This window comes from Cryobacterium serini, assembly GCF_004404025.1.
Classification (GTDB): Bacteria; Actinomycetota; Actinomycetes; order Actinomycetales; family Microbacteriaceae; genus Cryobacterium; species Cryobacterium serini.
The window spans coordinates 400479-458149 of sequence record NZ_SOHN01000009.1 but is presented as its reverse complement, the minus strand read 5'-3'; the positions used below and the strand labels follow the sequence as shown (position 1 = coordinate 458149).

Genomic DNA, 57671 nt, shown 5'->3' with positions numbered 1-57671 from the left:
GAACGATCAGCTATCACTGACCCACTTCGATGCGACGACCCGATCGCCCGGCGAGCGCGGCGAGACCCCCCGCCGATAGCGCCCTGACCCTCGACGTCTAAACGTCCGGAGGTGCTGTGTCGGAGGGAGGCACTCGGTCTCCCGTTCCGCGACGCGACCGGTCGAGTTGCGGTACCCGCTACGCGATGGGTTTCGTCCCCGCCAGCACCCGGAGCAGCGTGCGAGCTGACGCCGCCCAGGTGAACCGAGCGGCCTGTTCGATCGATAGGGCCGAGCGCGTTTGCCACTCCCCCTGCATCGCCAGGCGACGCACGGCTGCAGCGAGTGCGTCAGCACTGCGCGGATCGAAGTACAGCGCGGCAGCTCCGCCGATCTCACGAAAGATAGGAATATCACTGACCACGACGGGTATGCCGAGGCTCATCGCCTCGACCAGGGGAATTCCAAAGCCTTCATCGAGCGAGGCGGTCACGAGTGCCGTCGCCGAGCGCATCAGGCGGTGATACTCCTCATCGGTCACCCCGTCATGGAAGACCAGCCGGGCTTGCGGTACCAACCGGGTCAGCCGTGCCCGTTCGGTCGCCGATACCCGGCTGAGCAGGTGCAGCTCGTAATCTGGCAGGTCGGCCAGAGCCATGACCAGCGTGTCGAGGTTCTTGTAGGGCATGAAAGACCCCATGTAAATCAAGCGGGTCGTTTCCGGGACACTTCGGTGGGTGGGGACGCCGGGAACGGTGTTGGCGGCGTTCGGCACCACGGTGACCGGCCGCCGGGTGAGGTGATGCTCGGAAATCAGTGAACGGGTGGTCTCGGAAACGGTCACGATGCCGTCGGCGCCGTTCAGCAGCATCCGTTGTGGCCACCAGGAGAGATGGTAGGCGCGCCAAAGCAGTCGGATCCACGGTGAGAGGTCATGCGGGGGTGTGCGGTTGCGGTAGTAGATGAGGTCGTGCACGGTCAGGAACAGCCGGTATTTGCGGCCCCAGGACCCCATGGTCTGCATGGGGCTGAACACAACGTCAGGCTGCAGTCGGTTGACCGTCAGGGCGATGAGTGGTTCGAACAGACTGGTCGGGGCACGCACGAGCTGCCAGGGCAGGGCGGGCAGCATCCCGAGTTGGCGGTGGTCACTGATCAGCATGGTCAGCGGATGCAACCGACCCAGTTCGGCGACCAGGCCAGCAGTGTATCGGCTGATGCCGTCGTGGTGATCCAACCGCACATAGCGGCAATCGACGACAATTCTCATGCTGGTCGAACCTCAGCGAGAAATTCACGGATGAACTCGGCGGCAGGTTTCGGCTTCTCGTAGTGGATGAGGTGGCCGACCCCGTCGATGACCCGCAGCGTCGAGTTGGGAAACAGCGACTGCAGTCGGTGCTGCGCGGCAAGCGGTGTGATGTCATCTTTGTCGGCCGCGATCAACAGCGTGGGCTGCCGGATTCGCGCAGCGAACTCGCTCACGTCGTGACTGACCGAAGCGGCGAACGCCTCCATCACGACCCGCCGGTTGGCGAAGGCACTGAAGTACCGGTCGTGCTGGTTGTGGATCCAGCGCCGCAGGGCCGGATCACGCGTCTTGGCCATGCTCACGCTCATGATGCGTACGATGGCCCGGTTCTGCAGCAGCGCATAGCCCCAACGATCCGGCAGACTCGCGGCACTCCAGTAGTAGAACACGGCCAGTCGGGTCAGCACACCGCGCGGCCCGGACAGTGCCGGCGCGGCGATCGGATTGACCAGTATGACGTCGTGCGCGACCAGTCCGTCGGCCACGGCCGCAGCGACCACGATTGAGCCAAAGGAATGACCCAGCACGACCAGCCGCCCGGCCGGCGCCAACAGGTGGATAAACTGCTGGAGCCAGTTGGCGTATGCCTCCAACGAGTGCACGCCGCCGGGCAGCGGCACTGACTCGCCGAAACCGGGCAGGTCGGGTGCCACGATGCGCAGGTCAGCCGAATTTAGGCCGTCGCCCAACAGTTCAGCCACGACCAATTGCAGACCGTGGTGATCTCCCCGAAACCCGTGCACCAGTACGAGGGTTGTCGCCGCGGCGGGGTCACCGTAGTCCCAGTACCGCGTGTCCGCACTCTGGCGGTCACTGCCGGGAACGGATGCGGTGAGCTCACGCACCGGCAGGCGCCGCAAAAGCTTGTCGTAGGGAGAAGAAACGATCATCGGCCCTAGTTTAGGCGCGACACTTACGCAAGGCTGGACGTGCATCGGGGTGGCCGATCTAGACTCAAGCCACCACACGCGTCGAGAGAGCCCTTTCGCGCGGACGGAAGGAAAGCCGTGAGCTTCACCGCACCCATCCAGCTGCCCGGTTTGGCCCTCGATCCGCGGTGGTACCGCCGCGCCGTCTTCTATGAGGTGATGGTTCGGTCGTTCGTCGACAGTAATGCCGACGGTTCCGGAGACCTGTCCGGCCTCGTGTCGAAGCTCGATTACCTGCAGTGGCTCGGCATCGACGCACTGTGGATTCCACCGTTCTTCAGCTCACCGTTGAAAGACGGCGGCTACGACGTGGCCGATTACCGCACCATTTTGCCGGAATTCGGCACCCTCGAGGAATTCAAAGACCTCGTGACCAAGGCACACGAACGCAACATGCGCATCGTGATCGACTTTCCACTAAATCACACGTCCGACCAGCACGAATGGTTTCAGCAATCCCGTGAGGACCCTGATGGGCCCTACGGAGATTTCTACGTGTGGAGCGACACTGACGAGCGGTACCCCAACATTCGCATCATCTTCACGGATACCGAGGAATCGAACTGGGCTTTCGACCCGGTGCGTCGGCAATTCTTCTTCCACCGCTTCTTCTCGCACCAGCCCGACCTCAATTTTGAGAACCTGGCCGTGCAGGAAGCCATTTTTGATGTCATACGGTTCTGGCTCGATCTTGGTGTCGATGGCTTTCGACTGGATGCGATTCCGTACCTGTTCGAGTCCGACGAGGGCAACGGCGAGGGTGAACCACCCACCCACGAGTTCGTCAAGCGGCTACGCGCCATGGTCGATCGGGAATATCCCGGCCGAGTCATGATCGCCGAAGCCAATCAATGGCCGCGCGAGGTTGCCGCATTCTTTGGTACCGACGAAGAACCGGAATGCCACATGGCCTTCGATTTTCCGGTGATGCCGCGCATCTTCTACTCCCTGCGTTCCCAGCAAGCCAACGAACTCGTGCGCGTTCTCTCCGAAACGACCGACATTCCTGATGGTGCCGGCTGGGCCGTGTTTCTGCGCAACCACGACGAGCTCACCCTGGAAATGGTGAGCGAGGAGTACCGCCAGGCCATGTACGGCTGGTACGCCTACGATCCACGAATGCGCGCCAATATTGGCATTCGCAGACGACTGGCCCCCCTGCTCGATAACTCCCGAGCCGAACTCGAGCTGGCCCATGCCCTGCTCTTTGCCCTTCCCGGTAGCCCGTTTCTCTACTACGGCGACGAGATCGGAATGGGCGACAACATCTGGTTGTCTGACCGGGACAGTTCCCGTACGCCGATGCAATGGACCCCTGATCGCAATGCCGGCTTTTCCGATGCCGATCCCGGCAAACTGTTCCTGCCCATCGTGCAGTCCCTCGTCTACAACTTCACGCAGACCAACGTGGAGTCACAACTAGCCCAATCCGGTTCACTTTTGCACTGGATTCGCAACGTGATCCATGTACGCAAAGCACATCCGACCTTCGGGCTGGGCGGCATCCGTGTGCTCAACACCAACCACGAATCCGTACTCGTTTTCATCCGGAACTATGCCGGCTCCGGTTCCATGTTCGGCGATCAGCCAGAAACGGTGATGTGCGTGTTCAGTTTCTCCCACAACCCCGTCGCGTTCACGATCGATGACGTTGACATGGCCGGGACGCGGCTGTACGACCTGTTCGGCGGCGCAGTCTTTCCCAGTTTCGATAATGAAGGCTCTCTCACCCTCACGCTCGGGGCGCAGAGTTTTTACTGGCTGCACTGCGGCTGACCACGTCGGCCGTTTCGCTGGCCCGATCGGGCTGAACTCCACGGGAACATTCATTGTCGCGATCGTGCGCAGGACGTATCCTTGGAGTACGCAAGCCATCCAACGCCTGGAGGCAGGTCGTGGCTGAATGGACCAGTACCGAAGTCGGTGTCGAGGACACTGCTTTGTGCGCCCATTTTCTTGAGGCCTTGCCCGTGAACGGCGCTGCCGTCTCGGTTTTCGGCGGCGCCGTACCCGAAACCATTGTCTGTGCCACCGATCGCCTCGCCGCGCGGCTCGACGAACTGCAGTTCGATCTCGGCGAGGGACCGCGTTGGGAAGCCGCCCGAACGCGACTTCCCGTCTTGGAGCCTCGGGTTCGAGAGGTGGAGCATCCGTTGTGGCCGGTATTCCACATGGCACTGATGGACACTACGGTCCAAGCGCTCTACGTCTTCCCCCTCATTCTCGGCGCGCTCAATGTCGGTATCGTCGAGCTGTACAGCACCACCCCGGGAGCATTTGGTCGCACAGACCGTGCAAAAGCATTGGTACTGGCCAACGAGACCGCCTGGAACCTGCTCGACCATCTGCTCCGAGTGCAGGAGGCCGCCACCGGTGCAACGTCGTTGACGTCCACAGCCCCTGCGGAGTCTCCACTGTCGCGCCGGGAAATTCATCAGGCCACCGGCATGGTGCTCGTGCAGATGAACGTCACGCCGACGGATGCCCTATTGCTGCTGCGCGCCCACGCCTTCTCCCACGGTAAAACGGTGCGCGCCATTGCAGGTGACGTGGTCGCACGGCGTCTGCACTTCAGCCCGCAAAACACCGAGTTATAGTCTTCCTCGGTGCGAATTCACTCGGTGCGAATTCACTCGGGACAACTGACTAATTTTCAGTAAAGGTTCTAGACTTTCTTCATGGTCACCATGGCTCGCGCCTCACTGGTGAGCGCCGCCTTCATGAAGTTGACGGACACTCTCGTGGGCGAATATGACGTTTTTGATGTGCTTCATACCCTGGTCGAGGCGTGCGTCGAAGTGCTCGACGCCACCGCCGCTGGCATACTGCTGGCCGACCCGGGTGGGGAGCTCCAGGTCGTAGCCTCTACCAGCGAAGAAAGCTACCTGGTGGAGGTTCTGCAACAGCGGGCTGGCGCCGGTCCGTGTGTGGACTGCTATCTCACTGGCAAAGTCGTCACTCTGGGCGACATCAGAACGTATTTGGACACCTACCCAGACTTTGCGGCCGCCGCTTTGTCGCAGGGATTTCGCTCAGTGCATGCCATTCCGATGCGGGTCCGCCATCGGTCAATCGGTGCACTCAACCTGTTCCGCTCCGATACCGGCGACGTCACCCCCGAAGACGCCGCGATCGGGCAGGCCATGGCCGATATCGCGACCATCAGTATTCTGCAGGAACGCACGGTGCGAGAAGACGCCGTCGTCAATGAACAGTTGCAGCGCGCCCTGAACAGTCGCATTCTGATCGAACAGGCCAAGGGGGTCATCGCCCAGGTCAGCACGGTCGACATGGACGAAGCTTTCAAACGACTGCGAGCGGATGCTCGGGCGAACAATCGCACGATGCGCGAGAGTGCCGAAGACGTTATCAACCGTAGCGTGCAACTTTGATTTCACCCCACAACCCCCGCTCCCCGGGCCGCCGAAGCAGAGCCCCGGCTCGCGCAGCAGAACGTGTCGGCGGTCGCCCCTAGGGTGGGGGTATGAGCACTTGGAGCGATCACCTCGCCGTATTCGACCTTGAAACTACCGGCATCGACGTAGAAACATGCCGCATTGTGTCGGCCACTGTCGCCGTTATCGACGCGAGCGGTACGGCCGTTGAGCGCATCGACTGGCTGGTCGATCCGGGCATCGACATTCCCGCCGGCGCGACCAACGTGCACGGAATCACGACAGAGCATGCCGTAGAGCACGGCCGCACGGCAGCCGAGGCGGTGGCCGAGATCGTCGGCGCACTGCGTGGTCATCTGAGCGACGGCCTGCCGATCGTGGCCTACAACGCCCCCTACGATCTCACCCTGCTCGACCGTGAAGCCCTGCGCTATGGCATCGCCCCCCTGATCTCCCCCAGCCCGGTCGTTGATCCGCTCGTCATCGACAAAGCCGTCGATAAGTATCGAAAAGGCAAACGCACCCTGGAGGTCACGAGCGCGTTCTACGGAGTCAGCCTGGAGGAAGCACACGATGCCGGAGCCGATGCAATCGCCGCCGGTCGTGTCGCCCAAGCAATTCACCGGGCACACGAAGGTGCCCTGCCCACCACTCTCGACGAGATGCACGCGCTGCAGGTCACCTGGTATCGCCAGCAGGCCGAAAGCTTTCAGGAGTACATGCGGCGCGGCCGCGACCCCGAGTTTCTGGCTGACACTGCCTGGCCCCAGCGTTGATTCCGTATTTGTTGCTCAGGTCTTTGTTGACCAGAAAAATTAATGTAATGCAATAGCCGGACTGGCCTCAGTACTGGGCCTGCTGGCAGAAGAAAAGAGCGACCAGCCGAAGCTGGTCGCTCTTTTCTTCTAAAACTGGACGTCTGCAAATATCTGGTGCTATTTGCCGAACCCCTTGTAACGCGAGTTGAACTTCTCGACGCGGCCGGCGGAGTCCATGATGCGCTGTTTGCCCGTGTAGAACGGGTGCGATTCGGAGGAGATTTCCACGTCGATGACCGGGTACGTGGTTCCGTCTTCCCACTCGATGGTCTTCTTGCTGGAGACCGTCGAACGGGTCAGGAAGGTCGCGCCGGAGGCGAGGTCGCGGAAAACGACGGCAGCGTACTCGGGATGAATGTCAGACTTCATGAAAATTTCCTTTTGCACTTCTGGTGAACAGACTTGTAACTGGTCACAGTGCTGTTCGATTGTTGGGCACCGCTCGCCGTATGCCCAAAAGACAACGCCAAGCCGGTTGGCCTGATGGCCAGCCCCTTACTTTAGCAGAACTTACTTTGGCGGGAACTCCTCGGCGTTGAAGCCTTCTGTTGGAGCGTTCCGTTTAGACAGCGCGCGCCCCGAAGCGGCCGTCGTTCTCGGTGAGTTCAATGTTCAGGCCGAACGTCTCGCTCAGAGCCGTCGCGGTGAGCGCCGTGCCGATTGGTCCGGCCGAGACGACCTTGCCGCCGGACAGTAGCAGCACATGGGTGAATCCAAGTGGAATCTCTTCAACGTGGTGAGTGACCATGATGATGGCCGGCGAATTGGGTTCCTGGGCGAAGCCGCTAAGAAGCTGCAGCAGCGCTTCCCTGGCGCCGAGGTCGAGGCTCGCAGCTGGCTCGTCGAGTAAAAGAATTTCCGGGTCGGTCATGACTGAGCGGGCGATCTGGACCCGTTTCTGTTCTCCGTCGCTCAGGGTGCCGAATTTGCGGTCGGCAAGATGATCGAGATTCCATTCCTGCAATACGCGCTGGGCTCGTCGTTCATCAATGGTTTCGTATTCTTCGTTCCACCGGCCGGTTACCGAGTAGGCCGCCGTCATGACAACGTCGAGGACCTTCTCATTGGCGGGGACCTTGCGTGCCATTGCAGTCGAGGCGAACCCGATCCGGGGCCGCAGCTCGAAGACATCCGTACCGCCAAGGGTCTCATCGAGTACCTCGGCCTGACCGGTCGACGGATGCATGAAAGCTGCGGCAATCTGTAACAACGTGGTCTTGCCGGCCCCATTCGGGCCAAGGATGACCCACCGTTGGTCGTCGTCGACGCTCCAATTCACTGAGTCGAGGATGGGGGTGCCACCCCGGACGACCGAGACGTCGGTGAAATGCAAAACGTTGACCATACAGCCATGTTATCGGGCGGGGTCGACGCAGAAATACGCCGGGCCCACCCCCGGAGCGAGACCGCCACCCCTAACGGGGTGAGTCAAAGTAGAGACGCGTAGATCTCCCGAGTGCGGGTGGCGATTTGGCTCCAGCCGAACTCGCGCTCGGCGCGCAGGCGGCCAGCACGTCCCATTTCAGCCGCTCGGACCGGATCGCTCACCACCTCTGTCAGGATGCGGGCCAGGTCAGCGACGAATTGATCGGGATTCAGTGGCGTGCCCGTGCCGTCGGTGAGCTGCTCAATCGGCACCAGCCGCCCGGTATGACCGTCGGCGACGACCTCGGGGATACCACCGGTAGCGGTACCGACAACTGCCAGTCCACAGGCCATTGCCTCGAGGTTGACGATTCCCAGTGGTTCGTAAATGGACGGGCAAACGAAGACTGTGCCGTGCGTCAGCACCGCGGCGAGCTCTGGTTGGGCGAGGAGTCGGTTGATCCAGACGACCCCCGACCGTTCCCGCTGCAACGCCTCGACGCCAGCGGTCACTTCGGCCAGGATTCCTGGAGTGTCCGGCGCTCCGGCACACAGTATGAACTGCACCTCTGGAGGCAGCAACGCGGCGGCACGTAACAGGTACGGCAGACCCTTTTGCCTGGTGATGCGACCGACGAACACGACTGATGGTCGTTCAGGGTCGATGCCAAGCTCCCGGACGAAGTCTGCGTCGAGTCTGGGCTTCCAGCGGTCAAGGTCAATACCGTTGTACACCGTGTGCACCCGACTCTCATCAAGTACCGGGTAGCTGCGCAGAATATCGCGCCGCATGCCGTCGCTGACGGCGATCACGGCATCCGCTGCCTCGAAGGCCGTTTTCTCGATCCAGCTCGAGACGCGGTAGCCCCCGCCAAGCTGCTCGGCCTTCCACGGCCGCAGGGGTTCGAGACTGTGGGCCGTGACGACGTGCGGGATTCCGTGCAGCATCTTCGCGAGGTGCCCGGCCGCATTGGCATACCAGGTGTGCGAGTGCACCAGGTCGGCATCAGCGGCGTCCTGGGCCATCTGCAGGTCAACACCGAGGGTACTCAGGGTGGCGTTGGCGCCGGCCAGCTGCGCCGGAACTTCATAGGCAAAGGTGTCGGTATCGGTGCGGGGCCCACCGAAACACCGCACCGACACGTCAATATCTTCACGAAGAGCACGCACGAGTTCCATCACGTGAACGCCCGCTCCCCCGTAGATTTCCGGGGGGTATTCCTTGGTCATCAGATCCACTCGCATGGAGCAAAGGTAGCGCAGCCGAACCCGACGCACATCCGCCGTGCAACTCGAGCTGCCCGGTTGGCCCTACTCTGTACACATGAAAGCCAAGAAAATCTTTGGAATCGTACTCGCAGGTGGTGAGGGAAAACGGCTGATGCCGCTGACCGAGGACCGCGCCAAGCCAGCGGTACCCTTTGGAGGGCATTACCGCCTGGTGGATTTTGCCCTGTCCAACCTGATCAATTCGGGCCTCACCCAGGTCGTTGTGTTGACCCAGTACAAGTCACACAGTCTCGACCGCCACGTCTCCCAGACTTGGCATGTCTCCGGTGGTTTGTCTAACTCGTACATCGCATCCGTGCCCGCTCAGCAGCGGCTCGGCAAGCGCTGGTTCAGCGGATCGGCCGACGCGATTCTGCAGAGTCTGAATCTCATCCACGACGAGAAACCCGACATCGTTGTCGTTGTCGGTGCCGACCATGTTTACCGCATGGATTTCAGCCAGATGATCGAAGCGCACATCGCGTCTGGCCTGTCGGCCACGGTCGCCGCGATTCGCCAGCCCATCGGCCTAGCCGACCAGTTCGGCGTCATCGAAGTGGATGCCGCCACGCCTGGCCTGATCTCCGATTTTCGTGAGAAGCCCAAGGACGCCGTCGGGCTTGCCGACGCCCCCCACGAGGTGTTCGCTTCGATGGGAAACTATGTCTTCAACACCGATGCCCTGATCGAGGCGGTACTGCGCGATGGTGAGCGTACCGATTCGAGCCATGACATGGGCGGTGACATCATTCCCGATTTTGTCTCCCGCGGCGACGCCGGTGTGTACGACCTCCAGCGCAATGTGGTACCAGGGTCAACCGATCGCGATCGGTACTACTGGCGCGACGTGGGAACGATCGACTCGTTCTTCGAGGCCCACCAGGACCTTATTTCCGCGCTTCCCGTGTTCAACCTGTACAACCACGAGTGGCCGATTTTCAGCATGCAGTTGAACTCGCCGCCAGCAAAATTCGTGCGGGACGGCCGGGGTGCTCTTGGCACCATGATCGACTCGATTGTGTCGCTGGGGTGCGTTATTTCCGGCGCCCACATCGAGCGCAGCGTTCTCGGACCCTGGACTGCGATCGGGTCGGCCTGCGAAGTCGTTGACTCGATCGTGTTTGACCGCGTGCAGATTCGACCCGGTGCGATCGTGCGTCGCGCCATTCTCGACAAGGAAGTCATCGTCGAGGCCGGTGCCACGGTCGGTGTCGATCGTGATCGCGACCTCGCGCGCGGTTTTAGCGTGACTGAATCCGGCATCACCGTCGTCGGCAAGGGCGTGCTCGTTACTCCGTGATCTCCGCTACTGCACCACGATTTCTGGTCGTCCTCGATGCCGACTCGACCCTGATTCAGGATGAGGTGATCGAGTTGTTGGCGGATGCCGCCGGCTCGCGAAATCTCGTAGCCGACGTAACCGAACGTGCAATGCGTGGCGAACTTGATTTCGCCAAAAGCCTGCGCGAACGAGTTTTAACCCTGGCGGGACTGCCCGACGCCGTGTTTGCCGAGGTGGCCCAGCGCATCCGCCCGACTGAGGGGGTGCACGAGCTGATTGCCGGTATTCATGCCGGAGGGGGCATCGTCGCCGTGGTGTCCGGCGGCTTTCACGAGTTGCTCGACCCCCTCGCGGCCGACCTCGGTGTGGACCATTGGCGTGCCAACCGACTTGAAGTCGAAGCCGGCCGTTTGACCGGGCGGGTCTTCGGACCAATTATTGACGCCGAGGCGAAAGCGGTCGCCCTGCGCGAATGGGCGGCACAAAACGGCATCGCCCTGTCGCAGACCATCGCAGTCGGGGACGGCGCCAACGACCTGCGCATGATGGACGCCGCCGGACTCGCCGTCGCGTTCAACGCCAAGCCACGGGTCAAGCGTGAGGCCGACCTCGTGATCGACCGCTGCAATCTCAGTCAGGTACTGCCGTTGCTGGGTTTGCGCGGCTGATACGGCTGCACCGCTTCGCTGTTTGCTCAGTGGCCCATTCCCAAGCCGCCATCGACGGGAATCACGGCACCCGAAATGTACCCGGCATCGTCGCCGGACAGCCAGGTGACGACACGAGCAACTTCTAGCGCAGTGGCAAAGCGACCGGCCGGAATGTTGCGCTTGTAGTCCGCCTGCTGTGCTTCGGGAAGAGCAGCGGTCATATCGGTTTCGATAAAACCTGGAGCGACGACGTTGGCGGTAATGCCGCGAGCACCGAGCTCGCGTGTGATCGAACGGGCCAGGCCGATCAGCCCGCTCTTCGATGCCGAATAATTCACCTGGCCTGCGGAGCCATAGAGTCCGACGACACTGGATATGAGGACGATCCGTCCGTAGCGAGCTTTGAGCATGCCCTTGCTCGCCCTTTTGACCACGCGAAACGCCCCGCTGAGGTTCGTGTCGATCACCGAGGTGAAGTCATCATCGGACATGCGCATGAGCAGTGTGTCACGGGTAATTCCGGCGTTCGCAACGACGACCTCAACCGGACCGTATGTCGCCTCAATCTCGGTGAACGCTGCATCGATCGACGCAGCATCGGTCACGTCGGCGCGCACGGTGAGGCTGCCGGCCGGTCCGTGACCAGACCGTGAAGTCACAGCGACGCGGTGGCCCTGGGCGAGAAATTCTTCCGCGATGGCAAAACCGATACCGCGGTTACCGCCGGTGACGAGCACTGTTCGAGCCGTTGTCATAAAGTTCCTCTTCTGTTGTGAACCGAGCTGTGGGCTGCCGAAGGCGAGTTTTACAAAATACCCGGCAGATTCAAGTTTAAGGCGTGCAGGAATCAGGTCACACAGTCGTAGGCTGGTTGAGGCGGGTTATCCCCCCCGCTGACCAACCCGCTGACCCACTGACGAACCCGATGGACCCATGAAGCAGCAGTCGATCACCTCGCTCCCCGCCTCCCCGGAGGTTGAGCGACGCAACCGGATGATCAAGTACTCCATTGCGATGGGAGTGCGTATCATCTGCATTGTGCTCATGCTGTTCGTGCAGGGCTGGTGGCTGCTGATCTGCGCCATCGGTGCGATTGCGCTTCCCTACTTCGCTGTCGTGGTCGCGAACGTAAAGATAACCCCACGCGGTCCCGAAGTGTTACGGCCCGGCACCGTCGCGACGTACCGCAACACCGATGATGAGGCTAAGTGAACGCTCGCGAGGCCGCTGAGCGCGGTCCGATGATCGGACTGGGCGCTCCGCTGCAAACATCTACCTGCTCGCGCGCCGACTGCCGAAATCCAGGACGTTGGCGCCTCGATTGGCGCAACCCACGCATCCACTCGACCGACCGCCTCAAAACCTGGCTGGCCTGCGACGATCACGTCGACTACCTGCGTGAGTTTCTGGCCGCCCGTGATTTTCCCCTGAGTGTGAGCATGCTTGGGTCTACCGGACCAGAGCACGTTGGAGATACGCAATGACGGGCTGGCAGTTCGCTTTCAGCCGACGCTGGGCCGGGTATCTGGCACTCACCATTCTCTTCGCGGCGGTGTGTTCCGGACTCGGCGTTTGGCAACTCGCCCGGCGTGATCAAGCACTTACCGAGCTGTTCAAGATCGAATCCAATTTTGACGCGAACCCCGTTCCCATCGCCGAAGCGCTTCCCGATCTGACAGCTTTCGACGAATCCCAGAAGTGGATGCCGGTGGAACTTACCGGTACCTATCTCGTCGACGACGAGATGCTCGCGCGGAACCGCCCCCTCAACGTTAATCCGGGCTTTGAAGTTCTGACCCCGCTAATGCTTTCCAATGGCACGATTTTCATCGTCAATCGCGGCTGGTTGCCGACCGGCCAGGAGCAGGATGCTCCCGACACGGTCCCGGCACCGCCAAGCGGAACCGTAACCGTCGTAGCCCGGCTCAAAGCCACCGAACCCGACCTGCCCGGCCGCACGGCGAGCGGCAATCAAGTCGCGACGATTAACCTCACGTCCATTGCCGAGCGGCTCAACCAGCCCACCTACACCGGTGCGTACGGTCTGATGGACTCGGAAAGCCCCTTGCCCAGCGAGGAACGTCCGACCGCTGTCGTCAAACCGATACGCGACGAGGGTCCCCACCTGTCGTATGCCTTCCAGTGGTTTGTGTTCGGCCTGCTCGCCTTCATCGGCCTCGGCTGGGCACTCCGCGAGGAATACCGCAGCGTGAACGCCGAAGATCCAGAAGAACGCGCACGCGCCGACGAGCGTGCCCGCAAGCGGGCCGCAAAACCGCGTAACGATGCGGAAATTGAAGACGCTTTGCTCGACGCCAACTGACCTAATCGAAAGAAACGTCAGGGGACGTCGCTCGGTGCTGCGTGCGGCCGGGCGAACGCGTACTGAGTTTTCTCCCGGGGGCGTCACACGCGAGCAGCCCCCGGTAGACCTCGAGCAGCGACGCAGCCGACCGGGCCCATTTCAGACCAAGTGCGCGCTCCCGCGCCGCCACTGAGAGTTGCCGCGCCCGCTGCGGATCGGTCAGTACGTCAGCGATCGCGTCGGCCCACACGAGTGGCTCACGCGATTCCAGCACCAGACCGGTCACCCCGTCAGCAACGGCTTCACGCAGGCCGCCGGATGCTGCGGCAATGACGGGCACACCGCTCGCGGCAGCTTCGAGGGCAACGAGCCCGTAGGTTTCCGAGTGAGACGGCACCAGCACGAGCCGGGCACCCCGAAACAGGGCGCTCATATTGACCCTGGACTGCGGACCGATCAGCTCAAGCTCATCTGTGAGCCCGACCCGCTCGGCGATCGCCCTCAACTCGTCAACGTAGCCGTCGTAGTCGGCCGAAGCAGCACCGGCGATCACGAGCGTCGGACGAATGGCCGCCGGCACGGCTGCGACTGCAGCAATGGCCAGGTCGAGGCCTTTGAGGGGTTGCAGGCGGGCTGCGACGAGGACGTAACCGCGGCCGTCGCCCTGTACCGCCAGATCAACCGGCATGCTCGGCGAGAACATGCTGCTGTCGACACCGGGCGGCACAATGGCCGTGCGGTGTACGGCACCGCCCAGCCGCCCAGTGATCGTTGCCGCCTCGGACGCGCTGATCGCGACGAGTGAATCCGATTCACGTGCCAGCCATGCCTCACCGAGCATCCGTCCCGGTGACTCGGCACGCTCCCCCGCCGAGAGCGGCGTCGATTCGTCGGCAGCGATGCTGTGGAAGCTTTGTACGTGCGGAACGCCCCATTTCCTCGCTACCAGCAAAGCGGCCATGCCGGAAAACCAGTGATGCGAGTGGACAATGTCCCACGGCGGTCTTGCCGCCAGCTGGGCCGAAAACTTCTCGATCCAGTGTTCGTGGTCGCCCTTCGGCAGTGCAGTTGCCGGACCCGCGTCAAGAAACTCCAGGATCACGCCCGGAGCCAGCTCCATCGCTCTTGGCTGATTCGCCGTTGAACGGCGGCTCAGAATACTCACGGAGTGCCCCAGGGCTGCAAGAGCTTCCGCTTGATGGCGTACGACGACGTTCATACCGCCCGCGTCACCGGCACCGGGATCCGCACCCGGTGAGGTGTGCAGGCACACCAGCGCGATGCGCAGTGATTTCGCGAGCGGCAACACGCAGGGTTCCTTTGAGTCGAATCCGGCGAGGTACGCCGGATCAAAGAATCAGTTAGGACAGCTCGATGAGGTCGAGGTAATCCTTGTTCCAGTGGTCTTCTGTGCCTTCGGGCATGATCAACACGCGCTCCGGATTGAGGGCCTGCACTGCGCCCTCATCGTGGCTCACGAGTACAACAGCACCGGCGTAGTGCGCCAGAGCGTCCAAAATTTCCTCGCGGCTGGCCGGGTCAAGGTTGTTAGTGGGCTCATCGAGCAGCAGCACGTTGGCGCCGGAGACGACGATCATGGCCAGGGCAAGACGGGTCTTCTCGCCGCCGGAAAGCACACCGGCCGGCTTGTTGGAGTCGTCGCCGGTGAACAGGAACGAGCCGAGTACCCGCCGGGCTTCCATCTCGGTGATGCTGGGCGAGGAAGAAACCATGTTCTCGAGCACGCTGCGTTTGACGTCGATCGTTTCATGTTCCTGCGCGTAGTAACCGATCCGCAGGCCGTGCCCGGGTTCGATCGAACCGGTATCGGATTCGTCGACACCCGCGAGCATGCGCAGCAGCGTAGTTTTACCGGCACCGTTGAGGCCGAGAATGACAACCTTGGATCCGCGGTCGATGGCGAGGTCGACGGCCGTGAAGATTTCGAGCGAACCATAGCTCTTCGACAGGTCCTTGGCCATGAGCGGCGTTCGACCGCAGGGTGCTGGTTCAGGGAACCGCAGCTTCGCGACACGTTCAACGGCACGCACGGCGTCGAGCCCGGAGAGGAGCTTCTCAGCGCGGGCCACCATCTGGTGGGCGGCTGCGGCCTTGCTGGCCTTGGCCCCGAACTTCGCGGCCTGCAACTGCAGGGTTGAGGCTTTCTTCTCCGCGTTGGAGCGTTCCTTCTTGCGGCGGTCGGCATCCGCTGTGCGCTGGAGTAGGTAGTTCTTCCAGTTCATGTTGTAGATGTCGATCATCATGCGGTTCGCATCGAGGTAGAAGACGCGGTTGACTGTTTCTCCGACGAGCTCGATATCGTGGCTGATGATGATGACACCGCCCTTGTAATTCTTGACGAATTCGCGCAGCCACGCCACCGAGTCGGCGTCGAGGTGGTTGGTGGGTTCGTCGAGGATCATCATCTCGGCGGCCGAGAACAGGATGCGCGCCAGTTCGATGCGACGACGCTGACCACCGGACAGGGTGCTGAGGGCCTGGTCGAGGATATGGTCGGGCAGTTTCAGGTTGCTGGCGATCGACGCGGCCTCGGCCTCAGCGGAATAACCGCCTAAACCGTTGAACTCATCCGTCAGGCGACCATACTTTTTCATAGCGGCAGCGCTGATTTTGGGATCAGGGTCAGCCATGGCGAGGCTGGACTCGTGCATGCCGAGCGCAATGGTACCGAGGCCGCGCGCGTCCAGGATACGGGTGCGGGCGAGCATGGTCGGGTCTCCGGCGCGCGGATCCTGGGGCAGGTAACCGATTTCACCGGAATGGCTGATCGAACCCTTGGTCGGGTTCGTCTCCCCCGCGAGCGTCTTCGTCAGGGTCGTCTTGCCGGCTCCGTTACGACCGACGAGACCTATCTTGTCGCCGCTCGCGACGCGGAAGTTGACGCCCTCCATGAGCACGCGCGCTCCAACGCGGATTTCGAGATCTTGCACGTTGAGCACAGCAATAGTCCATTCGGGGTGTGTGTACGGGTGTGGTGGTGTTCATGTAATCTGCGGTGGGCCAAAGTGGTCCAACTCACTAGTATATTTGCCTTCAGGTTGTGCTCGGCACACGGATGGCTACAGCAAGGCAGCCAGGAGCGACTTTTCCAGCCAGTTCAGGTAGGCCTCGGTCGACCAGCCGAGCGACAAAACGAGTGAGCGATAGGTCTGTGGATGCGCCAGCGCCCACATTGTCGCCGCCGCCTCGTGGTCGCTCAGTCCCCCGCGTAGGCCGCGCTTCTCGCGCAGCGCTGCCGCCACCTCACCGAAACCGTGAAGCCTCGCCGCGTCGCGCTTCTGCTCGAACTCCCCCACATCGGGGTCGACCACGGCCGCTTCGCTGACGATGCGCAAGATTCCCGAGGTGCGCTCGTTCACCAGTGCGCTCGATCGGGCCAAAATGCGAATGACCTCGGTTGCCGTGCGTGCCTCAGCGATGCGTTCCCGGGTCGCGCCAGACAGCAGTGCCGGTGCCCCCGGTTCTGCAGCGACCCTATCGAGTACCGCTGCCAGCAGCTCGGCCTTCGACCCCACCGAGTTGTAGATGGTTTGCACGACGACACCGGCTTCTCCCGCGATCGCCGCCACCGAAGTGCCGACATACCCGCGCTCGAGCATCAGCCTTCCCGCCGCCATCACGATTTCGGCGCGTGTACTCGCCGCTTGGGCCACCCTCCGCCGCACTGCCCCGTTTTCCCCGATATCCATGTGTATTAGCATACCAGTCTACTCAGTAGAATGACCTACTAACCCCTATCGATTGGCGGGCAGGGACCTAAAAAGGCCCCGCCTGCTGGTACGGGCGGGGCCTTCAAATCGAGCGGGAGTTACATCGCGAAGCCGAGGGCTCGCATCATGTCGCGACCATCGTCTGTGATCTTTTCGGGACCCCACGGCGGCATCCAGACCCAGTTGATCCGGAACTGATCGACGACGCCATCCAAGGCCTCGGCCGTCTGCTCCTCGAGCACATCGGTCAGCGGGCAGCCGGCCGAGGTGAGGGTCATGTGGATGATGAGCGCATTGTTCTCATCGTCCCAGCCGAGGTCGTAGATGAGTCCGAGGTCGACCACATTGATGCCGAGCTCGGGGTCCATGACGTCTTTAAGGGCCTCTTCGATTTCATCGAAGCGCGCCGGACTCAGTGTTGAAACCATACGATTAGCCTACGTTCGACGGGACGAGAAAGCGATCATAGCCCTCGTCCTCGAGGCGGTCAGCAAGCTCAGGGCCGCCCTGTTCGGCGATACGGCCATTCACGAAGACATGCACAAAGTCCGGGTGGATGTATCGCAGGATGCGCGTGTAGTGCGTGATGAGGAGCAATCCGAGGCCGGTGTTGGCTTTGGCACGGTTGACGCCCTCCGACACGATCTTGAGTGCGTCAACGTCGAGTCCCGAGTCGGTCTCGTCGAGCACGGCGAACTTGGGCTTGAGGAGTTCGAGCTGGAGAATCTCGTTGCGCTTCTTTTCGCCGCCGGAAAAGCCTTCGTTGACGTTGCGTTCGGCGAAAGCCTTGTCCATGCGCAGGTCAGTCATGGCCTGGCGCACGTCCTTGATCCAGGTACGGATTGGAGGCGCCTCACCCTCAATGGCAGTCTTCGCGGTGCGGAGGAAGTTGGTGACGGTCACACCAGGAATCTCGACCGGGTACTGCATGGCAAGGAACAGGCCGGCGCGAGCACGGGCATCCACTGTCATTTTGAGCACTTCGGCACCGTCAAGCAGGATGGAGCCGCTCTCGACGTGGTACTTCGGGTGACCGGCGATTGTGTAGGCGAGGGTGGACTTGCCTGAGCCGTTCGGGCCCATGATGGCGTGGATTTCGCCTTCATTGATGGTGAGGTCGACGCCGCGCAGAATCTGCTTGGTGCCCTGGTCGGTCTCGACGCTGACGTGCAGGTCTTTGATCTCAAGAACAGACATGAATGTCTTATCCCTTTCTAAATTCTTTGAGTTGATGGGGCGGAACTGCTTGGAGCAGATTTATACCGCGACGGTGACGGACGGATCGACGAAGACGAAACCGTCGATGAGTTCAACGTTGTAAACCGGGACCGGGTCGTAGGCCGGCAGAGACAGCGGCTTGCCCGTGGTGAGGGAGAACATCGAACCGTGGGCCCAGCACTCGAGAGTCTGGCCTTCCACGAATCCCTCCGACAGGGAAATATCACCGTGCGTGCAGGTATCACCGATGGCGAACACGTCGCCGGCGGCGTCACGCACGAGAGCGATGGCGACCCCGTCGATTTCGACCTTAACGGCCTGGTTTACTTCGAGCTCATCGAGAGCGCAGATCTTCGTTGCGGTCATGCTTACTTGTCGTCCGTTCCAATAAGTTCGGCTTCGATTGCAAGTTGCAACCGAGCTTCAAGTTCGGGGGAACCAATCTGCTGCACGACCTCGGTGAGGAATCCGCGCACGACCAGTCGTCGCGCTTCTTCTTCGGTGACGCCGCGAGCCTGAAGGTAGAACAGTTGCTCGTCATCGAAGCGTCCAGTGGCGCTGGCGTGACCAGCCCCCACGATGTCGCCGGTCTCAATCTCCAGGTTGGGGATGGAATCGGCGCGCGTACCCTCCGTGAGAACGAGGTTGCGGTTCTGTTCGTAGCTGTCGGTGCCTGCGGCCTTGTTGCCGATCAGCACATCGCCAATCCAAACCGTGCGGGCATCCTGGCCCTGCAGCGCTCCCTTGTAGTTCACGCGGCTGCGGCTCTTCGGTGCGTCGTGGAAGACGTACACCTGCTGTTCCAGGTGTTGGCCGGCATCCGCGAAGTAGAGTCCGAGGAGAAGCGTGTCGGAGCCGGGTCCGGCCAGACGCACCGACGGGTTGACCCGCACGATACTGCCGCCGAGCGAGACAACGACGTGCTTGAGGCGGGCGTCACGGCCGACGGATGCGAAATGGTTGGCCAGGTGCACCGCGGAGTCGTCCCATTCCTGCAATGAGACAACGGTGAGGTTCGCGGACTCACCGAGAATGATCTCCAAGTTTTCGGTGAGCCGGGCGTCGCCCGTGTTCTGCAGAATGACCGTGGCTTGACTGAACGGCTTGGCTTCGATGATCGTGTGGGCACCGCGGGCGGAGCTGCCGAGGGTCGACCGGGTGACCGTGATTTCCTTGGCTTCTTCGCCACTCACCGTGATGGCGAGGGCGTCGTCGAACGCCGACCAGGCATTGGCTGCTGCGCGTTCTTCCGGCAGACCAGCGGTCCCGATACGGGCATCCGTTCTGGGCACCCACTCAACGGAAATATCCGCTGACGGGGTCGACCCGATTTCATAGCGAGAGCCGTCGAGGACACCGGCCGTGAGGTCGGTGAATTTCGCGACGGGCGAGTGCTTCCACACGGCTTCGCGGCCGGTGACGGCCTCGAAGTCGGCGACGTTGACGCTCTTGAAGCGATCCGAGCGGGTTTGCACCGGCACGTAGCCGAAACGCCCGTCGGAGTGTTCTTTGATTCCGTGCTGGCCGGCCGGCAGAACCGACTCGGCAGCGGGTGTGGATGGTGCGGGCACAGTTTTTGAAGCGCTCTTCGAAAGCGCTGAAGCGGCGGACATTTAGCCGACGGATCCTTCCATGCCCATTTCAATGAGCTTGTTGAGTTCGAGGGCGTACTCCATCGGGAGCTCCCGTGCGATCGGTTCGATGAATCCGCGGACAATCATGGCCATGGCCTCGTCTTCGGGCATACCACGGCTCATCAGGTAGAACAATTGCTCCTCGCTCACGCGGGAGACGGTGGCCTCGTGGCCGAGCTGAACGTCGTCCACCCGGATATCGATGGACGGGTAGGTGTCCGAACGTGACTGGGTATCAACCAGCAGTGCGTCACAGCGCACCGTATTGGCGGAGTGGTGTGCCGAGGCATCCACTCGAACCTCACCCCGATACCCGCTGCGCCCGCCACCGCGAGCGATGGACTTGGAGACGATCGACGACTGCGTGTACGGCGCCATGTGGATCATCTTGGCACCGGCGTCCTGGTGCTGACCGGGGCCGGCAAAGGCCACGGACAGGGTCTCGCCCTTGGCGTGCTCGCCCATCAGGTAGATGGACGGGTACTTCATGGTGACCTTGGAACCGATGTTGCCGTCGATCCACTCCATCGTGGCGCCTTCGCCGGCCGTGGCCCGCTTGGTGACGAGGTTGTAGACGTTGTTCGACCAGTTCTGGATGGTTGTATAGCGAACGCGAGCGTTCTTCTTCACAACGATCTCAACGACGGCGGAGTGCAACGAATCCGACTTGTAAATCGGGGCCGTGCAGCCCTCGATGTAGTGCACGTAGCTGCCCTCGTCGGCGATGATCAGCGTGCGCTCGAACTGGCCCATGTTTTCCGTGTTGATGCGGAAGTAGGCCTGAAGGGGAATCTCCACGTGCACGCCGGGCGGAACGTAGACGAACGATCCGCCTGACCAGACAGCCGTGTTGAGCGCGGCGAACTTGTTGTCGCCGGAGGGAATGATGGTGCCGAAGTACTCCTCGAAGAACTCCGGGTGCTCCTTGAGCGCCGTGTCGGTGTCCATGAAGATGACGCCCTGGGCTGCAAGTTCTTCATTGATCTGGTGATAGACCACTTCGGACTCGTATTGGGCTGCCACACCGGAGACGAGGCGCTGGCGCTCCGCTTCGGGGATGCCGAGCTTCTCGTAGGTGTTCTTGATGTCGTCGGGCAGGTCTTCCCAGGTTTGGGCCTGCTTCTCCGTAGACCGCACGAAGTACTTGATGTTGTCGAAATCGATCTCAGAAAGATCGGCGCCCCACGTGGGCATGGGCTTGCGTTCAAACAACTGCAGGGCTTTCAGCCGTCGCTGGAGCATCCAGTCCGGCTCGGATTTCAGGTTCGAGATGTCTGTGACAACCTCAGGAGAAATGCCACGGCGCGCGGAAGCGCCGGCCTTGTCTGAATCGGCCCACCCGAATTCGTAGGTGCCAATCCCCTCAAGGTCGGGACGGTCGAGCAGGACATCCGACATAATTACCTCTTCTCTACCCAGCACAACCCGGATATTAGTCCGGTGATTCCCGGGCGATCTCAGTGGAGACCACGGGGAACGGGTTGCGTGGACAGCTACGTTGCGTACCTAGAATGTTCATAGAGCCAAATCGAACCCGAGCCGCCAGTGCCCGTTCGGCCACTGTTTGGTTCCGGTCGACCTCGTGCAGTCACTATGACCGTAAGAGAGATCTCCATGGAAATCCCAATTCTACAGGTTGATCGGCAGGATACGCGTGCTTGCCGGTTGATTCACATTCGCACAGGGCACAATCAGAATGCACGCGATCATGAGTAAGACAGTGGGAGCAGAACCGGTGAATTCCATCTACCAAAGGTTACCCAGCGCTATCGGCGCACGTATTCGGGTCGTCGCCTGGCTGTCACTGTTGTCCGAGATAGTGATTGTCGGCACCGGCGGCGCCGTGCGCCTCACTGGCTCCGGGCTCGGCTGCCCGACCTGGCCGAACTGCGTCGTCGGTTCGCTCGTGCCGACGGAGGAGATGGGCCTCCACGGTGTCATTGAGTTTGCCAACCGTTTGATGACCGGGCTGATCGGAATCATTGCGATCGCGGCCGTCGTTTTGCTCTGGCGTCTGCGCAGGGAACGCAAGGACCTGTTTGTCCTTGCCGTGATTCTCGTCGGTGGCGTTCTCGCGCAGGCACTCGTCGGCGGCGTCACCGTGTGGACCGGTCTCAACCCATTTATCGTTGGCTTCCACTTCACGGTGTCGCTCATCATGGTCTGCCTGGCGACCGTGCTCGTGCACCGGGTCTATCTTGCACCGGGACCGCGTACCCTGGTCGTTCCGGTCGGCTTCGCCGGGCTGGCCCACGCCACCAGCTTCGTCGTGGCGTTGACGGTGATAATGGGCGTGTTGACCACCGCCTCCGGACCGCATTCGGGTGATGCCGACGCGGGACGCACGGGCTTCAACGCTGAATTGCTGGAACACCTGCACGCCTGGCCGGGCTATGCGACGCTGGTTTTGACGATCGTGCTGCTCGCAGCGTCCGTTGGTGGCAAGCTCCCCGTGCGGAGATTCGTCGTCGCCCTGCTCGTGATCGAGCTCGTGCAAATTTTGGTGGGCCTGCTCCAGGCCAATCTGGGGCTGCCCCCCGTGCTGGTCGGCTTACACATGGTGCTGGCCTGCGTACTCGCCGCAGCGATGACGGCGCTCGTGCTGAACCTCAAGGCCCCGACCGGAATCACGCCGGACGATACCAAAGTCATCGGCACGAGCGAGCTCAGCAGCCGCCGCGGATAACCTGCGATCTTCGCCGAATGCCGCAATCTTTGATGAGGTTGCCAATCAAAGGCGGGACGGTACACGACGGCTGAAAAATTACCGCGTGGCTCTCCCCCGGCGGTGGTCGCCGGTGTACTCTCCAGACATGCATCTCGCACCGGGAGCCAGGTCGAAACCGCCAGACGACGGCGCGCGCCTCGCCCTGTTCGGTCCGCCGGTGTTCGGTTTCGTGAATCAACCCCGTCTTCAGGAACGCGGTTGGAGCTGGTACGGCAACCACGGCCATACGCTGGAAGCGCAGGCGCATTATTGGCTCGCGGACCCCACCGGGAATTTCTGGTTCGAGGATTCTCCGGCCGGTCCGGTGGGTATCGCCGAACTGCGCGGATTCGTCTTCACAGACGTGCCCGGCTCCACCAATCGCGGCGGCGACCCGATTCGGGATGCCTTGAACCAACATCTGCAGTACATCGTGATGAACTACGCCAAAAACCCCCATGACTTCGGGTCGCAATTGTGGGCTGACCGACACACTCAACAGCAGTCCGAAATTGAACTCGCGCTTGCCCACCGGTCGAGCCTGATCGTCGATGACACTGCCCTGCCAGCCATCACGGTGACGGCCTCCGACTTCACTGCCACGAGCCTGGCCCTGGCCGGACGAGTCGTGACGGTTGTCATCCACTCGGCCGACGTTGCGAAGATAGACAACCGGCTATCCCGTCGGGTTTAGCCTCGACCGCGGCAGCGTACAGCGCTTAGAACGGCAGGAGCGGATCCACTCCAACAGCCACGAACAGCAGTGTCAGGTAGGCGATCGAGCCATGGAAGACGCGCATCGGTGACACGTGCTCGTGCCGGATTGCAAGGCTGTACAGTCGGTGTGTCTCGTAGATGAACCAGCCGCCTGTGACAAGAGCGATACAGGTGTACAGCACGCCCATGTCGGCGATCGGAATGAGCAGAAGCGAGCAGGCGACGGTAGCCCACGCATACAGAATGACCTGTAGGCCCACCTGGGCGCGACCACGCACGACAGCGAGCATTGGAACGCCAGCGGCCAGGTAGTCACTGCGGTACTTCATTGACAGCGGCCAGTAATGCGGCGGTGTCCACAGGAAGATGATCATGAACAGAATAACCGGCGGCCAGGACAGCTCGCCGGTCACGGCCGCCCAGCCGATGAGGACGGGCATACAACCAGCCACACCGCCCCAAACGATGTTCTGCGGCGTACGACGCTTGAGAATGATCGTGTAAAAGACAACGTAGAGCAGAATCGCGCCGAACGACAGCGCCGCCGCCAGCCAGTTGGTCAGCAGACCCAGCCATAAAATGGATGCCGCGCCCAAGGCCCACGCAAAGATCAAGGCTTCTCGGTCGCTGAGCTCGCCGGTGACGAGCGGACGATTTTTCGTTCTCTTCATGAGACGGTCGATGTCACGGTCGAGGTAGCAATTGAAGGCACCCGCGGATCCGGCGCTGAGCGACCCGCCCACGAGCGTCGCCAGAATTAGCCAGAGGCTGGGGATTCCCCGCTCGGCAAGAAGCATTGTGGGCGCGGTGACCACCAGGAGCAACTCGACTACTCGCGGTTTAGTCAGAGAGACATAAGCCTTGAGGGTGCGCTTCAACGTACGCGGAGTTCTCTCGATGGTCTGAAGTGCGACGTCCATAAATCCTCGAATGCTAGGCAGTTCCTCCAATTCTAGGTCACCCGGTGGCCCGTCGCTGCAAATGACAGGTCACGTCCTAACGAACGCCCGGCGCATTCGATGCGTATACTTAATGCGCTCCCCACAGTGAATCAGTAGTTCGGCGAGCCCCCGGGTGGGAGATGGCAGCGTAAAGCAGGCCAACTCGCTGGGGGTGATATTTCGCTTGCAGTCCCGCGTAACAAAATACGCGGGTCCGCCGTGCGAGACGGTTGCCGGCACTTGCACAACTATCAAAGGATGGGTTGAGCTCAACCCGCCTTCGCTTCAATGAAGGGTTACGTGACGTGGCAGCTTTCCAATGGAATTCCGTTGACGATCAGGCGGTTGACGCCGCACGCATTCTGGCGGCCGATGCCGTTGAGAAGGTTGGGAATGGGCATCCGGGTACGGCAATGAGCCTCGCTCCGGCCGCATACCTTCTGTTTCAAAAAGTCATGCGCCGCGATCCGTCCGACAACGAGTGGATCGGTCGCGACCGATTCATTCTCTCGGTCGGCCATAGCTCGCTGACCCAGTACGTACAGCTCTACCTCGGCGGCTACGGCCTCGAGCTCGAAGACCTCAAGGCCCTCCGCACCTGGGGATCCAAGACCCCCGGCCACCCGGAATATGGCCACACCGACGGCGTCGAAATCACCACAGGCCCGCTCGGCCAGGGACTTGCCTCCGCTGTTGGCTTTGCCTACGCGTCCCGCTTCGAGCGTGGCCTGTTCGACCCGGATGCCGCCACCGGCGCCAGCCCGTTCGATCACTTCGTGTACGTCATTGCCGGCGACGGCGACCTGCAGGAGGGCCTGACGAGCGAAGCATCCTCTCTCGCTGGCCACCAGCAGCTCGGCAACCTGATTGCAATTTACGACAGCAATCAGATCTCGATCGAGGACGACACCAATATCGCCTTCACCGAAGACGTTGCCGCGCGCTATGCCGCCTATGACTGGCACGTGCAGACCGTGGACTGGAAGAAGACCGGCTCCTACGTTGAAGACGTCGCCGAATTGAATGCGGCCATCGAGGCTGCCCAGAACGAAACCGGCAAGCCCAGCCTGATCATTTTGAAGACGATCATCGGTTGGCCCAGCCCGAAGAAGCAGAATACGGGCAAGATCCACGGCTCCGCCCTCGGCGCCGAAGAACTCGCCGGCGTCAAGACCGTTCTCGGCTTCGATCCGGAGAAGACCTTCGAGGTCGCCCCCGAAGTCATCGCTCACACCCGGCTGGCCCGGCAACGCGGTGCGACCCAGCATGCGCAGTGGACCGTGCAGTTCGATGCCTGGGCCGCCGCCAATCCCGAGCGCAAGGTGCTGCTCGACCGCGTGCTTTCCGGCGACCTGCCCGACGGCGTCGACGAGGCCCTCCCCGTCTTCCCCGGCGGCACCGCAGTCTCGACCCGTGCAGCCTCCGGCAAGGTGCTCACCGCCCTCGGCGGCGTCATCCCTGAACTTTGGGGGGGCTCGGCCGACCTCGCCGAATCAAACAACACCACTATCGGCGGCGCAGCCTCGTTCATTCCGAGCGAGCACTCCACCGGCGAATGGACCGGCAACTCGTATGGCCGGGTGCTGCACTTCGGCATTCGCGAACACGCCATGGCCGCTATTCTCAACGGAATCGTGCTGCACGGCAACACGCGTCCGTTCGGCGGGACGTTCCTCATCTTCAGCGACTACATGCGCCCCGCTGTGCGTCTCGCGGCGCTCATGAAAGCGCCGTCAATCTTCGTCTGGACCCACGACTCCGTCGCACTGGGCGAAGACGGCCCCACCCACCAGCCGATCGAACAGCTCGCCACCCTGCGTGCCATCCCCGGGCTTGACGTGGTGCGTCCCGGCGATGCCAACGAAACCGCGTGGGCCTGGAAGACCATTTTGGAACGCCGGGGCGGTCCGGCCGGCATCGCCCTCACCCGCCAGAACATTCCGGTGTACGAGCGCGGCGAAGGCGCAGCATCCGCTGAAATCTTCGCCTCGGCGAAGAATGTCGCCCGCGGCGCCTACGTGCTGGCCGAAGCGGCCGGCGGAACTCCGGACGTCATCCTGATCGGAACCGGGTCCGAGGTGCAGCTCGCCATTGACGCCCGCGCCCAGCTGGCCCTCGAAGGCATCAACGCCCGCGTGGTCAGCGCCCCCTGCCTGGAATGGTTCGAGGAGCAGAGCAGCGAATATCGCGAGTCGGTGCTGCCCGCAGCCATCACCGCCAGGGTATCGGTCGAGGCCGGGCTCGCGCTGACCTGGCGCGGTTACGTCGGCGACGCGGGTCGCAGCATCTCGATCGAACATTTCGGGGCATCCGCTGACTACCAGACGCTGTTCCGCGAATTCGGAATCACCACCGAAGCCGTGGTTGCCGCTGCCAAGGAATCAATTAGCGCAGCCTGATGTTGCCCCCTACTACGGGGTCAGCACCGCACATCGTCAACCTCTCCACACACTGCACGACCCAGCTGCCTGACGGCAGCACGACCAGGAGATTTCAACTATGACAAATCCGACACCCCTCGCCCAGCTGTCCACAGCCGGCGTCAGTATCTGGCTCGACGACCTCTCCCGCGAACGCATCAACTCCGGCGGGCTCCAAGACCTGATCAAGAACAGCAACGTCGTCGGCGTCACGACAAACCCGACGATCTTCGCCGGCGCCCTGGCCAAGGGCGAGGCGTATTCCGACCAGGTCGCGACGCTGGCCGCCGCCGGCACGAACGTCATCGACTCCGTTTTCGCCATCACCACGGACGACGTTGCCGCTGCCTGCGATATCTTTCGCCCGGTCTACGACTCGACCAACGGCCAGGATGGACGCGTCTCGATCGAGGTTGAGCCGAGCCTCGCCCGCGACGCAGCCGGCACGGTCGCCGAAGCCCAGAAGCTATGGGCCAAGGTCAACCGCCCCAACGCGATGATCAAGATTCCGGCGACGCTCGAAGGCCTGGAAGCCATTACGGCGACGATCGCCCTCGGCATCAGCGTCAATGTCACCCTGATCTTCAGCCTCGAGCGCCACCGTCAGGTGATCAACGCCTACCTGGCCGGTCTCGAGCATGCCAAAGCTGCCGGCATCGATCTTTCTACTATTCACTCCGTTGCCTCGTTCTTCGTCTCGCGCGTCGACTCCGAGATCAACGCTCGCCTTGAAGCTATCGGCACCCCCGAAGCCCTCGCGCTGAAGAGCAAAGCCGGCGTCGCCAATGCCCAGCTTGCCTACCAGGTTTACGAGCAGGCGTTCAGTAGTGAGCGCGCCCTCGGCCTGATCAAGGCCGGAGCCACCAAGCAACGTCCGCTCTGGGCGTCGACCGGTGTCAAGGATGCCAGCCTTCCCGACACCCTGTACGTCACCGAGCTAGTCGCCCCCGAAGTCGTCAACACGATGCCGGAAAAGACCATGCAGGCCACGGCCGACCACGGAGTCATTCCGGCTGACTCGGTTACCGGCTCGTACGCCGCCGCAAACGCGGTGCTCGACGCGCTGGCCGCGCAGGGTGTCTCATACGACGACGTCACCCGCCAGCTCGAGGAGGAAGGCCTGTCGAAGTTCGAGGTGTCGTGGAACGAACTGCTCGATACCGTACAGACGGCCCTCACGGCCGCCTCGACTCCCTCGGTCGCCCAGTGAGCTTTCGAATCTCGGTGAGTGGTGCCGCAGCTGATGCTGTGCGCGCCACCGTACCGACCCTGATCACAGACCTGGTCGCGTCGGGCATCACTGCCCAGGACCCCGCACTGTGGGGCCCTGCCGTCGAAGCTGAGGCCGCGCTGCGTCTGGGCTGGACGGAGTCTGCCGCAGTGTCCCGCCCACTCGTGGCTGAGATTGTCGAGCTGCGGGCTGCCCTCCACGCCCGTGGTGTCACCCAGATCGCCCTCGCCGGAATGGGCGGATCATCGCTCGCTCCCGAGGTCATCACCCGCACCGCTGGAGTGGACCTCACTGTGCTCGACGCGACCGACCCGGGTCAAGTGTTGTCCGCATTGAACGACAATCTGGCCGGAACCGCGCTCGTCGTCTCGTCCAAGAGCGGCTCAACGGTTGAAACCGACAGCCAGCGCCGCGTGTTTGAACGTGCGTACCGGGATATCGGAATCGACCCGGCCGAACGCATTATCGTCGTGACCGACCCGGGGTCACCGCTCGAGGCATCCGCTCGGGAAGCTGGCTACCGCGTGTTCAACGCCGACCCCACTGTCGGCGGACGCTACTCGGCGCTGACCGCGTTTGGTCTCGTTCCGTCGGGACTGGCCGGTGTTGACATTGGTGCGCTCCTCGACGAGGCCGAATCCATCTCGCTGGCATTGGCCGTTGACTCGCCCGAGAATCCGGGCCTCGTGCTCGGAGCGGCCATCGCCGCTGCCAGCCCTCGTCGGGACAAGCTCGCCATCGTCTCAGACGGCACCCACATTGTGGGCTTTGCCGATTGGGTCGAACAACTGATCGCTGAATCTACCGGCAAGCTCGGCACCGGCATTTTGCCCGTCGTTCTCGCTCTCGATGCTCCCGAGCTGACCGAGGCTCTGCCGGACCTGCAACTCGTTCGGGTTGTGGCCGACGCCGGCACCGACCTTTTCGTTGAAACCGGCGACGAGATTCGCGTCAGCGGAACCCTCGGAGCTCAGTTTCTAGTCTGGGAATACGCGACTGTCGTAGCGGGCCGTTTGCTCGGTATCAACCCGTTCGACCAGCCGGACGTGGAGTCCGCCAAGATCGCTACGCGAGGGTTGCTCGACGTTCGCCCCGCGCCGATACCGGCCGCCTTCATCGCGGACGGTATCGAAGTGCGTGGTACGCCGCACGTTATCGGTGCGGCGAGCGACCTCGCCTCGGCAATCGACGCGCTTCTCGAAGAACTCGGCCCCGACGGCTATGTTGCTGTCCAGGCCTACGTAGACCGACTGGCCCTGCCGGAACTGGCCGAAATTCGCAACAAACTGGCCACACTCTCGAAGCGTCCGGTCACGTTCGGCTGGGGACCGCGCTTTCTGCACTCCACCGGGCAGTTCCACAAGGGCGGACCGGCAACGGCCGTTTACCTGCAAATCCTGGCCACGCCGGCGGAGGATCTCGAAATTCCGGAGCGTCCCTTCACCTTCGGTGAACTCATTCAGGCGCAGGCCAGCGGTGATGCGAGCGTGCTCGCCGACCACGGGCGCCCGGTGTTGACGTTGACCCTGACGCAGCCCAAGCAAAATATCTCCACATTATTCCGGGCTTTGGCCTAGTAAAACCAACAAACCGAACGCCTGATTGGTTCTTCGCGAGCAACGCCCGACGAGGAACCAATCAGGCCAACGCACTATTCTCTTTGCAGCATCCCCTGTTTGCATTCTCAACTTTCCTGCACTAAACCGTAAAAGGAGCTGCATGTCCCCGGTGGAAATTACCCCGGAGTTTAATCCGCTCAGGTCACCATCCGACTATCGTCTGAACCGTATCGCCGGGCCATCCAGCCTCGTTATCTTCGGCGTCACCGGTGACCTCGCGCGCAAGAAACTCATGCCCGCGGTCTATGACCTCGCCAATCGCGGCTTGCTGCCACCTGGATTCGCCCTCGTCGGGTTTGCCCGCCGAGACTGGGACAACGAAGACTTCATGGAAGTCGTGCATGATGCCGTTAAGGAACATGCCCGCACAGAGTTCCACGAGGATGTTTGGGCGCAGCTGGCCGAAGGCATCCGTTTCGTCTCTGGAACTTTTGACGACGACGAGGCATTTGCGCGTCTCAGCCAAACCATCGACGAGTTGGACCGTGAGCGCGGCACGATGGGCAACCACGCGTTCTATCTGGCCATTCCGCCGAAAGCTTTCCCGCAAGTGACAGAGCAGCTGCGCCGATCCGGCCTGGCCGAGCAGAAGAATGGGCAATGGCGTCGCGTCGTCATCGAAAAGCCGTTCGGCAGTGACCTGACGACGGCACGGCAGCTCAATGATGTCGTCGAGTCGGTCTTTCCTCCGGACTCGGTTTTTCGGATCGACCACTACCTCGGCAAAGAGACCGTGCAGAATATTCTCGCGCTGCGTTTCGCCAACGAGATGTTCGAGCCGCTGTGGAACGCCAATCACGTCGAACACGTTCAAATCACCATGGCTGAAGACATCGGCGTGGGAGGTCGGGCCGGCTATTATGACGGCATCGGCGCCGCCCGCGACGTCATCCAGAACCATCTGCTGCAGCTTCTCGCGCTCACGGCCATGGAAGAACCAATCTCCTTCGACGCCGCCGACCTGCGCGCCGAAAAGGAAAAGGTACTCGCCTCGGTTCGACTCCCCGCCGACCTCGGCCTCGGCACCGCCCGCGGGCAGTATGCCGGTGGCTGGCAGGGCGGAGAAAAGGTCGTCGGCTTCCTGGACGAAGACGGCATGGACCCGGATTCCGTCACCGAAACCTACGCTGCCATGCGGTTGACAATCGACACCCGACGCTGGGCCGGCGTTCCGTTCTACCTGCGGGCCGGTAAGCGCCTGGGTCGTCGCGTAACGGAAATTGCCGTGGTCTTCAAACGAGCGCCGCAGTACCTGTTCGCACCAGGCCAGACCGCCGAACTGGGCCACAACGCCCTGGTCATTCGGGTGCAGCCCGATGAGGGCGTCACCATCCGTTTTGGCTCGAAAGTTCCGGGTGTCGTCATGCAGGTTCGCGACGTGACTATGGACTTCGGTTACGGGCACGCGTTCACCGAGGCGAGCCCGGAAGCGTACGAGCGGCTCATCCTCGACGTACTGCTTGGTGACCCGCCGTTGTTCCCCCGCCATGAAGAGGTCGAATTATCCTGGAAAATTCTCGACCCGATCGAAGAGTACTGGGCTACGCAAGGACAGCCAGAGCCCTACCGCCCCGGAACCTGGGGACCCACATCCGCTGACGAACTGCTGGCCCGCGACGGCCGAACCTGGAGGCGACCATGATCGTCGATCTGCCCAACACCACGACCGCGAAAATCTCGAAGGCGCTCGTGCGAATTCGTGAAGAGGGTGGCGCCGTCGCCCTCGGGCGAGTGCTGACTCTGATTATCGCGTCAAATCTCGGACAAGAGGAAGAGGCCATTGAAGCGGCCAACGATGCGTCGAGGGAACACCCGATGCGCGTCATCGTCGTTTCGACGCAGGAACACGATACGACCAGTGGCAAGGCACGGGTCGATGCCGAAATTCGGGTCGGAGGCGACGCCGGTGCGAGCGAGGTCATCGTTCTGCGCGTGTATGGCGAGGCAGCGGCCGACCCGGAAAGTCTGGTTACCGGTCTGCTGTTGTCGGACGCCCCGGTTGTCGCCTGGTGGCCAGGCACGGCTCCCGCCGTTCCCAGTGACTCCCCCCTCGGCCGGATCGCCTATCGGCGCATTACGGACGCCTCGGCCCAGCCGGACCCCCAGGCAGCACTGCGCCAGCTCTGCGGCAGCTACCGGCCAGGCGACACTGACTTTGCCTGGACTCGGCTGACGCTCTGGCGCGCCCAACTAGCCGCGGTTCTGGATCAGCCGCCCTACGAGCCCATCATCGGTATTCAGGTCATTGGCGCCGCGGCGTCCCCTTCGACCACGCTGCTCGCCGCCTGGCTCCAGATGCAGCTGCAGGTGCCCGTGGAGTGCAAGCTGACCACCGGCCCCTTGGCTAATGGTTTGCACGGCGTCCACCTGGTGCGAGCATCGGGAGCGATTTCACTCGAACGAGAGGTTCCTGATATCGCCACACTGAGCCAGCCCGGGCAGCCGCTGCAGGACCTGACGCTCAAGCGCCGCAGCCTGCGTGACTGTCTGGCCGACGAACTGCGCCGCCTCGATCCCGATGAGCTGTATGGTGAGGTCATCACCCGCGGGTTACCGCAGCTCAAAAAAGTGGTGAGCCAGGAGACCGGAGCTTAACCGTGACACATGACCGACGCGTGCTGCTGCACCAAAACAAGCACGCCCTGGCCGGGTCGGTCGCTGCACGGTTTCTCACCAATATGGTTGACGTTCTGCACGAGCAGAACGAGGCGAATGTCGTGCTCACCGGCGGTTCCGTCGGCATCGCTGTTCTGGCTGCCATCAACGAATCGGCTGCACGCGACACGATCGACTGGTCCCGGGTAAATTTCTGGTGGGGCGACGATCGCTGGCTGCCTCGCGACGATCCGGAACGTAATGAGTTGCAAGCGCGCGAAGCCCTCTTGAACCATATTTCGGTGCCGCCGGAGAATATTCACGCCTTCGGGGCGTCAGATGATGCGGTCGAAGCCGGTACGGATGCGCTCGACGCTGCGGCCGCACGCTACGCGGCGGAGTTACTGGCTCGTGCTCCTGCCGGAGCCCAGTACCCCCGAATCGACGTAACTTTTCTTGGAGTCGGACCGGACGGGCACATTGCGTCGTTGTTCCCACACCGACCGGGTATCCGCGAGAGTGAAGCCAGCGTCGTCGCCGTGCGGGACTCCCCCAAGCCGCCGGCCGCCCGGCTGTCGTTAACCCGACCCGTAATCAACTCTTCGGATCGCGTCTGGCTGGTGCTGGCCGGATCGGACAAGGCATCGGCGCTCGGGCTGGCCCTCGCCGGAGCGAGTCGCGACGAGGTACCCGCTGCAGGAATCAAAGGCCGGTACCGAACCGTGTTCTTCGTTGACAACGACGCAGCAGCTCAGGTGCCCGAAAGTCTCATCGCTCCGGGCTACTAGTTTCCCGCCAGCCGATTTCGCCGCTCCCCCTACCAGCGGCCGGGCATAAAAAACACCGGTTCTCGAACAATTGAGAACCGGTGTTTCGCGCTCCCGCGTCAGTTGGTCGGCGACAACTTGCCGCGACGAACGCGCAACTGGTTGAGCGCCTCCTCGAGCAACGAGTCGGCCTCTTCTTCGGTACGTCGTTCCTTGACGTAAGCGAGGTGCGTCTTGTACGGCTCGAGCTTGACGACAGAAGGAGGATTCTCCTTGTCGCGCCCGGCAGGCAACCCCGATGACGGGCAGTCGATGGTGACGGGAATTTCTTCGTCTGGCAAGCTCGCCGCAAAATACCGTACGGTTTCATTCCCGAGCGCATCCCAGTACGAGATCTTGATGCGATCCGCGTGAAAACCGCGGTCCTGCTCACCCATAGGGCCTGCGCCTACACGCGAGCCACGAATTGCGCTTCCGCCTGATGCCATCTTGTTCCTCCGTTGACTCGTGCAGTTGTGCGCTGCAGGTTCGAGCTGTTATTGGTGTTACTGCTGTTGTGATCTGCGGTCAAAATCTGTGCCCGTAGAGCTCAGGCTAACCCCGCACGGGGCGAAAAGTTAAGCCCCGGTGTCGAACTTGGTGATCAATCCGAGAACGACGATGCACGAGATCCAGAGCAGACCCAGAATGACAGTGATGCGATTGAGGTTACGTTCGGCAACACCCGATGCCCCCAGGTTGGAAGTTACGCCGCCGCCGAACATGTCCGACAACCCACCGCCCCGTCCCTTATGCAACAGAATGAGCATGGTGAGCAGGAGGCTCGTGATTCCAACGAGCACCTGCATGACGACCTGGAGAATCTCCACACGAAACCTTTCAAAACACGGTGGGCGCAACTCGGGCGCCAAGACCCTCGTAATTATACTCTGCAGGCAGGAGAGAGGTGGTTGCCACACGGGCAACCACCTCTCTCCTCACTGTCGGGTGCGCGTCGGTTTAACGGCCGACGTGCTTCTGATACCGAACAATGCTGGAAAACTCAGTGATATCCAAGCTCGCACCACCGACGAGCGCTCCGTCGACATTGGGTTCCCGCATGAATGCGGCGATGTTGCTGCGCTTGACCGAACCTCCGTAGAGGATGCGGGTCTTGTCGGCTACATCCTGACCAAGAGTCTCAGCGAGGACGCCACGAAGCGCGGCCGCTACCTGCTCGGCCTGCTCCGGCGTGGCAGCCTGTCCGGAGCCAATGGCCCAGACCGGCTCGTAGGCCACGACGATGTCCGCCGCGTTCGTAACGCCCGCGAGAGCAGCCCGCAGCTGAGCGACCGGAACCGCGCTGGGCCCATGAACGGCGAGGTCCTCGGCGCTCTCTCCGACGCAAATCAGCGGCACGAGGTTGTGCTTGAGGGCTGCGGTCACCTTAGAAGCGACCTGCTCATCGGACTCGTTGTGCAGGGTGCGGCGTTCGGAGTGACCGATGATGACGTACTGGCACTCCAGTTGGGCCAGGAAAGCACCCGAAATCTCACCGGTGTACGCCCCTGAATCGTGTGCCGAGACATCTTGCGCGCCGAAGGCGAGCGAAAGCTTGTCGGCCGAGATAAGGGTCTGCACGCTGCGCAAATCCGTGAAGGGCGGGAACACGGCTACCTCGACCGCGGCGACATCGTGGCCGGTATCCTTAAGATTCCAGGCGAGCTTCTGCACGAAAGCGATTGCCTGGAGGTGGTCCAGGTTCATTTTCCAGTTGCCCGCAATCAGCGGTGTGCGCCGAGGGTTGATGTTCACTGCCATCCGAGGACCTCCAGTCCTGGGAGACGCTTGCCTTCGAGAAATTCGAGGCTCGCGCCGCCGCCGGTAGAAATATGACCGAATTGGTCGTCGTTGAAACCGAGAATGCGCACGGCAGCGGCAGAGTCGCCACCACCGACCACGCTGAGGCCGGTGACCTCGGTGAGTGCTGCGGCCACGGTGCGCGTGCCCTCCGCGAACGGTGCCAGTTCAAAAACACCCATCGGCCCGTTCCAGAACACCGTCTGCGACGCGCGAATAATCTCGGCGAACGCTTTAGCGGTGTCCGGTCCGATGTCCAAGCCGAGTCCGGCCGCACCGAAGAGAGTGTTCTCGATGCCGTCGGCCGGGGTGATCTCGTATTCGGCATCTGCACCGAACTTCGACGCCACGACGACGTCGGTCGGCAGCACGATCTTGACGCCGAGACGTTTGGCTTCGGCCAGGTAGCCTCGGACTGTCTCGATCTGGTCGATCTCCAGCAGGCTGGCGCCGACCTTGTGCCCCTGGGCGGCCAGAAAGGTGAAGAGCATACCGCCGCCGATGAGCAAAGAATTCACTCGGGGAAGCAGATGCCCGATCACGCCGAGCTTGTCGCTCACCTTCGAACCGCCGAGGATGACCGTATAGGGCGCTTCCGGCTTTTCGGTGAGCCGATCAAGCACGTCAAGCTCGGCCGCAATGAGCAGGCCGGCAGCGCTTGGAAGCAGTGAGGCGAGATCGAACACGCTCGCCTGCTTGCGGTGCACGACGCCAAAGCCGTCGGAGACGAGCGCGTCGCCGAGCAGTGCCAGCTTTTCGGCGAACGCGAGGCGCTCGGCATCCGCTTTGCTGGTTTCACCGGCGTTGAACCGCAGGTTCTCCAGAACGACGATGTCGCCGTTCTGCAAGGCCGCTACGGACCGCGTCGCCGCGTCGCCGACGGTATCGGTGGCGAAAGCTACCGGGAGGTTCACCAGTTCGCTCAGGCGAGCGGCAACGGGCCGCAGGCTGTATTGGGGATCAACGGCCCCGTCGGGGCGCCCGAGGTGAGAAACGATCACCACGCGGGCGCCCTGGGTAACGAGGGCGTTGAGGGTGGGCAGTGATGCCCGCACTCGTCCGTCGTCGGTGATCTGCCCGTTTTTCAACGGAACATTCAGGTCGAAGCGGACAATAACCCGCTTGCCGGTCAGTGAACCAAGCGAGTCAATGGTGCGTAACGTCACCGCGCGGCCGTCAGAGTCGCTCGGCGACGAACTCGGTCAGGTCCACGAGGCGGTTGGAGTAACCCCACTCGTTGTCGTACCAGGAGGCAACCTTGACCTGGTCACCGATCACCTTGGTGAGGCCAGCATCGAAAATCGACGAGTGCGGGTCGCCGACGATGTCGCTGGAGACGATCGGGTCCTCGGTGTAGCTGAGGATGCCCTTGAGCGGGCCTTCGGCTGCGGCTTTGTAGGCGGCATTCACTTCTTCGACCGTCACCGCGCGGGAGGCGGTGAGGGTGAGGTCCGTGATCGAACCGGTCGGAACCGGAACGCGGAGCGCATAGCCATCGAGCTTGCCAATGCTCTCCGGGATGACCAGGCCAAGAGCCTTAGCGGCACCGGTCGAGGTCGGGATGATGTTCAGCGCAGCGGCACGGGCGCGACGGAGGTCGCTGTGGGGGCCATCCTGCAGGTTCTGGTCTGCGGTGTAGGCGTGGATCGTGGTCATAAGACCACGCTCAATGCCGAAGTTGTCCAGGAACACCTTGACCAGTGGCGCAAGACAGTTCGTCGTGCAGGACGCGTTCGAGATGATGTCGTGGATCGCAGAGTCGTAGGTGTCTTCGTTCACACCGAGCACGAGCGTTGCCACGTCAGCTCCCGTAGCCGGAGCCGACACGATGACCTTCTTGGCGCCGGCCTGAATGTGCTTCTGGGCGTCGACCGCCTTCGTGAAACGGCCGGTGGATTCGATGACGATCTCAACGCCCAGGCTGCCCCAGGGCAGGTTGGCCGGGTCGCGCTCGGCGAGTACCTTGATGGGCTTGCCGTTGACGATGATGTTGTCACCGTCGACCTCGACGGTGGCGTTCAGTCGACCACCGACGGAGTCGTACTTGAGCAGGTGCGCGAGCGACGCGGGGTCGCTCAGGTCGTTGACGGCGACAATTTCAATGTCACTACCCTTGGCGAGGGCCGCTCGGAAGTAGTTACGACCAATGCGGCCGAATCCGTTAATGCCGATCTTTACGGACACAAATAGCTCCTGTTGCTGAAAGGGCGCCGCGAGGCGCGGTGAAAAGAATGCAGGATAAAGATGGTGGTGCCCCGTATCGCACGGGGCACCAACCGGCTACGAGAGTAGCAGCAGGCCGTTCGTCTTCTCGCGTGCGACGGTGAAACGCTCCTGCACGTTTGCCCAGTTGGCGATGTTCCAGAAGGCCTTGACGTAGTCAGCACGCACGTTGCGGTAGTCGAGGTAGTAGGCGTGCTCCCAGACATCGAGCATGAGGACCGGAACCGTACCGGCAGCGAAGTTGGACTGCTGGTCGAAGAACTGCTGAATGATCAGGCGCTGCCCGATGGAGTCCCAGGCCAGGACTGCCCAGCCGGAACCCTGAACGCCGAGCGCGGCCGCGGTGAAGTGCGCCTGGAACTTGTCAAAGGAACCGAAGTTGTCATCGATCGCTGCAGCGAGCTCGCCGACCGGCTTGTCACCGCCGTTCGGGGACAGGTTGGTCCAGAAGATGGAGTGATTGACGTGACCGCCGAGGTTGAAGGCGAGGTCCTTCTGCAGTTTGTTCACGTTCGCGAGGCTTCCGCTGTCGCGGGCCTCCGCGAGCTGGGCCAGTGCCGTGTTGGCGCCGGTGACGTATGCCTGGTGGTGCTTGCCATGATGGAGTTCCATGATGGTGCCGCTGATGCTGGGCTCGAGGGCCGCGTAGTCGTAATCAAGGGTGGGGAGGGTGTATTCAGCCATTACTTATCTCCTTGTGGGTTGTGCCGCCACACCAGATGAGGCGGCGTTGTAAGCGACAATCCAGTCTAACCGCGCGCGTTCGAAGTCACAGAATTCAAGACCTCGTGCACGATCATGGTTCGATTCACACGGGCGCTAGGTCGTCGGGGTGAATGGGATAGCCGACGTCGGTTCCTTCGATGCCGAGTTCGACCGCTTTCTTGTCTGCCATAGCGAGCAAACGTCGAATTCGGCCGGCGACGGCGTCCTTGGTCATTGGCGGTTCGGCGTGGTGGCCGAGTTCGTCAAGACTGGAGTCACGAAAGTTAAGACGCAGGTCTCCCGCGTAACGCAGGTGCTCGGGGATATCCTCACCGAGGATATCCATCGCTCGCTGCACTCGGGCGCAGGCTGCAACGGCCGCTTCGGCGGAGCGACGCAGGTTGGCGTCGTCGAAGTTGACCAATCGGTTCGCGGTGGCCCGCACTTCGCGCCGTTGACGCAGGGTTTCCCAGTTGAGCACCGTGTTGGTGGCACCCATGTGCACGAGCATGGCCCCAATAGCGTCGCCATCGCGGATGACGACGCGGTGCACCCCTCGAACCTCGCGCGCTTTGGCTGCGACGCCGAGGCGTCCGGCCGCTCCGACGAGAGCCATGGCTGCCTCATTGCCGGGACAGACGACTTCCAGCGCCGCCGATCGGCCCGGATCGGTCAGGGTGCCGTGGGCGAGGAAAGCGCCGCGCCAGACGGCGGCGATTTCTTCCTTCGAGCCCGTGGTCAAACGGTTGGGCAGACCGCGAATAGGCCGGCGGCGGGCATCCAGCAGGCCGGTTTGCCGCGCGAGTGTTTCGCCTCCCTCGATGACCTGGACGAGGTAGTGGCTGGACTGACGGATGCCGGTGGCAGCGATGACCTGCAGGGCGCTGCGTACCCCATACAGTTCCGCGAGATCTTTGCGCACCCTGCGAGCCAGGATGGCAGTGTCGAGTTCGGACTCGATTGCGATGCGGCTGCTGATCATGTGTAATCCGCCGGAGAACCGGAGAATCGTGGCCAGTTCGGCCGCGCGCACGGTGGTCTTGGAGACCTCCACGCGCGAAAGTTCATCTTTAACGTCGGCGGTGAGTGCCAATCGCTTTTCCATTCTGTTGATCAGTTGCGTTATGTCTGAGTGGTGAAAGCCTGGGGAGCCGGATGCTGCGCCCGGGCCCGCTTATTCGCGTCCGAGGTCGCGGTCTTTGATATTGACCGCGACACCGGGAAGTTTTTCGAGCCGAGAGGCCAGTTCCCTAGCCATCGCAACGGAGCGGTGCTTGCCTCCGGTACAGCCGATGCCGATGGTGGCGTGACGTTTATTTTCTCGCTGGTAGCCGGCCAACACCGGCGCCATGGCTGCGGCGTAATGGTCGATAAAATCGAGGGCCCCAATTTGGGCAAGTACGAAGTCTTTCACCTCTGGCTCGACGCCGGTGTGCGCACGCAATTCGGGGATCCAGAACGGGTTCGGCAAAAAGCGGGCATCCGCGACCAGATCGACGTCCGTCGGCAGGCCGTACTTGAAGCCGAAGCTCATGATGGTCAGCTGCAGCCCCGCTCGCCCCTCGCCCGCAAACCGTTCGGTGATCGTCGTCGCGAGCTGGTGCACGTTCAGATCCGAGGTATCGACAACAAGATCACACGACTCCCGCACGGCGAGTAACCGAGAACGCTCTGCCGAGATGCCGTCGAGAAGGGTGCCGTCGCCCTGAAGCGGATGAGGTCGGCGCACGGATTCAAACCTGCGCACGAGCGCGTCGTCCCTGGCCTCGAGAAAGATAACCTGCACCTGGGTATTGCTACGCAGTTGCTGCACGGTTTCGAGAAAATCGCCGAACAGATCGCGACCGCGAATGTCCACGACGGCGGCGATCTTGGGCAAATTCGTGCCAGCCCGTTCAACCAGATCGACCAGGGGCCGCAGCATTTGCGGCGGAAGATTGTCGACGACGTACCAGTCCAGGTCTTCCAACGCGTTGGCGACGGTGGAACGTCCTGCCCCGGACATTCCCGTGACGATCAGCACTTCCTGCTTGTCCGGGTCCGTAGTCATTCTTGAAAATCGCCTTAATGAGAAGTTGATGGACTAGCAAGCCTACCGAGCGCTGGCCGGTTTCGGGTTACGTTCAGGCGCGCAGGTGGGCATGGATCGACTCGGCCAGCACCGGGCCGATGCCGCGGACATCCGCTATTTCCGCCACCGAAGCCACCTTGAGGCGCGCTACCGAACCGAAATGTTGCAACAAAACTTTCACCCGGGCCGGCCCGAGCCCCGCGATCTCACCCAAAATCGAAGAGATATCCTTCTTGCGACGAATGCGCTGGTGCGTGATGGCGAACCGGTGGGCTTCGTCGCGGATGCGTTGGATTAAAAACAGCGCGTCACTGTTGCGGGGCAGAATCACCGGGTAGTCGGAGTCGGGCAGCCAAATTTCTTCGAGCCGCTTGGCAATCCCACACAATTGAATTCCGGTCACGCCCGATTCGGCCAGGGCGCGTTTGGCGGCGGCTACCTGCGGTTGCCCACCGTCGACGATGAGCAGGTTGGGCAGGTATTTGAATTTGGCGCGCTTCTGCTCGACCTGGCCGATGTCGCTCAATTCGACGGTGTCTGGAGCGGAGTTTGGTGCATCCGCGGCAACCGACTCTGGCTTCAGGTAGGCGAGGCGTCGAGTGAGAATCTGATAAATCGAGTCGGTGTCGTCGGTAGATTCGGGAATGTTAAAGCGTCGGTATTCGTCTTTGCGGGGCAACCCGTCTTCGAAGACGACCATGGACGCGACAATATTGGTGCCGCTCAGGTGCGACACGTCGTAGCACTCCATGCGCAGCGGAGCGTCCGGCATCTCGAGGGCGTCCTGAATATCCTCCAGGGCCTTGGAACGTGCGACGAAGTCTGAACTCCGCCGAGTCTTGTAGAGCATCAGCGCCTGCTTGGCGTTGTTGCTCGCCGTCACGAGCAGAGCTGCCTTCTCACCGCGCTGGGCGGCTAAGAGCCGCACCTTACGACCGGCCAGGTCTGCCAGCCACGCCTCCAGGGCCTCAGCATCTTCTGGCAGCTCGGGGAGCACGATTTCGCGCGGCGGCAATGCGTCATGGTTGTAGGCCGTCTGCATCATGGAGTCGATGAGTTCACTCATGGTGACATCGAGCTCCTTGTCAACCATCCAGCCACGCACACCGCGGATGCGCCCGCCCCGCACGATGAACAGCTGCACGGCTGCGGCCAACTCGTCCTGCTCGATGGCGAACAGATCGATGTCAACGTTGTCCCGCAGCACAACCGCGCTCTTCTCAAGGACGGCGTTGAGTGCCCGCACCTGATCGCGCCGTTTGCCGGCGATTTCGTACTGCTGCGCCGCCGCTGCGTCTTTCATCTCCTGGGTGAGTTCGTTGATGAGCTTCCTGTCATGACTGCCCATGAAGCTGACGAACTCGTTGACGATTTTTCGGTGATCCGCCATCGAAACCAGGCCGGAGCAGGGGCCGAAGCATCGACCGATCTGGCCGGCGAAACACGGCTTGCCGCTCTGCATCGCCCGCTTGTAATTGGCGTTGTTGCAGGTGCGGATGGGAAAAGCCTTGAGCATGAGCTCAATGGTTTCGTGCACCGCCCACACCTTGGGGTACGGACCGTAATAGCGAGCACCCTTGATGCCCTCTGTACGGGTTACCAGGGCGCGCGGCGCCTCGTCGCCCAGGGTAACGGCGAGATACGGGTAGGACTTGTCATCCTTGAACTGCACATTGAACGGCGGATCGAATTCGTTGATCCACATCCACTCGAGCTGCAAGGCTTCGACCTCGGTGCCGACGACCGTCCACTCGACCCCGGTCGCGGTGGTGACCATGCGCCGGGTGCGTTCGTGCAGGCTGTGCAGCGGGGCGAAGTAGTTGCTCAGCCGGGCCCGCAGGTTCTTGGCCTTGCCGACATAGAGGATGCGCCCGGTCGCATCGCGAAACCGGTATACCCCAGGGGTCGTGGGAATCTCGCCCGTTTTCGGACGATAGCTCAGGGCATCAGACATGACCGGGTGACCGCCTAGCCGGCCGCCAGGACCTCCTTCAGGAAAGAACCGGTAAAGCTCTTCTTGACCGTTGCAAGGTGTTCCGGTGTGCCGGTAGCGAGCACCTTGCCGCCGCCGGACCCGCCTTCTGGTCCGAGGTCGATCACCCAGTCGGCCGACTTGATAACGTCGAGGTTGTGCTCGATGACGATAACGGTGTTTCCCTTGTCGACCAGGCTGTTGAGCACGAGCAGCAGTTTGCGCACGTCTTCGAAGTGCAGGCCCGTCGTGGGTTCGTCAAGCACGTACACGCTGCGGCCGTTTGAGCGGCGCTGCAGCTCGGTGGCGAGCTTGACCCGCTGGGCTTCGCCGCCGGACAGGGTCGTGGCGCTCTGGCCGAGGCGCACATAGCCGAGGCCGACCTCGACGAGCGTCTTCAGGAAACGGTGGATTGACGAGATCGGTTCGAAGAAATCGGCCGCCTCGCTGATCGGCATGTCGAGCACCTCGGCGATGTTCTTGCCCTTGTAGTGCACGGTGAGGGTGTCTCGGTTGTACCGGTCTCCCCCACACACCTCGCAGGCTACGTACACGTCCGGCAGAAAGTTCATTTCGATCTTGATTGTGCCGTCACCCGAGCAAGCTTCGCAGCGCCCTCCCTTGACGTTGAAGCTGAACCGGCCGGGCAGGTAGCCGCGAGTCTTGGATTCGATGGTTTCGGAGAACAGCGTTCGGATCTTGTCGAACACGCCGGTGTAGGTGGCCGGGTTGGAGCGGGGCGTTCGGCCGATCGGTGCCTGGTCGACGTGGATGACCTTATCGAGCTGCTCCAGGCCGGTGACCCTGGTGTGCTTGCCGGGCAGCTTACGGGCACCGTTGAGCCGGTTGGCGAGTACCCGGTAGAGAATGTCGTTGACGAGCGAGGATTTGCCGGAGCCGCTCACCCCGGTGACTGCGGTGAACGTGCCGAGGGGGAAGGTCACCGAGACCTTCTGTAGGTTGTTCGCCTCGGCACCGGTGACGCCGATCAATCGTTCCGGATCAATCGGGCGGCGAGTCTTCGGCGTGGCGATGGACTTGCGCCCGGACAGATAGTCTCCGGTGAGCGATTTCGTGTTGGCCAGCAGACCCTCGTAGGATCCGGAGTGCACGACGTGCCCGCCATTGACTCCGGCGCCCGGCCCGATGTCAACGACCCAGTCGGCTGTTTTGATGGTGTCTTCGTCGTGCTCGACCACGATGAGCGTGTTGCCGAGGTCACGCAGGGTGACGAGGGTCTCGATCAGACGGCGGTTGTCGCGCTGGTGCAGGCCGATGCTCGGCTCGTCGAGTACGTAGAGCACCCCGGTGAGGCCGGAGCCGATCTGAGTCGCTAAGCGGATGCGCTGCGCCTCGCCGCCGGAGAGGGTCGCCGCAGCGCGAGCAAGGTTCAGGTAGTTCAGCCCCACCCGGATGAGAAAGTCGAGACGTGCCCGAATCTCGCGCAAGACCTGGGCGGCAATGGCAGCCTCACGGTCGGTAAGCGTGAGTGTGTCCATGAATTCGCGCGCGTCGCTCAAGCTGAGCGCGCAGACATCCGCAATGCTCGCCTCGTGCACGAGCACGGCGAGAACCTCGGGCTTGAGCCTTGTGCCCTTGCAGACGTGGCAGTCGACCTCGCGCAGGTATTCGGACCAGCGCTGACGCTGGGTGTCGCTCTCGGCCTGCAGGTACTGGCGTTCGATGTAGGGAACGACACCCTCGAAACCGGAGGTGTAACTCATCTCCCGGCCATAGCGGTTCTTCCACTTGACCCGCACCTCGAAGTTGTCCCCGCGCATGACGGCGTTCTGTACCTCGCTGGACAATTCGCCCCACGGGGTGTCGAGGGAGAAGTCCAGGTCGCGGGCGAGGCCGTCGAGCAGCTTCTCGTAGTACTGGAACAGGCCCTTGCCCTGGGTAGTCCAGGGCAGCACGACGCCTTCCGCGATGCTCAGGTCGGGGTCACCCAGCAGCAGGTCTTCATCCACCGACATGCGCGTGCCGAGGCCCGAGCACTCGGGGCAGGCGCCGAACGGGGCGTTGAACGAGAACGTGCGCGGTTCGATTTCGGTCAGCTGCACCGGGTGGTTGTTCGGGCAGGACAGCTTTTCCGAATAGTTCTGCCAGGCCTTGTCGCCTTCTTCGTCGAGAAAGTTGATCTGGACGAGCCCGTCGGTGAGCTTGAGCGCTGTTTCGAGCGAGTCGGTGAGGCGGGAAAGCAGTTCAGGACCGGCGACGAGGCGGTCGACGATGACGGCGATGTCGTGCTTCTGCTGCTTCTTGAGCGTGGGCGGTTCACTGAGCTGAATCTGCGTGCCGTCAACGATCGCGCGGGAATAACCGCCACCGGCGAGTTCCTGGAACAGGTCGACGAACTCGCCCTTCTTTTGCGAGATGACCGGGCTGACCACTTGGTAGCGGATGCCCGCCTTTAGCTCCATGAGCTGGTCGGCGATCTGCTGTACGGTCTGGGACTGGATGATCTCACCACAGACGGCGCAGTGCGGCACACCGATTCGGGCCCAGAGCAGGCGCATGTAGTCGTAGATCTCGGTGATGGTACCCACCGTGGACCGCGGGTTGCGGTTGGTCGACTTCTGGTCGATCGAGACCGCCGGGCTCAGGCCCTCGATGAAGTCCACGTCGGGCCGGTCAACCTGCCCGAGGAACTGCCGGGCGTAGGCCGAAAGCGACTCGACGTAGCGGCGTTGCCCCTCGGCGAAAATGGTATCGAAGGCGAGCGACGACTTGCCCGAACCCGAGAGACCGGTGAAGACCACGAGCGAATCGCGCGGAATCTCCAGATCAACGTTGTGAAGATTGTGCACGCGCGCTCCGCGCACACTGAGTTTCGGACCGGTTTCTACCTTCGTAATTGACACCTATCGAGTCTATGCAACGCCACCGACACTGCTGTACAAAGGGCCCTTTTTGCCCGTGGATTGCGCTTGTAGCACGTGTTTGGCCTCCTGCCCCCGGTCGCGACCCGTGCTGCGTGTTCCCACACGTGGCACAAGATCACCCGCGGGGTTGCCGGGTATGTATATACTCAGTAATTAATAGCTGCGAAAAAACCGGAGGTCGTGTGTCTGTTCGCCAGAGTCTGCTCGCCATCCTGAACCAGGGGCCGTGTTACGGCTACCAGTTACGGGCCGAATTCGACCGTCGCACCGGGTCGACCTGGCCGCTCAACGTCGGCCAAATTTATAACACGCTCGACCGCCTTGAGCGGGATGGCCTCGTACAGAAGGCTGATATCGACGCAGACGGTCAGAATTACGTCGAGATAACGGATACCGGCCGCGCGGAGGTCGCCGACTGGCTCGGCTCCCCCGTAGTGCGCACCATGGCCACCCGTGACGAGCTCGCCATCAAGCTCGCGATCGCTGTGACGCTGCCCGGCGTGGACATCGCCCAGGTTATTCAGGTGCAACGCACCGCTACAATGCGCACCCTGCAGGAATTGACCCGCACCAAGAACGCCACCGCCGACCCCGAATCGTCCGAGCAGTTGGCCTGGCTTCTCGTCATCGACTCGCTCATCTTCGCAGCCGAGGCCGAGGCTCGTTGGCTCGACCACTCCGAGCACCGGCTCGCGCGGGCACGGGCGGCCGGGCTGGCGGATCCGCTGCCCCTCAACACCGACGTGCCCAAGCGCGGCCGGCCGGCCAGGATTGTACAGGCCCACGCATGACCGACACCGATCTGCTGCTACAGCTCGACGGTGTTTCCGTGCAGTACGGCCATGGCGAGACTGCGATCACGGCACTCGCCGGCGTTGATCTGTCGGTGAGCCGCGGCGAACTCGTGGCGGTGATGGGGGCATCCGGTTCGGGAAAATCGACCCTGCTGACCGTGGCCGGCGGGCTCACTCCGCCGACCTCCGGCGAGGTCATCGTGGAGGGGCACTGGCTCAGCCAGCTTTCGGCCCGGGAGCTCGCTACCCTGCGGCGACGCAGCCTCGGCTTCGTGTTTCAGGACTTCAACCTGATTCCCTCACTGACCGCCCTCGAGAATGTGAGCCTGCCGCTTGAACTCGATGGATGGACCTCAAAGAAAGCGCACCGGCCCGCTCTTGACGCCCTCAAAATCGTCGAGCTCAGCGACCGGGCCAGTCATTTCCCCTCCGATCTGTCTGGCGGCCAGCAGCAGCGCGTTGCCATTGCCCGCGCCGTCGTCGGCGGCCGGTCGTTGATCCTCGCCGATGAGCCCACGGGAGCCCTCGACAGCACGACTGGTGAGCTCGTTTTGCGGATGCTCCGTTCCCGGGTCGACGCTGGCGCCGGCGGCATTCTCGTCACCCACGATGCCCGCCACGCGGCCTGGGCTGACCGGATCGTTTTTCTGCGGGACGGGCGGATCGTGGACGAGTCGCGGGCATCCGCTGTAACAAGCTTGCTGAGCGGGCTGCCGGTATGAATGTTGAGCCGAATTCGCTCGCTGGAGCGCGCTCGGGATCTACTCGAGTCGCCTTTCGGATCGCGCGGCGGATGGCCGGGCAGTCCCGCGGTCGCAGCGCGCTGATCGCACTGCTGGTGGCGATCCCCGTTGTCGGGATGGTGGGAATTACGACCGTGACCGCGAGCAATGTCGCGACACCCGCTGAGCACGTTGTACTCGAACTTGGGTCGACTGAGGCGCGTGTCGTGATCGCCGCAGCACCCGACCCGCAGTTCACCCAGGACCCGATCAATGACCGGTTTTCGGGTCACAGCGATCAGGTCATCCGTGCCGACGCCGCGCAGTCGATCGAGCCGACGCCGGTCACCGCCGCGTCGCTGTTCCCCGCTGGTACCCACCTGTTGTCCATTCGGAAGACGAACGTCGTTGCGGAGACGAAGGACGGGCTCGGCTCGTTCAATGCCGTACAGGGCCAGCCCTGGGAAGCAGCGTTTGCCGGCAAGTACGACGTGACGTCTGGTTCAGCGCCGACCAACGACGGCGAGATCATGGTGACCGCCGCGGCGCTCGACCGCCTCGGAGCACAGATCGGGTCGACGGCCGTCATGACCGCGCCCCGTGCCGCATCGTTCACCATCGTCGGCACGATTCGCTACGCCCATTTTGACGACAGCATCGTGGCGTTCTACGGTATGCCCGGCGCCTTCGACGGCGTCATGCCCGACGATGCCGACCTGATGACCGAGTGGTACCTGCCCGACACCCCACTCACCTGGAGCCAGATCGGTGAGCTAAACCCGCGCGGGGCAACCGTTCTTTCGCGCACGGTGCTGCTCGACCCGCCGCCCGCAGGCAGCTCCCCTTTTGATAGCAGCTTCTCCCGCGACTTCGAAAATCTCTTCATCGCCCTGCTCGGCGGATTCGCCCTGTTCGAGGTGGCACTGCTCGCAGGGGCCGCGTTCACTGTCGGCGCCCGCACCCAGCAGCGCACGCTCGCAACCCTCGCGAGCGTCGGCGGCGACAAACGGATGCTGTTTCGCGTGATGTCGTTCGGCGGAGTCATTCTCGGCGCTCTCGGAGCGGCACTGGGAACGGTGCTCGGCCTCGCTGGTGCTTGGATTTTCATGCAGATTTCGGCGAACGGCAGCGCAGCCCGGTACCCGGGTTTTCACCTAGATCTGGTTTCCATGCTCGTGATCGCGGTGTTTGCGATCCTCGCCGGCTGGTGTGCAGCGGCAGTGCCGGCCCGGGTGGCTGGCCGCATTGACGTCTTGGCGGCCCTGCGCGGTGCCCAGCCTCCGCCGCGGGTCACGCGTCGACGGCCGGTGGCCGGACTCGTTCTCGTGGCCATCGGTGCGGTCATCGTCGTCACCGGCGGACTTGTCGAACTGGCCGCCTACGTGCCCGCCTACCGCCCCGGCCTGGCCACTCTCGGAATTTGGCTCATCGTCGGCGGCCCGGTGATCATGCAGATCGGCGCGGTCTTCGTCGCTCCGCTCATTCTGCGGTGGGCGGCCCGAACCGCCTCGCGGTTCGGGCCGGCTGCGCGCCTGGCCACGAGAGATGTGGCCCGCAACCCGGGGCGCAGCGTTCCGGCGATCGCCGCCATCATGAGCTGCGTCTTTGTCGCGACGTTCGCGATGAGTCTCGTGGCGACCTTCCAGTTGAACTCGACCAAGAACTACGTTTTCGGCGCCCCGCTGGACACGGCGTGGGTGAGCCTGAACACCTCCGTCGATGAGCCACCGTACGGCTACGAGCTGCAGACAACCGGTCTCGAGGTCGTTGCCGCCGTCGACAGCAGTTTTCTGAGCGCCCAGGCCCGCCTCTTGAGTAGCGCCGAGGAGCCGCCGATGGGTTTCGGAGAGGCGGATGCCGGTGGGAGCGCCCCTGCCACACCCACCTTTGCGTTGCCACGGATCAACCCCGACACAGTCTGCCCGAGCGATGCCAGTCGCCTGGGCTCGAGTCCCGAGGCGGAAAACCGCACCGATATCCGCTGCCCGACGCCCTATTATCTCGACACGTTCATGATGTCGAGCACAAACGACCACATCTGGGTTGGCGACCTGGAAGATTTTGCCGCGATCCTCGGCGAACCCGTCTCAGAGGATTCCCAGGCAACGCTCGCCGCCGGTGGAGCTGTCGCCACCTACGCACAATACGTGGTCGACGACAGCATTCAGATCGACTGGATCACCGAGCTCAACTCCACCCTGAAGCCAGCTCGCAGCGTGACGCTGGCCGGGAGCGTGCAAGAGCCCGAGCATCCCCTGCCCTACGCCGTGTTCATGCTGACTGCCACAGCCGACGCGTCCAACCTCGCGTACCGGCCGTCGATGGTGCTCAGCAATATCGGTGCGGCACCGACCCAAGCCGAATTCGACCACGCCCAGGGTGCCCTCGCAGCCATCTCGCCGAAATTTTCCCTTATACGCGAATCGGGCCCGCAAACTTATGGCGCGTCGTGGACCTGGGCGCTGCTCGCTCTCACGGCGATCATCGCCCTGGTCACGGCGTCGATCACCATCGGACTCTCCCGCGCCGACGGGCATCGCGACAATGCGGTGCTCACCTCACTCGGCGCGTCGCCGCGAGTACGACGGGCCTTCGGCTTCTGGCAGGCCGTGGTGATCGTCGGGCTCGGCAGCATCATCGGGGTGCTGCTCGGGCTGGTTCCATCGCTTGCACTGTCGCTGACCCGCGACACCGCGGGGCTCTCGTTGCTGCCGTTCACTCCCCCGTGGCTGCAACTCGCGCTGGTCGTGGTGGCGCTACCGGCGGTCGTCGCGGTCGGCGGTGCCCTCACTGCCGGCGGCAACCGCACCCGGTTCAGTAATCGGGCCGCATTCGACTGAATCGCAGGGGCATCGGGCATCCGCCCTCGCGGCACTCGTTAGCACTGACGGCACTCGTTCGTAAGGGTGCCGCGATCTCCAGCGAGTGCAGCGACGCTCAAGCCGGCCGGCCGAGGGACGACCCCGACTTGCGGCACTCGTTCAGGATCGCGGCACCCCTAAGAACGCGTGCCGTGATCCCCACCAGGTGCCGCGACAACAGGGCTCGGTGACGGCACCCCGTTCGGAGGCGCGCAAGGCAGGGCTACTGCAGGTGGCCGGCCTTCTCCATTTGCCGCAGCTCGCGCTTGAGCTCGGAAAGCTCATCGCGCAGGCGCGCGGCCAGTTCGAACTTCAGCTCCCCGGCAGCCTCGAGCATCTGCGAGTTCAGGTCGGCGATGATCGATTCGAGGTCGTTGGCGCCGTTCGCGGCCAGGCCGACCCGCCGGTTAGGAGTGGAACTCTTGCGCCGGGCATCGCGGCCGGCCAGCAGTTCGGCGGTATCGGCCTCCTCACGGGCGAGCGCCTCGGTGATGTCGCCAATGCGTTTGCGCAGCGGCGTCGGATCGATGCCGTGCAGGGTGTTGTAGGCGACCTGCTTCTCCCGTCGACGGTCGGTCTCGTCGATCGCTTTCTCCATGGATGCCGTCAGCCGGTCGGCGTACATGTGCACCTCGCCGGACACGTTGCGGGCGGCCCGCCCGATGGTCTGGATGAGCGACGTGGCCGAGCGCAGGAAGCCTTCTTTGTCGGCGTCAAGGATGGCGACGAGGGACACCTCTGGCAGGTCGAGGCCCTCACGCAGCAGGTTAATGCCCACCAGCACGTCGTAGATGCCGGCTCGCAATTCGGTGAGCAGTTCCACCCTGCGCAACGTGTCGACGTCGGAGTGCAGGTAGCGCACGCGCACGCCGGCTTCGGTGAGGAAGTCCGTGAGGTTCTCGGCCATTTTCTTGGTGAGCGTCGTGACGAGCACGCGTTCGTTGCGCTCGGTGCGCTTCTTGATTTCTTCGAGCAGGTCGTCAATCTGCCCGGCACTCGGCTTCACGATGATCTGTGGGTCGATCAAGCCGGTCGGGCGGATGATCTGTTCGACGATGCCGTCGGCGATACCCATCTCGTACTTGCCCGGCGTGGCCGACAGGTAAACGGTCTGACCGACCCGGTTCTTGAATTCGTTGAACTTGAGCGGGCGGTTGTCGAGTGCGCTCGGCAGCCGAAAGCCGTGGTCGACCAGGGTGCGCTTACGTGAGGAGTCTCCCTCGTACATAGCGCCGATCTGCGGCACGGTCACGTGTGACTCATCGATGACCATGAGAAAGTCGTCGGGAAAATAGTCGAGCAGGCAGTGCGGAGCCTCCCCCGGTTCGCGCGCATCGATGTGACGGGAGTAGTTTTCGATGCCGGAGCAGAACCCGATCTGCTCCATCATCTCGAGGTCGAAGGTGGTGCGCATCCGCAGCCGCTGGGCTTCGAGTAGCTTGCCCTCACGTTCGAGCACCTCCAGGCGCTCCGCGAGTTCGATCTCGATAGTGCCGATGGCACGGCGCATGACGTCGTCGCTTGCGACATAGTGCGATCCGGGAAAAACGGAGACCGAATCGAGTTTCTTGACGATGTCACCGGTGAGCGGATGCAGGCTGTACAGCCCCTCGATCTCATCGCCGAACATCTCGATGCGAATAGCGAGCTCTTCATACATCGGGATGATCTCAATCGTGTCGCCGCGCACGCGAAAATTACCTCTCGAAAAGTCGACATCGTTGCGCTTGTATTGCATGGCCACGAATTTGCGCACCAACCAGTCGCGGCTGACTTTCTGGCCTACCTGCAACGCGATCATGGCGTCGAGGTAGCCTTGCGGCGTGCCGAGCCCGTAGATGCACGACACGGTGGAGACCACGATGACGTCGCGCCGGCTCAGCAGTGAATTGGTGGTGGAATGCCGCAGCCGTTCCACCTCTTCATTGATCGAGGAGTCTTTCTCGATGAACGTATCCGTTTGCGGCACGTAGGCCTCTGGCTGGTAGTAGTCGTAGTACGAGACGAAGTACTCCACCGCGTTGTTGGGCATGAGGTCGCGAAACTCGTTGACCAGCTGGGCTGCGAGGGTCTTGTTGTGGGCCAGTACCAGCGTCGGGCGTTGCACCTGCTCGATCAGCCAGGCGGTTGTGGCCGATTTTCCGGTTCCGGTGGCGCCGAGCAGAACGATGTCTGTTTCGCCGGCATTAATGCGGGCGGTCAGGTCGGCGATGGCGGAGGGCTGGTCGCCGCTCGGCGTGTACTCACTGACCACTTCAAACGGGTTCACAGAGCGAGTGGGTTCCATGCTCCCATTCTACAAAGGGGGTCTGACAGTCAGCCTCGGCGGGCAGACCACGGCGTGCGGGTGCCGTCGGACTCTGCGACCGTGCGAGCTTCGTCCGCCCGTACGCGAGTCCACAGGGCGTCGACCTGAGCCAGGGTCGCTTCAACGGTGCCGTTGTTGTCGATGACGACATCGGCCAGGGCGAGACGGTCTGCATCACTGGCCTGCGCGGAAATGCGGTGGGCAGCTTCCTCACGCGTCAGTCCGCGTAAGTCCACCATGCGCTTGATTCGGGTCACAGCATCTGCGTGCACGACGACGATCAGATCAAACGTGACCAGACCGCCGGCGATGGCCTCCGCCAGGAGCGGAACGTCGTACACGACGATGGCGTGCGGGTCGACGGCACTCGCAGCGGCGACCCGGTCGCGGGTGAGTCGTCGAACGGCCGGATGCGTGATGGCGTTCAGTCGCTCTCTCCGGCTCGCATCGGAAAAAATGATGGCGCCCAACGCCGGTCGATTCAGCGTGCCATCGGCCAGCAAGATCGTGTCGCCGAACTCGGCGGCAATCGCGGCGAGGCCGGGCGTGCCGGGTTCAACCACTTCACGAGCCAGCTGGTCGGCGTCGATCCCCACTGCGCCCCAGGAGGCCAGGCGCTTGGCCACTGTGCTCTTGCCCGACGCGATCCCGCCGGTCAGTCCAATCAAATACATTCCGCCATGCTATCCGCTACGCCGCCGCGCGTGACGAGCGGATGCGACCACCTGCACCGAAAGAGGACTGCGGGCATCGACCTATCTGAGGGCCCGCTGAATCTCGGCCAGGAGTGCTTCACGGCTGCGGAGGCCGAGCAGGGTGAGAGAAGTCTGCAGCTCGGCCGGCTGGAGCGGTTTCTCCAGGACGGCAGCAGCCCCCCTGCTCAGCGCCATGCCCATATCCGTCCGACCACCGACAACAATGACCGGTGCGGATTCCTGCCCCAGTGAATCTTGCAGCTTCAACAGGAATTTCCAACCATCCATTCCGGGAAGATGCACATCGAGGGTGATCAGGCTCAGCGGAACTCGCCGAGCGATATCGAGAGCTTCCTCGCCGGTCGCAACCGTGATTACCCGAAATCCGTCCGACTCCAGGAGCAGCCGGAGGAGCTCGGCTGATTCGGGATCGGTCTCGACGACGAGTGCTGTCGAGTGGCTCGCTACGGTGTTGTTGCTGATGATGGCTTCGGTGTGGCTGGACGGCGCTACATCGAAGGGAGCGTCGCCCCCCGTGCCGCCGTTGTCTGAGGGACGAAAACTTTTCATGAAATGCTCCGATGGGGCTGTGATTCGTGGAACTGGTGTGCACGGGCGAATTCGTCCAGAAAACAGGTTTTCGTGGGGAAGTTGGAAGTGCGCGGCAATCCTGAAGATATCGGGACGCGCTAAGGAGGAGGAAATATCCTCACTATCAGGTATAGCACGAAGTGTCCAGAGTCCTACGGTCAGGCCGCACACAACCACGACCTCGACGGATGCACAGCAGACTCAGGCATCTGCCTTAGCCGCAGTCGGTGCGTCAACCGTTGGTGTCCGATCCATCGGTTATACAACACAGCGGGCCGCACCCCGAAGGATGCGGCCCGCTGTTGAGCGTCGTGCTGTGGTGCTAGTTGCCGCCGGAGAGCTTCTCGCGGAGGGCCGCGAGTGCTTCGTCGTCGGCGAGCGTGCCGGCGCCAGCCGACTCGCTCGAGAAGGCCGATCCGGCCGGTGCGACGTCGCTGGGGGCAGCGATTTCGTCGTTCGCGGTCGAAACCTGCTTCTTGTGGGCTTCCCAGCGAGCCTGGGCAGCAGCGTAGTCCTGCTCCCACTTTTCGCGCTGCTCGTCAAAGCCTTCGCGCCACTCGTTGGTCTCAGAGTCGAAGCCTTCGGGGTACTTGTACTGGCCCTTGTCGTCGTACTCGGTGAGCATTCCGTAGAGCGCCGGGTCGAACTCGGTGCCGTCGGGGTCGACGCCGTCGTTGGCCTGCTTGAGGCTCAGCGAGATGCGGCGACGCTCGAGGTCGATGTCGATGACCTTGACGAAGACCTCGTCGCCGACCGAGACAACCTGCTCGGCGAGCTCGACATGCTTGCCGGAGAGCTCGCTGATGTGCACGAGGCCCTCGATGCCCTCGGCAACGCGAACGAACGCGCCGAACGGAACGAGCTTGGTGACCTTACCCGGTGCAACCTGGCCGATGGCGTGGGTGCGGGCGAATACCTGCCATGGGTCTTCCTGCGTAGCCTTGAGCGACAGCGAGACACGCTCGCGCTCGAGGTCAACTTCGAGGATCTCGACGGTGACTTCCTGGCCAACTTCAACGACCTCGCTGGCGTGCTCAATGTGCTTCCAGCTGAGCTCGGAAACGTGAACCAGACCGTCGACGCCGCCGAGGTCGACGAACGCACCGAAGTTGACGATCGAGGAGACGACGCCCTTGCGGACCTGTCCCTTCTGGAGGTTGTTGAGGAACGTGGTGCGGCTTTCGCTCTGCGTCTGCTCGAGCAGGGCGCGACGCGACAGCACGACATTGTTGCGGTTCTTGTCGAGCTCGAGGATCTTCGCTTCGATCTCCTGGCCCAGGTACGGGGTCAGGTCGCGAACACGGCGAAGTTCGATGAGCGATGCCGGTAGGAAGCCGCGCAGGCCGATGTCGACGATGAGTCCACCCTTGACGACCTCGATGACCGAACCGGTGACAACACCGTCGGACTCCTTGATCTTCTCAACGTCGCCCCATGCACGCTCGTACTGAGCACGCTTCTTGGAGAGGATGAGGCGGCCTTCTTTGTCTTCTTTCTGAAGAACGAGGGCCTCGACCAGGTCGCCGACCTTGACAACCTCAGAGGGGTCAACGTCGTGCTTGATGGAGAGTTCGCGGGAGGGAATGACACCCTCGGTCTTGTACCCAACGTCGAGGAGAACCTCGTCGCGGTCGATCTTCACAACGGTGCCTTCGATGAGGTCTCCGTCGTTGAAGAATTTCAGAGTCTTTTCGACCGCGGCAAGAAAGTCTTCAGCAGATCCAATGTCGTTAATGGCGACCTGCTTGGGTGCCCGTTCGGTCGTTGCGATTGTCATGTAGTAGTTGCTCCAGGATGGACAAAATCGGGCCACACGCAAAAAGTTGTGCAAGTGTTATTGATGCTCGGCGGTGCAGAAAAACCGGGGAACATTCCGCGCATGGCAGCGGATAGGCGTCACGATTGTGACACCTTAGTCTAGCCACCCGAAGCGACGAGGAGCAACTCGATGTCCAACGCGGGTGCCCTGCCGCCGCAAAGCGGCTACGGGACGACCATGATCTGCCCGGCGGCGCCGCGTTCAGCATCTGTCATGGCGTGCGTCACGAAGGGATAGGTGCCAGCTTCGGGGAAGCGCAGCTCCACAAACCCGCCCTGCGCCGGCGCGAGCCCGAGCGTCTGACTGCCGCCGGTGCCGGTGCTGCCGCCGTTACGCAGCAAATACTCGCCTTCCGCGTAGACCGTGTCGAACTGGCCGCCGACGATGTGGAAGGAACTCGCCAGGTTGGGTCCGGCGTCGAGTACCCAGATGCGGATGCGCTCCCCCACTTTTGCGCGGAGCGGCTGCTCTTGGTATTGGTTCGCGTAGCCGTTAAAGACGACGAGGTCGGGGACGGCTGCGGCGATTTTGTCGGAATCGGCAATGCCGCCCTGCGGCCCGAGGTAGAACTCAGATTGCACGAGCAGGTATTCCCGATCGACCGGGTCGAGCCCGGCGGGATCGATGACGACCGCCCCAAACATGCCGTTGGCGATGTGCAGCGACATCGGCATCGTGGAGCAGTGGTACAGCCAGACACCCGACCGCGTGGCGGTGAAGGCATACTCAAGGGTTTCGCCCGGCTCTATCGTGCGCATGGGACCGTCGGGGGCCAGCGCGCCGGCGTGGAAGTCGAGGGAGTGACCGGTCGTGGCCTCATTGACCAGGGTGATCGTGAAGGTGTCCCCGACTTTTCCGCGCAGGGTCGGGCCGGGCGCTGTGCCGTTAAACGGCCAGAGGGTCTGGGTTACCCCTGGGGCGACCTCGACTTGGGTATCACCGACCCGGAAAGTGTAATCGTGGTGGGTTTCGGCGGACGCGGGCAGCAGGGAGGGGTCGCGCGCCTCGAATCCAGGCGAGGGCTCCGGCTGGGTTCCGAGGTCGTCGGCGGCGGATACTTCTAAACCCGTGGCATCGGAACCGGAGTGGTCGGCCGCAGCATCCGTTTCTGCGGAGCCGGTGACGATGATCTGCAGCACCATACCCATCTGGCGGTGGCCGGCTATGGAACACCAGCCTTCACTGCTGGCGGCCGTGATTCCGGCGTCGATGATCACTGTCTCCCCGGGCGCGACACGGCCCGATGTCAAACCGCTCGCGAGGGTGAGGTCGTGCACGGCGGTGTCGCCGTTGGTGACGGTGAGTTCGAGCCGGTTACCGGCGGGCACGGTCAGGCTCGAGGGCGCGAATCGCATGTCGAGCATGGTCACGGTCGCCTCGGTGACCTCGCCCGAGGCGCTGGCCACGGTGCCCTGAGCGGTGACCGATGCCGCACCCACCCCGGCCGTGACCGGGTCGAGGACAACCCCCACGGTGACGGCCAGCACGAGTGCACCGACCGCGCCGGCGGCCATCCCACTACGCGTGCGGCGCGAACGCGCCCCGCCGGCCGGCACCGCGGCGGAACCGGCGACCGGAGCGGACCCGGCGCGAGAGCGGATGCGCCCACCTGCCACGACCGCGCGCACCAACAGCACCAGAAAGCTCAGCATCACCCCGAACACCAACAGGGACAGTACGACCTTGACCAGGCTCGGCACCGGCAGGAGGTACAGCACAATGCCGCCGTTCACGACGAGCAGGCGAAACAACGGCGCCCGGTTGAGTTCGACGGCGGCGGCCTTGCCGGCCTGCGGTCCGCCGCCGGAAACCATCGGAATCAGGTAGCTGAGGGCGCCGAGCAGCAGTTGCGCACTGAAGCCGGCCAGCAACGGAATCACCAGCCAGCCGAGGCGGGCTACGGCGTCGATCGGGGTCGCCGCGGTCGCTACCACGACGCCAAGCGCCGCAACACTGAACGCCAGCCAGGCCATCGAGGCGGCGAGGCTCCAGCCGGCGAAAGTCGTCGGCGGCGCGTGCCGGGCCTGCCGCACTGCCTCCCGCACAACGGGTACGAGACCTAGAAGGTACAGCAGGGCGCCTGCACCGACACCGAGCGGCACTCCGGCCAGGCTGGCACCGGCGACCACCCCCACGCCTGCGGTGAGTAGGGGAAGGGCGGTACGGGCGGCGGCATCCGTTCCATCGCCGAGCCGGGTGCGCAGCACCGTGGGCCAGAGCAACAGGAGGGTTCCGACCGCGGTCAGGCCGATCCAGCCGAGCACGTTGAGAGCGATGTGCGCCAGGTAGAGGCGAGCGTGCAGGTCGGCGCCCGTTCCCGGGTTCGCCATCCAGATGCCGAGGCACACACCACCCAGGAGGCTCACAGCGGCTGCGACGTAGTAGCGCACGAGCGAGCCGAAGCGGGTGGGTTTCGCCCGGCGGAGCTCACGGCCCAGTAGCGCCGCGTGCAGCACCGCAACCGCGCCGACCAGCACGCCCCCCGCAAGAACCACAACGAACAGGTTCACGATCATGCCGATTATCACGAGAATGGCCCCGAGCGTGTGCCCGACCAGGCGAATGATCAGCGACCGGCGCCCGCCCAGTGCCGACCGCCGCACCAGAGTGTCGGCGAAGTGCTGGCTCCAGATGATGATCGCAGTACTGACTGCGCCGAGCAGTAAAAGATGCACCATGAGCCAGTCGGCAACCGGAATGCCCTGATGGGCCAGAACAACAACGCCGAGCACGGCGAGCCAGGCAGCGACAACGGCGTTCGTCTGCAGATACCAGGTGCGTCGGGCAGACACCCGGGCCGTGACGGGACTCATGAACGGTCTCTCTGAACAGGTCGCGCTGGCTTCCCCTGGCGTACCGGGCCAAGGACCGCGGAGGCCCCAGCGATGACGATGAACAGCAGCAGGGCGGTGATGCTGAGTGATCCGCCAAGCTGGAGCAGGTGGGGTAAGCCGCGCGCATCACCGAACAGCACCCGCAGCACGAGCGAGGCGTGCAGCAGCACTACAGGCAGGTACATGATCGGCCGGTACGGTAGCGGGCGGCGCAGCACGGCCGGCAGAATGACGGGCGCGTGCGCCATGATCATCGACAGTGTGAACCCCAGCAGCACCGCGTGAATGACAGCGTCGTAGGTCGGGCCGCTTGTCGCGGCGCCGCCGACGAGCCAGATGACACCGGCGACGACCAGCCAGGCGTACCCGCTGAGCAAGCACGCTGCCATGTACCTCGGCAGCCCGACCGATCCCAGCGTGCGGCGCGCGACATCGTGCAGGAACAGCCAGGACACCACGCAGAGCAGA

At 62.7% G+C, this 57671-nt stretch carries 52 protein-coding genes (2 of these 52 cut by a window edge); 21 read left to right on the top strand and 31 right to left on the bottom strand.

Annotated elements, in window-relative coordinates; all coding sequences use genetic code 11:
* On the top strand, positions 1 to 79 hold the 3' end of the coding sequence (locus E3T51_RS07685) for a histidine phosphatase family protein (RefSeq protein WP_241989214.1). 506 nt of this gene lie to the left of the window's left edge; only the last 79 of its 585 coding nucleotides appear in the window; the start codon falls outside the window, past its left edge; its stop codon occupies positions 77 to 79.
* Positions 80 to 178: 99 nt separating this feature from the next.
* Here E3T51_RS07685 and E3T51_RS07680 read toward each other — a convergent pair whose 3' ends face one another.
* Positions 179 to 1249 carry a glycosyltransferase family 4 protein gene (locus E3T51_RS07680; protein ID WP_134529250.1) on the bottom strand — a complete coding sequence of 357 codons (1071 nt, stop codon included), beginning with the start codon at positions 1247 to 1249 and terminating at the stop codon, positions 179 to 181.
* The gene (locus E3T51_RS07675) at positions 1246 to 2181 is read right to left on the bottom strand and encodes an alpha/beta fold hydrolase (protein ID WP_134529248.1); all 936 of its coding nucleotides are present in this window, start codon (positions 2179 to 2181) and stop codon (positions 1246 to 1248) included. The genes E3T51_RS07680 and E3T51_RS07675 overlap by 4 nt, the downstream gene beginning before the upstream one ends.
* 117 nt (positions 2182 to 2298) lie before the next feature.
* On the opposite strand from E3T51_RS07675, the gene treS reads away from it, so the two are divergent.
* From treS to E3T51_RS07655, 4 genes are all read left to right on the top strand, one after another.
* Positions 2299 to 3996, top strand: a complete 1698-nt coding sequence (gene treS / locus E3T51_RS07670; RefSeq protein ID WP_104192719.1) for a maltose alpha-D-glucosyltransferase — start codon at positions 2299 to 2301, stop codon at positions 3994 to 3996.
* A 119-nt stretch (positions 3997 to 4115) separates the two neighbouring features.
* A complete protein-coding gene (locus tag E3T51_RS07665) occupies positions 4116 to 4817 on the top strand; it encodes a GAF and ANTAR domain-containing protein (RefSeq protein WP_134529246.1) in 702 nt (233 codons plus the stop codon).
* A gap of 81 nt (positions 4818 to 4898) precedes the next feature.
* Positions 4899 to 5612, top strand: coding sequence for a GAF and ANTAR domain-containing protein (locus E3T51_RS07660; RefSeq protein ID WP_104192721.1), 714 nt, complete (start codon positions 4899 to 4901; stop codon positions 5610 to 5612).
* Between the two features lie 92 nt (positions 5613 to 5704).
* On the top strand, positions 5705 to 6391 hold the full coding sequence (locus E3T51_RS07655) for an exonuclease domain-containing protein (protein WP_104192722.1): 687 nt from the start codon (positions 5705 to 5707) through the stop codon (positions 6389 to 6391).
* A gap of 159 nt (positions 6392 to 6550) precedes the next feature.
* Here E3T51_RS07655 and E3T51_RS07650 read toward each other — a convergent pair whose 3' ends face one another.
* From E3T51_RS07650 to glgA, 3 genes are all read right to left on the bottom strand, one after another.
* Positions 6551 to 6802 carry a type B 50S ribosomal protein L31 gene (locus E3T51_RS07650; RefSeq protein ID WP_092107894.1) on the bottom strand — a complete coding sequence of 84 codons (252 nt, stop codon included), beginning with the start codon at positions 6800 to 6802 and terminating at the stop codon, positions 6551 to 6553.
* A 193-nt stretch (positions 6803 to 6995) separates the two neighbouring features.
* On the bottom strand, positions 6996 to 7778 hold the full coding sequence (locus E3T51_RS07645; RefSeq protein WP_104192723.1) for an ABC transporter ATP-binding protein: 783 nt from the start codon (positions 7776 to 7778) through the stop codon (positions 6996 to 6998).
* A gap of 83 nt (positions 7779 to 7861) precedes the next feature.
* Positions 7862 to 9043: a glycogen synthase gene (gene glgA / locus E3T51_RS07640; protein WP_134529244.1), complete on the bottom strand. Its 1182-nt coding sequence runs from the start codon at positions 9041 to 9043 to the stop codon at positions 7862 to 7864.
* Between the two features lie 79 nt (positions 9044 to 9122).
* Here glgA and E3T51_RS07635 point away from each other — a divergent pair, with 79 nt between their 5' ends.
* Both E3T51_RS07635 and serB read left to right on the top strand, forming a co-directional pair.
* On the top strand, positions 9123 to 10367 hold the full coding sequence (locus E3T51_RS07635; protein ID WP_134529242.1) for a glucose-1-phosphate adenylyltransferase: 1245 nt from the start codon (positions 9123 to 9125) through the stop codon (positions 10365 to 10367).
* Positions 10364 to 11017, top strand: a complete 654-nt coding sequence (gene serB, locus E3T51_RS07630) for a phosphoserine phosphatase SerB (protein WP_134529240.1) — start codon at positions 10364 to 10366, stop codon at positions 11015 to 11017. Before E3T51_RS07635 ends, serB begins: the two co-directional genes overlap by 4 nt.
* Positions 11018 to 11043: 26 nt before the next feature.
* Here the strand turns inward: serB and fabG are convergent, their stop codons facing one another.
* Positions 11044 to 11754, bottom strand: coding sequence for a 3-oxoacyl-ACP reductase FabG (gene fabG / locus E3T51_RS07625; RefSeq protein ID WP_134529238.1), 711 nt, complete (start codon positions 11752 to 11754; stop codon positions 11044 to 11046).
* 178 nt (positions 11755 to 11932) lie between these two features.
* On the opposite strand from fabG, the gene E3T51_RS07620 reads away from it, so the two are divergent.
* Genes E3T51_RS07620 through E3T51_RS07610 form a run of 3 tightly spaced genes read left to right on the top strand, consistent with a single transcriptional unit; the run spans position 11933 to position 13322 of the window.
* Complete coding sequence (locus tag E3T51_RS07620) at positions 11933 to 12211, top strand: DUF3099 domain-containing protein (protein ID WP_104192728.1); 279 nt, start codon at positions 11933 to 11935, stop codon at positions 12209 to 12211.
* The gene (locus E3T51_RS07615; protein WP_369852558.1) at positions 12208 to 12483 is read left to right on the top strand and encodes a hypothetical protein; all 276 of its coding nucleotides are present in this window, start codon (positions 12208 to 12210) and stop codon (positions 12481 to 12483) included. Before E3T51_RS07620 ends, E3T51_RS07615 begins: the two co-directional genes overlap by 4 nt.
* On the top strand, positions 12480 to 13322 hold the full coding sequence (locus tag E3T51_RS07610; protein WP_134529236.1) for an SURF1 family cytochrome oxidase biogenesis protein: 843 nt from the start codon (positions 12480 to 12482) through the stop codon (positions 13320 to 13322). The genes E3T51_RS07615 and E3T51_RS07610 overlap by 4 nt, the downstream gene beginning before the upstream one ends.
* A 1-nt stretch (position 13323) precedes the next feature.
* Here E3T51_RS07610 and E3T51_RS07605 read toward each other — a convergent pair whose 3' ends face one another.
* The 8 genes from E3T51_RS07605 to sufB form a co-directional block, all read right to left on the bottom strand.
* Positions 13324 to 14613 carry a glycosyltransferase gene (locus E3T51_RS07605; protein ID WP_241989213.1) on the bottom strand — a complete coding sequence of 430 codons (1290 nt, stop codon included), beginning with the start codon at positions 14611 to 14613 and terminating at the stop codon, positions 13324 to 13326.
* Positions 14614 to 14665: 52 nt separating this feature from the next.
* Positions 14666 to 16264 (bottom strand): ABC-F family ATP-binding cassette domain-containing protein, encoded by a 1599-nt coding sequence (locus E3T51_RS07600; protein ID WP_104192730.1) that lies wholly within the window; start codon positions 16262 to 16264, stop codon positions 14666 to 14668.
* A 120-nt stretch (positions 16265 to 16384) separates the two neighbouring features.
* Positions 16385 to 17014 carry a TetR/AcrR family transcriptional regulator gene (locus tag E3T51_RS07595; protein ID WP_104192862.1) on the bottom strand — a complete coding sequence of 210 codons (630 nt, stop codon included), beginning with the start codon at positions 17012 to 17014 and terminating at the stop codon, positions 16385 to 16387.
* A gap of 119 nt (positions 17015 to 17133) precedes the next feature.
* On the bottom strand, positions 17134 to 17463 hold the full coding sequence (locus tag E3T51_RS07590) for a metal-sulfur cluster assembly factor (RefSeq protein WP_104129099.1): 330 nt from the start codon (positions 17461 to 17463) through the stop codon (positions 17134 to 17136).
* A 4-nt stretch (positions 17464 to 17467) separates the two neighbouring features.
* Positions 17468 to 18232, bottom strand: a complete 765-nt coding sequence (sufC, locus tag E3T51_RS07585) for a Fe-S cluster assembly ATPase SufC (RefSeq protein WP_104129098.1) — start codon at positions 18230 to 18232, stop codon at positions 17468 to 17470.
* A 60-nt stretch (positions 18233 to 18292) separates the two neighbouring features.
* Complete coding sequence (locus tag E3T51_RS07580; RefSeq protein ID WP_134529234.1) at positions 18293 to 18619, bottom strand: non-heme iron oxygenase ferredoxin subunit; 327 nt, start codon at positions 18617 to 18619, stop codon at positions 18293 to 18295.
* A gap of 2 nt (positions 18620 to 18621) precedes the next feature.
* Positions 18622 to 19866, bottom strand: coding sequence for a Fe-S cluster assembly protein SufD (gene sufD / locus E3T51_RS07575; protein ID WP_134529232.1), 1245 nt, complete (start codon positions 19864 to 19866; stop codon positions 18622 to 18624).
* Entirely contained in the window at positions 19867 to 21285 is a 1419-nt protein-coding gene (sufB, locus tag E3T51_RS07570) for a Fe-S cluster assembly protein SufB (protein ID WP_104129095.1), read from the bottom strand.
* A 310-nt stretch (positions 21286 to 21595) separates the two neighbouring features.
* On the opposite strand from sufB, the gene E3T51_RS07565 reads away from it, so the two are divergent.
* Both E3T51_RS07565 and E3T51_RS07560 read left to right on the top strand, forming a co-directional pair.
* Positions 21596 to 22573, top strand: coding sequence for a COX15/CtaA family protein (locus E3T51_RS07565; protein ID WP_198417844.1), 978 nt, complete (start codon positions 21596 to 21598; stop codon positions 22571 to 22573).
* Between the two features lie 127 nt (positions 22574 to 22700).
* Positions 22701 to 23288, top strand: a complete 588-nt coding sequence (locus tag E3T51_RS07560; protein ID WP_134529228.1) for a hypothetical protein — start codon at positions 22701 to 22703, stop codon at positions 23286 to 23288.
* A gap of 25 nt (positions 23289 to 23313) precedes the next feature.
* On the opposite strand, the gene E3T51_RS07555 is transcribed toward E3T51_RS07560, so the two are convergent.
* Positions 23314 to 24231 carry a heme o synthase gene (locus E3T51_RS07555; protein WP_104192734.1) on the bottom strand — a complete coding sequence of 306 codons (918 nt, stop codon included), beginning with the start codon at positions 24229 to 24231 and terminating at the stop codon, positions 23314 to 23316.
* Positions 24232 to 24557: 326 nt separating this feature from the next.
* On the opposite strand from E3T51_RS07555, the gene tkt reads away from it, so the two are divergent.
* From tkt to pgl, 6 genes are all read left to right on the top strand, one after another.
* Positions 24558 to 26651, top strand: a complete 2094-nt coding sequence (gene tkt / locus E3T51_RS07550) for a transketolase (protein ID WP_134529226.1) — start codon at positions 24558 to 24560, stop codon at positions 26649 to 26651.
* A gap of 100 nt (positions 26652 to 26751) precedes the next feature.
* Positions 26752 to 27882 carry a transaldolase gene (gene tal, locus E3T51_RS07545; RefSeq protein ID WP_134529224.1) on the top strand — a complete coding sequence of 377 codons (1131 nt, stop codon included), beginning with the start codon at positions 26752 to 26754 and terminating at the stop codon, positions 27880 to 27882.
* Positions 27879 to 29480 carry a glucose-6-phosphate isomerase gene (locus tag E3T51_RS07540; protein ID WP_134529222.1) on the top strand — a complete coding sequence of 534 codons (1602 nt, stop codon included), beginning with the start codon at positions 27879 to 27881 and terminating at the stop codon, positions 29478 to 29480. The genes tal and E3T51_RS07540 overlap by 4 nt, the downstream gene beginning before the upstream one ends.
* 142 nt (positions 29481 to 29622) lie before the next feature.
* Positions 29623 to 31164 carry a glucose-6-phosphate dehydrogenase gene (gene zwf / locus E3T51_RS07535; RefSeq protein ID WP_134529220.1) on the top strand — a complete coding sequence of 514 codons (1542 nt, stop codon included), beginning with the start codon at positions 29623 to 29625 and terminating at the stop codon, positions 31162 to 31164.
* A complete protein-coding gene (locus E3T51_RS07530) occupies positions 31161 to 32117 on the top strand; it encodes a glucose-6-phosphate dehydrogenase assembly protein OpcA (protein ID WP_134529218.1) in 957 nt (318 codons plus the stop codon). The genes zwf and E3T51_RS07530 overlap by 4 nt, the downstream gene beginning before the upstream one ends.
* A 2-nt stretch (positions 32118 to 32119) precedes the next feature.
* Positions 32120 to 32905, top strand: coding sequence for a 6-phosphogluconolactonase (gene pgl / locus E3T51_RS07525; RefSeq protein WP_134529216.1), 786 nt, complete (start codon positions 32120 to 32122; stop codon positions 32903 to 32905).
* A gap of 98 nt (positions 32906 to 33003) precedes the next feature.
* Here pgl and E3T51_RS07520 read toward each other — a convergent pair whose 3' ends face one another.
* The 10 genes from E3T51_RS07520 to uvrA form a co-directional block, all read right to left on the bottom strand.
* Positions 33004 to 33372, bottom strand: coding sequence for an RNA polymerase-binding protein RbpA (locus E3T51_RS07520; protein ID WP_104129085.1), 369 nt, complete (start codon positions 33370 to 33372; stop codon positions 33004 to 33006).
* Between the two features lie 129 nt (positions 33373 to 33501).
* The gene (gene secG, locus E3T51_RS07515) at positions 33502 to 33753 is read right to left on the bottom strand and encodes a preprotein translocase subunit SecG (RefSeq protein WP_092340102.1); all 252 of its coding nucleotides are present in this window, start codon (positions 33751 to 33753) and stop codon (positions 33502 to 33504) included.
* 130 nt (positions 33754 to 33883) lie between these two features.
* A complete protein-coding gene (gene tpiA, locus E3T51_RS07510; RefSeq protein ID WP_134529214.1) occupies positions 33884 to 34684 on the bottom strand; it encodes a triose-phosphate isomerase in 801 nt (266 codons plus the stop codon).
* The gene (locus tag E3T51_RS07505; protein ID WP_134529212.1) at positions 34675 to 35889 is read right to left on the bottom strand and encodes a phosphoglycerate kinase; all 1215 of its coding nucleotides are present in this window, start codon (positions 35887 to 35889) and stop codon (positions 34675 to 34677) included. Before E3T51_RS07505 ends, tpiA begins: the two co-directional genes overlap by 10 nt.
* A 10-nt stretch (positions 35890 to 35899) precedes the next feature.
* On the bottom strand, positions 35900 to 36907 hold the full coding sequence (gene gap / locus E3T51_RS07500; RefSeq protein ID WP_134529210.1) for a type I glyceraldehyde-3-phosphate dehydrogenase: 1008 nt from the start codon (positions 36905 to 36907) through the stop codon (positions 35900 to 35902).
* Positions 36908 to 37003: 96 nt separating this feature from the next.
* Positions 37004 to 37630, bottom strand: a complete 627-nt coding sequence (locus E3T51_RS07495; protein ID WP_104192744.1) for a superoxide dismutase — start codon at positions 37628 to 37630, stop codon at positions 37004 to 37006.
* A gap of 124 nt (positions 37631 to 37754) precedes the next feature.
* Positions 37755 to 38744 carry a DNA-binding protein WhiA gene (whiA, locus tag E3T51_RS07490; protein ID WP_104192745.1) on the bottom strand — a complete coding sequence of 330 codons (990 nt, stop codon included), beginning with the start codon at positions 38742 to 38744 and terminating at the stop codon, positions 37755 to 37757.
* A gap of 81 nt (positions 38745 to 38825) precedes the next feature.
* The gene (gene rapZ / locus E3T51_RS07485; protein ID WP_104192746.1) at positions 38826 to 39701 is read right to left on the bottom strand and encodes an RNase adapter RapZ; all 876 of its coding nucleotides are present in this window, start codon (positions 39699 to 39701) and stop codon (positions 38826 to 38828) included.
* Between the two features lie 73 nt (positions 39702 to 39774).
* The gene (uvrC, locus tag E3T51_RS07480) at positions 39775 to 41676 is read right to left on the bottom strand and encodes an excinuclease ABC subunit UvrC (RefSeq protein WP_134529208.1); all 1902 of its coding nucleotides are present in this window, start codon (positions 41674 to 41676) and stop codon (positions 39775 to 39777) included.
* 14 nt (positions 41677 to 41690) lie between these two features.
* A complete protein-coding gene (gene uvrA / locus E3T51_RS07475; protein WP_134529206.1) occupies positions 41691 to 44558 on the bottom strand; it encodes an excinuclease ABC subunit UvrA in 2868 nt (955 codons plus the stop codon).
* A 203-nt stretch (positions 44559 to 44761) separates the two neighbouring features.
* On the opposite strand from uvrA, the gene E3T51_RS07470 reads away from it, so the two are divergent.
* From E3T51_RS07470 to E3T51_RS07460, 3 genes are all read left to right on the top strand, one after another.
* On the top strand, positions 44762 to 45370 hold the full coding sequence (locus tag E3T51_RS07470) for a PadR family transcriptional regulator (protein ID WP_134529204.1): 609 nt from the start codon (positions 44762 to 44764) through the stop codon (positions 45368 to 45370).
* Positions 45367 to 46095 (top strand): ABC transporter ATP-binding protein, encoded by a 729-nt coding sequence (locus E3T51_RS07465; protein ID WP_134529202.1) that lies wholly within the window; start codon positions 45367 to 45369, stop codon positions 46093 to 46095. The genes E3T51_RS07470 and E3T51_RS07465 overlap by 4 nt, the downstream gene beginning before the upstream one ends.
* A 71-nt stretch (positions 46096 to 46166) precedes the next feature.
* Positions 46167 to 48935, top strand: a complete 2769-nt coding sequence (locus tag E3T51_RS07460) for an FtsX-like permease family protein (protein ID WP_206751175.1) — start codon at positions 46167 to 46169, stop codon at positions 48933 to 48935.
* A gap of 244 nt (positions 48936 to 49179) precedes the next feature.
* On the opposite strand, the gene uvrB is transcribed toward E3T51_RS07460, so the two are convergent.
* From uvrB to E3T51_RS07430, 6 genes are all read right to left on the bottom strand, one after another.
* On the bottom strand, positions 49180 to 51243 hold the full coding sequence (uvrB, locus tag E3T51_RS07455; protein ID WP_104192752.1) for an excinuclease ABC subunit UvrB: 2064 nt from the start codon (positions 51241 to 51243) through the stop codon (positions 49180 to 49182).
* A 29-nt stretch (positions 51244 to 51272) separates the two neighbouring features.
* Positions 51273 to 51938: a dephospho-CoA kinase gene (gene coaE / locus E3T51_RS07450; RefSeq protein WP_134529198.1), complete on the bottom strand. Its 666-nt coding sequence runs from the start codon at positions 51936 to 51938 to the stop codon at positions 51273 to 51275.
* 81 nt (positions 51939 to 52019) lie between these two features.
* Entirely contained in the window at positions 52020 to 52529 is a 510-nt protein-coding gene (locus tag E3T51_RS07445) for a response regulator (RefSeq protein ID WP_134529196.1), read from the bottom strand.
* A 343-nt stretch (positions 52530 to 52872) separates the two neighbouring features.
* The gene (rpsA, locus tag E3T51_RS07440) at positions 52873 to 54327 is read right to left on the bottom strand and encodes a 30S ribosomal protein S1 (RefSeq protein ID WP_092448535.1); all 1455 of its coding nucleotides are present in this window, start codon (positions 54325 to 54327) and stop codon (positions 52873 to 52875) included.
* 206 nt (positions 54328 to 54533) lie between these two features.
* Positions 54534 to 57182, bottom strand: coding sequence for a multicopper oxidase domain-containing protein (locus E3T51_RS07435; RefSeq protein ID WP_134529194.1), 2649 nt, complete (start codon positions 57180 to 57182; stop codon positions 54534 to 54536).
* Positions 57179 to 57671 carry the end of a hypothetical protein gene (locus E3T51_RS07430; protein ID WP_134529192.1) on the bottom strand. It continues 623 nt past the right edge of the window, so only the last 493 of its 1116 coding nucleotides appear in the window; its start codon lies off the right edge, out of view; it ends in the stop codon at positions 57179 to 57181. The genes E3T51_RS07435 and E3T51_RS07430 overlap by 4 nt, the downstream gene beginning before the upstream one ends.

Excerpts from the sequence above, each read along its gene's own strand:
- glgA (WP_134529244.1), bottom strand. The coding sequence starts at position 9,043 with ATGCGAGTGGATCTGATGACCAAGGAATACCCCCCGGAAATCTACGGG.
- E3T51_RS07565 (WP_198417844.1), top strand. The coding sequence starts at position 21,596 with ATGAGTAAGACAGTGGGAGCAGAACCGGTGAATTCCATCTACCAAAGG.
- E3T51_RS07435 (WP_134529194.1), bottom strand. The coding sequence starts at position 57,182 with ATGAGTCCCGTCACGGCCCGGGTGTCTGCCCGACGCACCTGGTATCTG.
- uvrC (WP_134529208.1), bottom strand. The coding sequence starts at position 41,676 with ATGTCTGATGCCCTGAGCTATCGTCCGAAAACGGGCGAGATTCCCACG.
- E3T51_RS07530 (WP_134529218.1), top strand. The coding sequence starts at position 31,161 with ATGATCGTCGATCTGCCCAACACCACGACCGCGAAAATCTCGAAGGCG.
- E3T51_RS07680 (WP_134529250.1), bottom strand. The coding sequence starts at position 1,249 with ATGAGAATTGTCGTCGATTGCCGCTATGTGCGGTTGGATCACCACGAC.
- E3T51_RS07520 (WP_104129085.1), bottom strand. The coding sequence starts at position 33,372 with ATGGCATCAGGCGGAAGCGCAATTCGTGGCTCGCGTGTAGGCGCAGGC.
- E3T51_RS07445 (WP_134529196.1), bottom strand. The coding sequence starts at position 52,529 with ATGAAAAGTTTTCGTCCCTCAGACAACGGCGGCACGGGGGGCGACGCT.
- tal (WP_134529224.1), top strand. The coding sequence starts at position 26,752 with ATGACAAATCCGACACCCCTCGCCCAGCTGTCCACAGCCGGCGTCAGT.
- E3T51_RS07590 (WP_104129099.1), bottom strand. The coding sequence starts at position 17,463 with ATGGTTTCAACACTGAGTCCGGCGCGCTTCGATGAAATCGAAGAGGCC.
- E3T51_RS07620 (WP_104192728.1), top strand. The coding sequence starts at position 11,933 with ATGAAGCAGCAGTCGATCACCTCGCTCCCCGCCTCCCCGGAGGTTGAG.
- E3T51_RS07595 (WP_104192862.1), bottom strand. The coding sequence starts at position 17,014 with ATGGATATCGGGGAAAACGGGGCAGTGCGGCGGAGGGTGGCCCAAGCG.
- E3T51_RS07675 (WP_134529248.1), bottom strand. The coding sequence starts at position 2,181 with ATGATCGTTTCTTCTCCCTACGACAAGCTTTTGCGGCGCCTGCCGGTG.
- tpiA (WP_134529214.1), bottom strand. The coding sequence starts at position 34,684 with ATGGCAGTGAACATCAACCCTCGGCGCACACCGCTGATTGCGGGCAAC.
- E3T51_RS07460 (WP_206751175.1), top strand. The coding sequence starts at position 46,167 with ATGGCCGGGCAGTCCCGCGGTCGCAGCGCGCTGATCGCACTGCTGGTG.
- fabG (WP_134529238.1), bottom strand. The coding sequence starts at position 11,754 with ATGACAACGGCTCGAACAGTGCTCGTCACCGGCGGTAACCGCGGTATC.
- E3T51_RS07555 (WP_104192734.1), bottom strand. The coding sequence starts at position 24,231 with ATGGACGTCGCACTTCAGACCATCGAGAGAACTCCGCGTACGTTGAAG.
- E3T51_RS07610 (WP_134529236.1), top strand. The coding sequence starts at position 12,480 with ATGACGGGCTGGCAGTTCGCTTTCAGCCGACGCTGGGCCGGGTATCTG.
- rapZ (WP_104192746.1), bottom strand. The coding sequence starts at position 39,701 with ATGACTACGGACCCGGACAAGCAGGAAGTGCTGATCGTCACGGGAATG.
- zwf (WP_134529220.1), top strand. The coding sequence starts at position 29,623 with ATGTCCCCGGTGGAAATTACCCCGGAGTTTAATCCGCTCAGGTCACCA.
- E3T51_RS07645 (WP_104192723.1), bottom strand. The coding sequence starts at position 7,778 with ATGGTCAACGTTTTGCATTTCACCGACGTCTCGGTCGTCCGGGGTGGC.
- E3T51_RS07650 (WP_092107894.1), bottom strand. The coding sequence starts at position 6,802 with ATGAAGTCTGACATTCATCCCGAGTACGCTGCCGTCGTTTTCCGCGAC.
- E3T51_RS07635 (WP_134529242.1), top strand. The coding sequence starts at position 9,123 with ATGAAAGCCAAGAAAATCTTTGGAATCGTACTCGCAGGTGGTGAGGGA.
- sufC (WP_104129098.1), bottom strand. The coding sequence starts at position 18,232 with ATGTCTGTTCTTGAGATCAAAGACCTGCACGTCAGCGTCGAGACCGAC.
- E3T51_RS07465 (WP_134529202.1), top strand. The coding sequence starts at position 45,367 with ATGACCGACACCGATCTGCTGCTACAGCTCGACGGTGTTTCCGTGCAG.
- sufB (WP_104129095.1), bottom strand. The coding sequence starts at position 21,285 with ATGTCGGATGTCCTGCTCGACCGTCCCGACCTTGAGGGGATTGGCACC.
- rpsA (WP_092448535.1), bottom strand. The coding sequence starts at position 54,327 with ATGACAATCGCAACGACCGAACGGGCACCCAAGCAGGTCGCCATTAAC.
- coaE (WP_134529198.1), bottom strand. The coding sequence starts at position 51,938 with ATGTATTTGATTGGACTGACCGGCGGGATCGCGTCGGGCAAGAGCACA.
- E3T51_RS07655 (WP_104192722.1), top strand. The coding sequence starts at position 5,705 with ATGAGCACTTGGAGCGATCACCTCGCCGTATTCGACCTTGAAACTACC.
- E3T51_RS07580 (WP_134529234.1), bottom strand. The coding sequence starts at position 18,619 with ATGACCGCAACGAAGATCTGCGCTCTCGATGAGCTCGAAGTAAACCAG.
- E3T51_RS07560 (WP_134529228.1), top strand. The coding sequence starts at position 22,701 with ATGCATCTCGCACCGGGAGCCAGGTCGAAACCGCCAGACGACGGCGCG.
- uvrB (WP_104192752.1), bottom strand. The coding sequence starts at position 51,243 with ATGGAACCCACTCGCTCTGTGAACCCGTTTGAAGTGGTCAGTGAGTAC.
- E3T51_RS07660 (WP_104192721.1), top strand. The coding sequence starts at position 4,899 with ATGGTCACCATGGCTCGCGCCTCACTGGTGAGCGCCGCCTTCATGAAG.
- sufD (WP_134529232.1), bottom strand. The coding sequence starts at position 19,866 with ATGTCCGCCGCTTCAGCGCTTTCGAAGAGCGCTTCAAAAACTGTGCCC.
- E3T51_RS07495 (WP_104192744.1), bottom strand. The coding sequence starts at position 37,630 with ATGGCTGAATACACCCTCCCCACCCTTGATTACGACTACGCGGCCCTC.